The sequence below is a fragment of the Streptomyces sp. NPDC025651 genome, from assembly GCF_055558735.1.
In genome coordinates this window covers 57,672-111,872 of sequence record NZ_JBVHLZ010000011.1, presented here as the reverse complement: position 1 = coordinate 111,872, position 54,201 = coordinate 57,672, and the positions used below count along the sequence as shown (strand labels likewise).

Sequence of the window (54,201 nt, the reverse complement as noted above, 5' to 3'; positions counted from 1 at the left end):
CAGCGCGTACGCCGTTGTCTGCGCGCCCTGACCGAGCTGCAGCGCGAGGCGGTGACGCTCGCCTACTACCGGGGGCTCACCTACCGCGAGGTCGCCCAGCTCCTGACCCTCCCTTTGGGGACCGTGAAGACCCGGCTGCGCGACGGTCTCATCCGGCTGCGCGACTGTCTGGGAGTGAACGCATGACCGCCGCGGATCTGCACACCTGCACCGGCGCCTACGTCCTGCACGCGCTCGCGCCCGACGAGCGCACGGAGTTCGAACGGCACCTGGCCGACTGCCCGGCCTGCACCCAGGAAGTACGGGAGTTGGCGGCGACCGCCGGGCACCTCGGCCTGGCCGTCGCCACCCAGCCGCCCCCGCGCATGAAGGACCAGGTGATGGCGCGGATCGCCGGGGTGCGGCAGGAACCGCCCCTGGTGCCGCGGCGCGGCGGGGTCCGTGCATGGCCTCGTCCGCTGCCGCGGCTGGCGCTCGCGGCCTGTCTGGCCGCGGCGACGGCCCTGGGCGGCACCGCGGTGTGGCAGCACCGGTCGGCCGAGGAGGCCAGGCAGCAGGCCCAGCGCGCCGAGCGGCAGGCGGAGTCGCTGGCCGCCGTGCTCGCTGCGCCCGACGCCCGGACCACCACCGGCAGGCTCGGCGGCGACGCGACGGCCACGGTCGTCGTCTCGCGGGCCAGGGACCGGGCGGCCGTCCTGGTGTCGGGTCTGCCGAGGCCCGCCGACGGCACGGTGTACCAACTGTGGTTCGACGACGGCGGGAAGAAGATGCGGTCCGCAGGCTTCCTGCGTGACTCCGGCGGCGAGAGCGCCACGCTCCTGGACGGCCCCGTCGACGGCGCGTCCGGCATGGGCGTCACCGTCGAGCCCACGGGCGGCTCCGCGCGGCCGACGACCGCTCCGCTCGCCCTGCTGACCTTCCCGACCTGACCTCCGGCTCTGTCCTCCAGGACGCCGCCAGCTCCTCCCTGACCTGCGCCGGAGCGCGGCACCGCCCCCCGATCGAGTGAACGACCAAGCCGCATCCCCCTCGGCTCCGAATCATCGCCGTGAGCACAAGAGGGCACTCAGCGATCAGAGGCACCATGGCCGCGTTCGGCGGCCTGTTGTCCGGGGCCGCCGCGCTGGCCGTCGCGGAACTCGTCTCCACGGCGTTCGGGGCGGGCGCGAGTCCGGTCACGGCCGTCGGCGGCGCGGTCATCGACCGCACCCCGGCCGCGGTGAAGGACTGGGCGGTCCGCCGGTTCGGCACCGACGACAAGTTGGTGCTGCAGCTGGGCATCCTCGCGGCGCTCGCCCTGTTCGCCGTGGCCCTGGGGCTGCTGTCCCCTCGCCATCGGCGCACCGCTTCGGCCGGGGTCCTGCTCATCGGCGCGGTCGGCGCCCTCGCCGCGACCGGACGGCCGGACGCGAGCGGAGGACAGGACGCCGTGCCGTCGCTGTGCGGAGCGGTCGTGGGGGCGGGTGTGCTGTACGTCCTCTCCGGCCGTCTCGCCCGGCAGCCGTCCCCCGCGACGGACGACGGCAGCCCTTCGGATGCGGGCGTCGGCGGCAGAGGCCTCGTCCGCGAAGGCTCCGACCACGGAGACTTCGACCACGGAGACTTCGACCGCAGAGGCTTCGTCCTCGCCGGCGCGGGTGTGGCTGTCGCCTCCGCCGGGGCCTGGCTGCTCGGCCGCCGCCTCGACGCGAACAGCGCGGCCGACGCCAAGGCATCGCGGGCCGCGGTCCGCCTGCCCGAACCGGCCTCGCCCGCCCCTCGGCTGCCACGCGGCGTGGACCTCCGGGTCCGTGGCGTGGCGCCCTTCACCACCCCGAACCGCGACTTCTACCGCGTGGACACCGCGCTCCGCGTCCCGCGCCTCGATGCCGCGGACTGGCGGATGCGTCTGCACGGAAAGGGCGTGGGGAAGCCGCTCGCGCTCGGCTTCCAGGACCTTCTGCGGCGCCGCCTCGTCGAGCGGGACATCACCTTGACCTGCGTCTCCAACGAAGTCGGCGGCCCTTACGTGAGCTCCGCCCGCTGGCTCGGCGTACGCCTGGACGAGTTGTTGCGCGAGGCCGGGGTGGCGCCGCCGTCCGAGGGCGGTCCGGCCGACCAGCTGGTGGCCCGCTCCGTCGACGGCATGACCATCGGGACCCCCGTGGAGGCCGTGATGGACGGCAGGGACGCGATGCTCGCCGTCGCCATGAACGGCGAGCCGCTCCCCTTCGAGCACGGCTTCCCCGTCCGGATGGTCGTCCCCGGCCTCTACGGCTATGTGTCGGCGTGCAAGTGGATCCAGGACATCGAGCTGACGACGTTCGACGCGTACGACGCCTACTGGGTGAAGCGCGACTGGGCGCGCGAGGCGCCGGTCAAGACCCAGTCCCGTATCGACACCCCCAAGCCCTTCGCCTCCCCGAAGGCCGGGAAGGTCACCGTCGCCGGTGTGGCCTGGGCCCAGCGCCGGGGCATCGCGCGCGTCGAGGTCCGCGTCGACGACGGGCCGTGGCAGACGGCCCGGCTCGCCGCCGAGGGGTCCGTCGACACCTGGCGGCAGTGGAGTTGGGAGTGGTCGGCGCCGCCCGGCGCCCACACCCTCCAGGTCCGCGCCACCGACCGGAGCGGCGCCACGCAGACCGCCGAGCGCACCCGGACCATCCCGGACGGCGCGTCCGGACGGCACTCGGTGGTGGTCCGCGTGACCTGACCCGCTCCTCTTCCTCAGCTCTCTCCCTCACCCCCCCGTCCGCGAACTCGCGGACACCGGCCCCTTCATGAGGTTCACGGGGCCGCCCAACCAAGGAGAAGACCATGAACACCACACTCCATGTCCGCCGCGTCGCCGCCGCCACGACGGCCGTGCTCGCGCTGTCGCTCTCGCTGGTCGCGTGTTCCGACGACAGCGGCAAGGACAAGGCCGCGGGATCCGCCGGCCGGAGCGGGTCGAGCGAATCGGCCGGGTCCGGCGAGGCCGACGACGCGACCACCACGGACGAGCCCTTCGGCCCGGCCTGCTCCTCCGTCCCCAAGGAGGGCGCGGGCAGCTTCGACGGCATGGCCAAGGACCCCGTCGCCACCGCCGCGTCGAACAACCCGGCGCTGTCGACCCTGGTCACCGCGGTCAAGAAGGCGGGCCTGGTCGACACCCTCAACAACGCGGAGAACATCACGGTGTTCGCGCCCACCAACGACGCCTTCGCCAAGATCCCGAAGGCCGACCTCGACAAGGTCCTCGACGACAAGGAGCAGCTCACCAAGGTGCTGACCTACCACGTGGTCGGCCAGAAGCTGACCCCGAAACAGCTTGAGGACGGCTCCTACGAGACGTTGGAGAAGAGCAAGGTGACCACGTCCGGATCCGGTGAGTCGTACGAGGTGAACGACTCCGCGAAGGTCGTGTGCGGCAACGTCCCGACCGCCAACGCCACCGTCCACATCATCGACACCGTCCTGATGCCCACGATGTGAGGGGCGGGCCGGCCCCGGACGCGCAGGGAGCGCGCCCGGGGCCGGATCCTTGAGGACCTGTCAGGAGTGGGCGCCCGGGGCGTTCAGGCGGGCACCACGGCGACCGGGCACTGCGCGTGCAGCAGGACCGCGTTGGCCGCCGAGCCCACGAGGAACGAGTCGGCGTTCACGCGGCGGCGGTGGCGGCCCACCACCAGCAGGTCCGCGGTCTGCGAGGCGACGACGAGGCGGCCCGCCGCGTCGGCCGCGGTGACCACCTGGTCGACGGCCACGTCGGCGTAGCGCTCGGTGAAGGGGCGCAGTCTCTCGTCCTGACGCTGCGTCAACTCCTTCTCCACGCGCGGGCTTTCGGCCCCGCCCGCCGCATCGGCGTATCCGCCCATGAGCGCCAGCGTGGAGAGCGGTACGGGGTACGTGGTGATCGCCTGCAGCCGGGCGCCCCTGCGCCGTGCCTCCTCGAACGCGAACTCCACGGTGGCGTCGCTCGTCTCGTCGGGAGCCAGCCCGAGCGCGACCCGGCCGAACATGCCCGCGGCCTCGACCGCCTCGGTCCGTGCCGCGTGCGGCACGACGACCACGGGGCAGGCCGCCCGTGCGGTGCACGCCCGGCTGACGGAGCCGAGCAGCAGACTCGCGAAGCCCCCGCGCCCTCGTGAACCGAGCACCAGGAGCTGTGCCTCGTCGCTCAGCGACACCAGCGTGGAGGTCGGGCTCCCGTCGACCGTGGTGTAGCGCACGGACGGCAGGTCCTTGCGCCCTTCGAGCGACTCCTGCACGGCGGCGAGGACCGGGACCTGTTCGAGCGGCGGCATGGCGAGCGGGGAGCCCGGCATGGGAAGAGCCTTGACGTGGTCGGCCCTGACGTGGACCACGAGCAGCTCCGCTTCCCGGCTCCGGGCCGCCTCCAGCGCCCATTCGAGAGCCTTGAGGCTGTGGTCGGATCCGTCGACTGCGGTGATGACCGGAAGGCTGTTCATGATCCCCATCCTGCGCTCGCCGAGGGCCCGACGGCAGGGACGAAAGGCCCGAACGGACGAAAGCAGGCCTGGGGCCCGGCCACACCCGCCGCGCGGCAGGGCCGGACCTCCGACGCGGAGAGCCCTGTCGCGGGTGAGTCGCTGCGCCGATTCCCTGCCTGCGCTGACTAGGGGTTCCCGGTGGAGTCCGGGTGGCCGGTCGCGTAAGCCAGCGGTGGCGCGATGGCCTGGGCGTCGGCTCCTTCGCCGACCCACAGGCCGATGAAGAGCGCGGCGGTCGCCTCCAGGAGTCCTGCGCGATCGAGGCCACCGCCCGCCGCGGGCTCGCAGCCCGCGTCCCGTACCAACGCGCGTACGTGCGCGAGTGCCGCCTCGTCGTCCCCGCAGACCGGGACGACCAGCCGCCGCCCGTCGAAGCGGGGCGGCGCCATGCGCCACACGTCCTCGTGGCAGAGGTTGAACGCCTTCACCACATGGGCTTCCGGTGCCGCCGCGGCCAGCCGCCGCGCGGCCGAGGGGCCTCCTTGTGTCAGCAGCCGGAAGCCCGGCCCGACCGGGTTGGAGCAGTCGATCAGCGCCTTGCCGCCCAGGGACTCACGCAGGTCCCGCGCCACGTCCGCCCCGGCGCCGTAGGGCAGCGCGGCGAGCACGACCTCCCCGAACTCGGCCGCCGTACGCAGGCCGACGGGCTCCGCGCCGCCCCCGATGCGCCGCGCGAGCCGCTGCGCCTTGCGCATGTCCCGTCCCCCGACGGCCACTTCGTGCCCGGCCCGCGCCCAGTGGGTGGCGAGCGCGTCCGCCATGTTGCCCGTGCCCAGTACGCCGATTCTCATCACGCATTCCCTCCCAGGAAACACCCGTGTCCAGGGGCTGCCCGGATCCCGCGGCCGCCCGGATCCGGGAACCGCTCGGATCGATGACAACGACGCTAGAGATCCCGTCAGGCACCATTTGGTACGTGACCACTGACGCCTTCCTCGCCGACTGCCGCGCCCGCCTCGCCTTCGACCTGCTCTCCAACACCTGGAACGCCGTGGTGATATGGGCGCTGCGCGACGGCGCCAGGCGCCCGGTCGACCTGCGCGAACAGATCGGCGGGATCAGCTCCAAGGTCCTGACCGAGACGCTGCGGCGCCTGCGGTTCAACGGCCTCGTCGAACGCCAGGCACATCCCGGAAGGACCGGGAAGACCGGATCGACCGGGACGGCAGCGCGGGTCGAGTACCGGCTCACCGACCTGGGCCGCACCCTGCTGGCCCCGATCGACGCGTTCGGCGCGTGGGCCTTCGAGCACGGCGATGAGGTCATGGCCGCCCAGGAAGCGGACGGCGGGCGGCAGCGAAAGTAGAGACGCACGGAGATTGCGAGGTACGAGGTGTCGCTGGGACTGGCGGTGGAGCCGCACGGGCAGGGCTGGACGCAGCTGGCGGAGTTCGGGGTGGCCCTCGTGCTGTCCGGGGCCATCGGCGTCGAGCGGGAGATCCGGCAGAAGGCCGCGGGGCTGCGGACGTACACCACGGTCGGGGTGGGCGCCGCGCTGTTCACGCTGGTGAGCAAGTACGGCTTCAGCGATGTCCTGCAGAGCGGCACGGTGTCCCTCGACCCGTCACGGATGGCCGCCCAGATCGTCTCGGGGCTCGGCTTCATCGGCGCGGGCGTGATCTTCGTGCAGCGAGGGTCGGTGCGGGGGCTCACCACCGCCGCGACGATCTGGCTGACGGCCGCCGTCGGTTCGGCCGCCGCTGCCGGACTGCCGGTCCTCGCCACGCTGGCGACCGCGGCCTACTTCCTTGTCGCGTACGGGATCCGGCCGCTGGCCCATCGGCTGCCCGCGCTGCGCTCGGCGCCCGCGGAGTTCCGGGTCACCTGCCTCTCGCGCCCCGGCCTGCTGCACGATCTCGTCGAGCAGTGCGAACGCGCCGGGTTCTCCGTGGCGGGACTGCGCAGCGACCCGGCCGTCCCCGCGTACGACGCCGCGCGCGATCAGGAGCGTACGACGGAGGTGGTCGTCTCCGTCGTGGGGCGGGCCGATCCGAGCGCCCTGACCGCGGGCCTCGCCGGCGTCCAGGGCGTGCTGGCCTGCCACCGCGACGCGTCCCGCGACGAATGACGCCGGGCGCCTGACGGCTCTCGGACAACCGGCGCTCCTCTCAGGCAGCCGAGGGACCGCGGTACTCCAGCGCCAGGACGTCGGCCAGGTCGCGCAGGCACTCCTCGAAGACGGGCTCCATGTCGGAGTAGGCGAAGTCCAGCTGGTGCAGGACCTCCATGCACAGCAGGCCGTACAGCCGGGTCCAGCACTTCAGGAAGACGTGGGCCGCCTCGGGCGGCAGCCGCCCTTCGATGGCGGCCGAGTAGGTGGCCAGTTGGTCGCGCAGGGACTCGGGGAGCTCGGCCGGGCGCGGCACGGGGAAGGGCCGTGTCCGCCACAGTTCGACCGTCAGCTCGAGCAGGACCTGTTCGAAGCGCAGCGCCGCCTGGTGCCGTACCGAGTCCGGCTCACGGTCGGACGGAGTGATGGGCGCGGCGAAGATCCAGCCGAACTCGGCCGGGTGGTCGACCGCCCAGGCGCGCATGGCACGGCAGACCACGAGGATCCGCTCGTCGATCGGCGCCTCGGCGCGGGCGTCGCGGGCCTTCTCCATCGCGGCGGCCAGTTCGCGGAAGAAGTCGGCGGTCACCGCGCCGACCAACTGATCGTGCCCGGCGTAGTAGTGGTACAGGGCCGGGCCGCTCATGCCCACCTGTCGGGCGACCGCGTTGACGGTGACCGCGGCAGGCCCCTTCTCGACCAGCAGCGTGCGCGCGGCCGCGTGGATCTCCTCCAGGGTGGCCTGGCGCAGCCTCTCTCGTCGGCTGATCGTGCGTGCGGACATCGTCGCCCCTCTCCTTGCTCCCTCGACGTTCCTCAGAGATCTTCGACGATCTTCGGAGCCGTTGACATCCTAGATCACCTATGTTTGCTTAATGGCTCTAGAACTTCTAGAGCTACTAAGGAGCAAAGATGGAGTTTCGCTGGTGGATCCTGTCGGTGGCCGTCCTGCCGGTGGTGGCCGTGTGGTGGTGGTTCTCCCGGTCCGCGCACGTGCGCAGGGGCCTGCAGGAACCGCATCGGAACGGGACGGAGTCCTGAGATGCGGCGGACGCGTACGGAAACAGCGCCGGTCCCGGCACGGACGACGGCACAGGGGGACTCGGCGATGAAGGCAACCGTCGTGGGCGGCGGCATCGGCGGGCTGGCCGCGGCGGTCGCCCTCCATCAGCGGGGCTGGCGGGTCGAAGTCCTCGAACGGGCCCCTGAGTTCACGGAGGTCGGCGCGGGCCTCTCCGTCCAGCCCAACGGCCTGCGGGCACTGGACGAACTGGGTCTGGGCCACCGCCTGCGCGCCGACGGGCTCACCGACCCGGTCGCGGGCATCCGCAACGCCAACGGGAGTTGGCTGATCCGCAACGACATCGCCGATCTCAAACGCCGGTACGGGTCATGGGCTACGGTGCACCGCGCCGACCTGATCGACCTGCTGCGCGAGGCGCTGCCCGCCCAGGCGCTGCGGTCCGGCATCGACGTCCACGACGTACGGCCCGACGGCACGGTGATCCACAGCGCCGGTTCCTCGACGGCCGACCTGGTGGTGGGCGCCGACGGCGTGCACAGCGTGACGCGCCGGTCCCTGTGGCCGCGCCTGCCGGGACCGCGCTATGTCGGCTACACCACCTGGCGGTTCATCGTTCCGCCGTATCCGCTGGAAGGGAGCGTGGAAACCTGGGGCAGGGGCGAGCGGTTCGGCCAGGTGCCGATGCCCGACGGCCGCGTCTACTGCTACGTGATGGCCAACGCCCCGGCGGACTCGCGCACCACGCTGGAGGAGCTGCGCGCACGGTTCACCCACTGGCACGACCCCATACCCGCCCTGCTGCGCTCCGCGCACCCGAACGCCGTGCTGCAACACGACACGCATGAACTGCCCAAGCTGCGCAGCTACGTTCGCGGCAGGGCCGCCGTCCTCGGCGACGCCGCCCACGCCATGACCCCCAACCTCGGCCAAGGCGCCTGCCAGGCACTCGAAGACGCCGTGACGCTCGCGGCCGCCGTCGACACACACGGCGTACCCGCGGGCCTCGATGCCTACGACCGGTCCCGCCGCCCACGCACCCAGATGATCGCCCGCCGTTCCCGCCAGGTCGGCTCTCCCGCGCACTGGACGTCCACCCCGCTGACGGCCCTGCGCGACGCGGCGCTCCCGCTCCTGCCCAGCACGCTCTTCGAACGCTCACTGGCACCCACGTACACCTGGACGGCGACGTAGACGACTGCTCGTCCCTCAGCCGGGTGGCCACCGGCCCGGCCGTCCGGCCCCGGACGGCCGGGGCAGGTCACGTCAGGTCGAGGAAGCTCCACCGGGCGTCCGGCCGGGCACCGCTCAGCCACTTGCCGCAGTTCTGGAGTACGACCGGGCTCGACGTGATGTGCTGCGTGCCCGTCCCGAGGTCGCGCAGGAAGCGGTCGACCGGCCCGCGGCGGATCGCCGCCGAGCCGGCCCAGCGGTGTACGGCGCGGCCCACCTCGGACACGGTCGAGGTCGTGTGGTTCAGGGCGAGACGGATCAGGGTGTCCTGCTCCGTGCTCGGCAACTCACCTTGGTCCAGGGCCTGTTCGACTTCCCGCCAGACGTCGTTCACCCAGGCCCTGGCCGCCCGAAGCCTGGCCTCCGCCGTCGCGTACTCGGCGTGGAACTGGGAGGTGTCGACCGCGGCGCCCCGCGAACCGGTCCGCGCCGCGGCGACCCGCTTCAGCTCGTCCAGGAGCCGCCGGCCGACGCCCAGGGCCCAGCCCGTGTGTCCGATCGCCGACATGTTGACCAGGCCGAGGCGGTAGACGGCGCCGCCGTTGACCGGGGTGTCCGTGGTCGCGACGTAGGTGTACTCGTGCGGCACGTACACATCGGTGCAGTGGTAGTCGACGCTGTGTGTCGCGCGCAGCCCGAGCACGTCCCAGTTGCCGTCCAGGGTCACCTGCGACTTCGGCATCGCGAGGACCCGCAGCTCACCGGTGCCCTCGACCTGGATCGCGCTGTGGATGTGGGTGGCGTGCGCCATTCCGGAGGCGAACTGCCACTGGCCGCTCACCCGGTAGCCGCCCTCCACGGGGACGGCCCGGCCGGGGCGCGTGCCGTGCCCGGAGAGCAGCGCGTACTTCCCGTTCGGCACGTCGGGGAACAGTTCGGCCGCCGCGTCCCCGGCGAGGTACGCGGCGGTGGTCCCGGTCATCATCTGCAGCGCGAACATGGTCCACCCTGCCGCGGCGTCGTGGTAGCTCACCCGCTCCGCCGTCTCGATCAGCTGCCGCGGCGCGAACTCGTGTCCGCCGAGGCTCAGCGGGAGCTCGGCCCGGACGACCCCCGTGTCCAGCAGCGCCCGCGCCGTGTCCTCCGGCAGCCTCCCCAGCTCCTCGGCGGCATCGGCCCCTTCATCGAGCGTCCCGCCGAGCGCGTCGATCCGCTCCAGCACCGCCGCCAGTTCCGCACTGACATGCAGCCGGCCCTTGTCCCCCATGAAGTCCCTCTCCTTGCGGCCTGTCTCCCGATCGTCTCACGCACCGGCCCGGCGGCCCGGTCCAAAGGCTCCAACCAGCCGACGCCGTACGGCTGTTGAAGCCGGAACGCGTACACCGACGCCCTGGCCCCACCGGGCTCAGCGGTAAATCGCGTGCCTCCGCGGGACGCGCGCGTTATCGTCGGCCTCATGAACGTCACCGGCCCATGCACCACCGCGACCGCGCGAGCGACCAGCTCGCCGGTTGCCGCCGCCTGACGTACCCCTTTCCCATCGGCGACCGGAAACGGCCCGCCGATGGTCTCCGGGCTCCTCGCCCCGATTCCGGTGATCGTGCGCATCCGTTCTCCGGCGCCTCCCGTGTCCTGTACGCGAAGGAGCCGTCCCATGAACAACGAGGACACCGTCCGCACGTTCGTCGAGTACTTCGAGGAGCGCGGACACCACCGCACCACCGGCTCGACGCTGCTTCCGCCGCCCGGTGACCCCGTGCTCTTCACCACCTCCGGAATGCACCCCCTCACCCCGTACCTGGAGGGGCGCCCGCATCCCCTGGGCAGTCGGCTGGTGAACGTGCAGCGCTGCCTGCGCACCACCGATCTGGAGGAAGTCGGCGACCCCACCCATCTGACCGTGTTCGAGATGCTCGGCACCTGGTCCCTCGGCGACTACGAAGGCCCGCAGAGCCTCCGCTGGGGGTACGAGCTGCTCACCGAGGGGTTCGGCATCGATCCGGGCCTGCTGCACGCCACGGTCTTCGGCGGGGACGACCACGTCGGACCGGACACGGCCTCCCTGGAGGTGTGGCAGGAGTGCGGCGTTCCCGTGGAGCTCACCGTCGAGGACAACTGGTGGTCCAACGGCCCGACCGGCCCGTGCGGCCCCGACTCGGAGTTCTTCCTGTGGACCGGTGACACCCCGCCGCAGTCGACGCCCACCCACGACGACCGCTGGGTGGAGGTGTGGAACCACGTGATGATGCGCCACCGCCGGCTCCCCGACGGTTCACTCGTACCGCTCCCCCAGCGCAACGTCGACACCGGCCTCGGCCTGGAGCGGCTGACCTCGCTCCTGCAGGGGAAGACGTCGGTGTTCCACTGCGACGTCTTCGCCCCCTGGCGCCGCCTCGTGCCGGTGCTGTGGCCGCTCGACGAACCCTCCCTGCGGCTGGTCAGCGACCATCTGCGCTCGGCCATGGTGGTGATCGGCGACGGGGTACGGCCGTCCAACACCGGTCGCGGCTACGTCCTGCGCCGACTGGTGCGACGCGTCCTCACCGTCCTGTGGCGCGACGACCCCTCGCGCGGACTCGGGGACCTGCCGGACGAGTTGCTCCTGCACACCCGCGACCACTTCCGTCAGGAGACCGATCCGGATGACGTACGGCGGGTGCTGCGGGACGAGGAGACGCGGTTCAGGCGGCTCCTGGAGCGCGGTCGGCAGGTGCTGGCCCGGCCGCGGTTCCGTGGCCCGCTGGGCGAGGACGACTTCCACTATCTCCACGACACCCACGGGCTGCCGCGCGACCTCGTCCTGAGCCTGCGGGCCGCCTGACGGTTCTCCCGGTTCCGCCGGGCCGGACTGGTCGGTGCGGGCGCGTGGTCCGGCTCGGCGCCTTCATCGCCGACAGGCCGTAGCGGACGCCTCAGGCGTCGGTGCGCTCCACCGGAATCCAGAGTTCGGCCTCCGCCTGCTTCCCGTCCGGCGACACCTGTGTACGCAGGATCTCGGGCCCCGGCCGACTCTGGTACGGGTTGGCGGGGAACCACTGCGTGAACACGTCCCGCCACAGGTGCTGGAGCGCCTGAGGGAACGGCCCGGAGCTCTCGAAGACGGCCCAGGACCCCGCAGGAACGCTGAGCGCGTCCATGTCCTCGGGAACCTCGGCCCCGCTCACCACGCCGTGGTAGTAGTCGAGTTCGGTGCCCTCCGCCCGGCTCGGGTCGAGGTCGTCGCTCACGGCGACGATGCCCTTCGGCTCCTGGTCGGACAGCGCGGCGACGCGCTGCAGCGTCTCTTGGCCGATGCTCCGGATGAAGTCGGCGATCGCCGGGTTCATCCCCTCGTGGACGAGCGGGACGCGGGCCTTCTTGCCGACCACGCGGAACGGCTCCTTGTCCACGACGCGGTAGCGCATGCTGCCGCTCCCTTCCACGATGAGACGGAAAGACATGCGCGGCTGGGAGCACAGAGCCGCACCGGTGCGCCTGGCCTCGCCGGGGCCCACGCCGTGCACGGCGCGGAACGCGCGGGCGAACGCCTCGCCCGAGGTGTAGCCGTAGCGCACCGCGATCTCCAGCAGCGTCCGCTCCCCCGCGAGCACCTCGGCGCCCGCGACGGTGAGCCGCCTGCGCCTGATGTACTCCGACAGCGGCACACCGGCCAGCGCGGAGAACATGCGCCGGAAGTGGTACTCCGACGTCATGGCGATCCGCGCCAGCTCGGACACCTCGATCCGGTCGTCGAGGTGCGACTCGATGTGTTCCAGGGCGCGGTTGAGCTGCTCGAGCACTCCCGTCTCCTTTCCTCGGGCGGCCGGGTCCGTCAGGACGCCTTCGGCGGGACGAGACTGCGCTCGGCGCCGAGGCTGGTGGTGGTGTCGGCGTAGAGCGTGACCTCGCCGTCGCTCCAGCGCACGATCAGGTCGTCGGGGCGGCCGTTGGCCGTGTAGGTGCCCGCCGTCATCGCCTGGGCGTGCTTCCACAGGGCGTTCGGCCCCTGCATCCGCGTCTCCTTGCCGATGCCAGCCTTGCTCACGCCCTGGTGGAGTGTGCGCGCGCCGTCGGCCCAGCGGACGATGATGTCGCCGTTGCCGTTCCCGACGAACGCGCCGCCGGCGAGCAGCCCGGCCTTCTTCCACGTGGCGTTCGGTGACTGGAGTCTGGTCTCCTTCAGGAAGCCGCGCCCGTCCACGTCGCCGTAGAGACTCACCTCGCCGTCGGCCCAGCGCACGACCACGTCGTCGGTCCGGTCGTTGCCGCCGAAGCGGCCCGCGGTGATCCGGTCGGCGTGCTTCCAGGTGGAGCCGGGACTCGCGAGCTTGATCTCCTTGCCGAAGCCGGAGGTGGTCACGTCCGGGTACAACGTGACCTCCCCGTCGGACCAGCGCACCATCAGATCGGAGAGGGCGTTGCCGGTGAAGTCGCCGCCGGTGATCGTCGTGGCGCGCTTCCAGGTGCCGTTGGGCGCCTTGAGACGGCGCTCGCCGGTGAAGCCGCCGCGCCCGTCACCGGGGTGGAGGGTGACCTCGCCGTCGGCCCACACCACGATCATGTCGGCCTTGCCGTCACCCGTGTAGTCGCCGGAGGCCAGCCGCTTGGCGTGCTGCCACGTCTCCCCGGTGCCGAGGCTCTTGGGCAGCGGGCGCCGCTTGACCGTGGCGACGTTCTTGACGGTGTCGTCGTAGAGCTTGAAGACCTCGTCGTCGTAGTACGGCGCGTACGAGACGGCGTCGGTGGTTCCGCCGCCGCCCATGCCGCCGAGGTTGCCGACGACCTGCCCCGTCTTGGTCCTCTCGTCGAAGTTCATCAGCCACGGGCTGCCGGAGGTGCCGCCGAAGAAGCCGCGGCACGCCATGCGCAGCTGCTTGTACCCGGCAAGGCGGGTGGTCTTCGCCCTGCACTTGATCGCCTGGTCCTTGGGCGCGTTCCTGGCCGACGGGTAGCCGATGACGGTGACCCATACGCGATAACTAGGCGTACGCGTCAGCTTGTTGGCACCGGTGATCTCCTCTACCTGACGGCCGCGCCTGTCGGGCTTGAGGGTCGCGAAGCCGAAGTCGAGATCCGAGCCGGGCCCCTGATCGGTGTGCCGAGGGTCCTTGAAGAACCGGTCGACGGCCCAGATCCCGTGGGGCTGCTGGGCGGCGGGCTTGCCCGTGCGGTACTGGGGCACGAAGGCGTGCTTGCTGCCGGGGGCGCAGTGCGCGGCCGTGAGGATCACATTGCCCTTGGGGCTGTGCACCACACTGGCCGTGCAGCTGTGCGCCTTCATGCCCTTGTCGACGAAGTACAGCACGCCGATCGTCTTGGATCCGGCGTAGCCCGTCTGCGCAGTCGGGACGGTCGCGGCAGCCGGAGCAGCCACCGCCGCGCCGGAGGAGCGGGCGTCCCGCTTCTCTCCGGCGCGACCGGCGTTCAATTCCTCGCCTTTCGGTGGCTGTTCACCGCGGTGGTCGAGCGCGCCACGCCCGGAAGCGTTCTTCATTGCGGCGTCCGCGCTCTGAGGAGCGGCCTCCTTGGCGGGCCGCACCGGCGTCGCCGACTCCATACGACCGGCGGTCCAGAACTGCTTCGCGTCCTGGGCCGTCCATTCCCCGCGCGTCTTTGCGGGAACGGACCTGATGGTGGCTCCATCGTCCTTTGCCGGTTCCTTTGCGGGCGTCGCGGCAGAGGCGTTGGCCGCCACGACAACGAGGAATCCGCCGCCCACCCCCACGGCGACGGAACGGGCCCAACGAGATATGCGCACAACTACCTTTCAACTGCTGGTCGCACAGTGATCCGAATGGTCCTGGTGGTCAGCTGCGATCGAAAACCCCAGGGTGAGTCCGGAGGTCGGGCCGGTGCCCACAAATCCCCCCGAGTATCCCCCTGCGTAGGATCACAACGAATGGCTCCCGCGACCGGAGGGAACTCCGGATACCCGAACCCGAGGACTGACTGCACCTTATGCCACACATACGCGCCGCAGCAGTTGGGGCCATCGCTCTCACCGTTTCGCTCACGGCTGTTCCAAGTGCCGTCGCCGGTCCGGGTGATAGTGGCACGGTGACGGTCACACCGAGTTCGGCGCGCCCCGGCGAGCGGGTCAAGCTGTACACGGTGAATCCGGAACTCGACGGCGAAGCGACGCTGCAATCGGAGGCGTTCGCAGAGGCGGTGGAACTGAAGTCCACAGGCAAGGTCTCGTTCGAGACGCACGCCAGAATCCGCTGTGCCGCCCGTCCCGGCACCTACACCGTCCGTTTCACCGAACCGGTGCTTCCCGGCGAGAGCACGCAGGCCGGAAAGGTGACCGTCGAAGCGGGTGGTCCGGTCGACGGCGCCAAGTGCGGCGGCAAGGCCGGCAGGGCGGGCGACAGCGACAGCGACAGCGATGGATCGCACGCCATGACCATCGGTATCACCGCAGGAGCGGTCGCCCTGGCCGCCACCGGCGCCTTCTTCTGCGTACGGCGCTGGCGCCGCCGCACGTGAGGGTGCGTCGGAAGAACCCGGCGAGCTCCACCGAGCCCCCGTCACCGCTCCCGGACATCCTGCGCGCTCCTGCCCTCGTCGGCCCGCACGAAGGGACGGTTGAGATGCGCCGTGGCCAGCAGGGCCCCGTGCCGCCCGGCCTCCGTGAGCAGTCGCTCCCTGCTGTTCCGGGCCGCGGCCTTGTCCCGTTCGAAGGCGTAGGCCACCGCCGGGTCCGACAGTTGGACGGCGTGCGCCAGGACGTCCCCCGTGACCATGATCCGCCGCGAGCCGCCCTCCACGAGGACCGACTGGTGCCCGGCCGTGTGACCGGGCGTCGGGACGAGGGTCACCGCACCGCTCCGGCCCTGGCCGCCCCCGCCGCCCAACAGCCGCGTCCGCCCGTCGACCTCCTGCAGCAGCCCGGCTGTCCGCAACGGAGCGACCACGTACGACATCGCGCTGTCGCCCTCCCCCAACGAGGCCACCTCGCGACGCTGGACGATGTGACGGGCCCCAGGGAACATCGGTGTCCCGTCCGGCCCCACCGCCCAGCCGTAGTGGTCTTCGTGCAGATGGGTCAGGACGACCGTGTCCACGTCGCCGACACCGATTCCGGCCTCCCCGAGCACCTCCGGCAGGTGGCCAGGAACGGGCGCCCACCCCGACGCGGGGCTGCCCGCGGGGCCGATCCCCGTGTCCACCAGCGTCACGCGACCGCCCGGCCTGCGGATCGCGTAGCAACGAAAGTCCAACTCCCAGGTGCCGCCCGGCCCGAACGCCTCCGGGTCGATGCGCCGCGCCCGCTCCCAGGCGGCCTCCGTGGCTCCGGTGAAGTGATCCTGGCGCTTGCCGGGAAACGGCCCGTGCGCGTCCAACAGCGCGAGCACCTCGAACGCCCCCGCCGCTCCCCGAAGCACGTCCCGTCGATCCCACCCGCTCATCGGTGCCCTCCTCGGCCTTCCTCCGTGAGTTCCTCGTACGAGAGGCTGCCGGGCAACCACGCGACGGCGCTTGTAAGTTCTTGCTCACTGCGCGGGGCCGAGCGCAAGGCCGCCGAAGGCCGCTGAGAACGGGGAACGGGCACGGAGAAGCGGGCGCCGGAGAACCGGGCGCGGATAGGAAGTGAGCGCGCTCATGCCAGTGGAACGGCAGACCTTCCTCCGCACCGACGACATCCTCCTGGCGGACGGTGGAACACCTCGGCAGCGAGCAGCAGTTCGCGCACCCGTGCGGCGACGACGTCTACACGGAGATCGTCCTGTCCGAGCCGCAGGTGGCCGCGCTGCTGGGCGGTGATCCGACCGTGCCCGAGGGCCTGGTGTTCACGACGCCTCGGCTCACCCTGGCCCACCGCCTCCTGCTCACCCGCGCGCGGACGGCGGCGGACGCCTTCGAACTGACCGAGCGCACCACGGCGGTCGCCGCCCGCGTCCTCTCCCAACTGGTCCCGGCCCGCGTCGCGAGCGGCCACCCCCGCTCTGCCACGAGGCGGCGCCGCCTCGTCGACGACACCCGCGCCGCCCTGGGCGCCGCTGCCACCCAGAACCCGGGCACCGGCGCCGCCCAGAGCCTGGGCTCCCTCGCCCGTGCCGTCGGCTGCTCACCGCACCACCTCAGCCGCGTCTTCAGCACGGAGACCGGCGCCACCCTCACCCGCTACCGCAACCGGCTCCGCCTCGCCCGCGCCCTGGAGCGCCTCGCCGAAGGCGAGCGCGACCTGGCCCTCCTCGCCCACGACCTGGGTTTCAGCGACCAGTCCCACCTCACCCACGCCCTGCGCCGCGGAACGGGCCATCCCCCGGGCCGGCTGCGTACGCTGCTGGGCCCGCCCCCCTGACGGGTTCCGTCGTAGGCTGAACCTCCCGGGTGACGGACAGGAGGCAGCGGTGGCCGAGACCGCGTTGGCCGAGGTGACGGCCGAGCTGGCCGACCTCGAGGACCCCAAGGCGCGTGCCGTGAACGAGAAGCACGGCGACGACCACGGCGTGCACCTCGGCAAGCTGCGCGCGCTCGCGAAGCGCCTCGGGACGCAGCAGGACCTCGCGCGCGAGCTCTGGGAGACCGATGACACCGCGGCGAAACTCCTCGCGCTCCTGATCTGCCGCCCGAAGGGGTTCGGACGCGACGAGCTGGACGGCATGCTCCGTCAGGCGCGCACCCCCAAGGTGCACGACTGGCTCGTGAGCCACGTGGTGAAGAAGAACCCGCACGCGGAGGAGTTGCGCGTGGCCTGGTCCGCCGATCCCGACCCCGTGGTGGCGAGCGCCGGCTGGGCACTGACCACCGAACGCGTGGCCAGGAAGCCCGAGGGCCTCGACCTCGCCGGGCTCCTCGACGTCATCGAGGCGGAGATGAAGGACGCCCCGGACCGACTGCAGTGGGCGATGAACCACTGTCTGGCCCAGATCGGCATCGACCACGCCGAGTACCGCACCCGCGCGATCGACGTCGGCGAGCGCCTGGAGGTCCTCAAGGACTACCCGACGTCCCCGGGCTGCACGTCTCCGTTCGCACCCACCTGGATCACGGAGATGGTGCGCCGACAGCGCGACACGTAGCAGACTTCCGCCAATGATCACCCTGCGGCCGACCGACCTCGCGCGCGAGCACGGCATCTCGACCCAAGCCGTCCGCAACCACGAGCGCGACGGGTTCATCCCGCCCGCCGAGCGCACCCGCAGCGGATACCGGATCTACACCGAGCTGCACGCGGCGGCGCTCCGCGCCTACCTCGCCCTCGTCGCGGCGTACGGATACGCGGCCGCCGGCCGGATCATGACCTCGCTCCACGACGGCGCGCTCGACGCCGCCCTGACCGTCGTCGACCAGGGACACAGCCGGCTGCTCCGCGACCGGGAGACCCTCGCTTCGGTGCGGGAAGCCGTCGATCACCTGACGGCGGAGTCCGGCGCCGCTCCGGACCGCTCGGCGGAGTCCGGCACCCGGACCGTCGGCGAACTCGCCCACCAGCTCCGCGTCACACCCGCGACCCTGCGCAAGTGGGAAGCCGTCGGCATCCTCGTCCCCGCACGTGACCCCGCCACCGGATACCGCGTCTACCGCGCGAGCGACATCCGCGACGCCGAACTCGCCCACCTGCTCAGGCGCGGCGGCTACCCGCTGGAGCACATCGCCACCGTGGTCCAGCAGATCCGCACCGCCGGCGGCACCGACGCGCTGTCCGGCGCCCTGGACGACTGGCACCGCAAGGTGACCGCGCGGGGCGTCGCCATGCTCGACGCGGCCACCCCTCTCAGCCGCTATCTGCGCATGCTCGACCACACTGCCCCACAAGGAGATTGATGCCGCCGCGGGATCCCCGCGGGCTGACGGAGCCCGTGGCCGGACGAGTTGACTCCCCCACACCCCTGTTCTTCTTTCGGCCCCGCCCGCACAATCGCCTCCGTACCCGCCCGTAACCCCAGGGTCCTCCCCGAGCCTCGCCGGATGAGGTGGTCGCCGTGCCAAAGCTCAGGACTGCCCGCGCCCGTACCGGCGCGACGGCCGTCGTGTATCTGCTCGTGGCCGCGATGGGCGCGCTCTTCGCTCCCGCCGCGGCCTCCGCCGCCCCACGCTCCGCCGCGCACACCCCGGTCGTCTTCGTCCACGGATACAACGCCGACCCCGGCGTGTGGGGGCCGCTTCGGGAGGACCTCAAGTCCGTGGGCTACACCGACGACGAGCTCTTCTCCTTCGGCTACGACACCGACGAGTCCGTCAACGAGACGCTCTCCGGGCAGTTGGCCTCGTACGTAGCCGACGTACGCACGCGCACGGGCGCGGACCGCGTCGACCTGGTCGCGCACTCCTTCGGCAGTCTGGTCACACGCTGGTACGTGAAGTACGGCGGCGGCGCTCCCTTCGTCTCCCACTGGGCCTCGCTGGCCGGGCCCAACCACGGCACCGGCACCGCGTGGGCCTGCGCCCTGTGGTCGCAGGGCTGCCGCGACATGACGCCGGGCTCCTACGTCACCGGCCGCCTGGCCGCGGGCGACGAGACGCCGGGCACGGTGGCGTACGCGACGTGGTGGTCGAACTGCGACGAGGTCATCAACCCGGACACCAGCGTCCCGCTCACCGGTGCGACCAACCACGCGGTGGGCTGTCTCGCGCACAACGACCTGCTCACGGACGACGCGGCGTCGCAGGGGGTGCGGGACTTCCTGTCCCTGAACGCGTCACGGGCACCTCGCGCAGCGGGTCTCCCCGGTCGGTGAACACGCGCCCCTCGGGGGCGAGGACGAGGTCGAACGGGCCCGCGCGGAAGCCCCGCACTCAGAAGATGGACAGGCCCGTGAGCGTCGTGAAGCGGTCCAGGGCCGCCACGCCCGCCACCGAGTTGCCGCGCTGGTCGAGGCCAGGGCTCCAGACGCAGATGGTGCAGTGGCCCGGCACGACCGCGATGATGCCGCCGCCCACCCCGCTCTTGCCGGGCAGGCCCACGCGGTGGGCGAAGTCGCCGGCCGCGTCGTAGGTGCCGCACGTCAGCATCACCGCGTTGACCTGCTTGGCACGGCTGCGCGTGAGCAGGGTCGAGCCGTCGGCCCTTATCCCGTGCCGGGCCAGGAAACCGGCGGCCAGCGCGAGGTCACCGCAGGACGCCGCGAGGGAGCACTGGCGGATGTACTGGTCGAGGAGGTCCGGCACCGGGTTGGTGATGTTGCCGTACGACGCCATGAAGTGGGCGAGGGCGGCGTTCCGGTCGCCGTGGGCCGCCTCCGACGCGGCGATCTGCAGGTCGAAGGTGAGCTCCGGGTTGCCGGACTCGGCACGCAGGAACGTACGCAGCGCTCCGGAGGCGTCGCCGGTCAGCTTCTGCAGGCGGTCGGTGACGACGAGCGCCCCGGCGTTGATGAAGGGATTGCGCGGGATGCCGTTCTCGTACTCCAGCTGCACCAGCGAGTTGAAGGGGTTGCCGGACGGCTCCCTGCCGACGTGCTCCCACAGTTCGTCGCCCTCCAGGGAGAGCGCGAGGGCGAGCGTGAAGGCCTTGGTGATGGACTGGGTGGAGAAGGGGTGCTGCCACTCGCCGACGCCGTACACCGTTCCGTCGAGGTCCGCGACGGCCATCCCGAAGCGATTCGGGTCGGCCGAGGCGAGGGCGGGGATGTAGTCGGCGGGGCGGCCACGTCCGGGGGTGGCCTCGATCTCGGTGGCGATGCGGTCCAGGACCGGCTGGAAGGTGGTGGACACGCTGACTCGCTTTGACTTCGTACGGTGATGCTTCTGCCACACCCTACGCCCCGCGGGAGCATGCACGTTCGCATGGTCACGCGGCGGCAGCGGGAGCGCCGCCGTCAGCCCCGCGTCAGCGGCCATCGGGACCCTGAGCTGCACTCACCGCAGCCCGCGACGTTCGTCCCGCTCCTCGCGGGCTCCGCCACGCCGCTCGTCCTCGGGGGCATGGCCTCCTCGTACGCCCGCCGCGGCGCGGCCCGCTATCCCGTGTACTGGTGGTGAGCAGCGCAGGCCCCGCCCCCCGCTGGACTTCACGGCGGCACCCTTCCGGTCATGTGGTTCTCCCCGGTTCGACCGCGATGACCGTCGCCGTTCCCACGACGGGCCGGGACTCGTGCATGGTGATCGTGTCACCGGCCCTCAGGTGCCTCCACTGCTCGGGGCTCAGGGGTGCCAACCGCACGTCGGCGGTCTCTCCGGGGCCGAGTTCCTCGGCGTACTCCACCCACAGAGCCGCGACGTTCAGCGCCGGCTCCCCCTGCGCGGTGCGGTTCCCGACATCCCACAGGGGACGGAGCCTGCCGTCGCCGGCGAAGGCGGTCCGGCGTCCGCCCTCATCCGCCCCCAGCAGGCTCAACCGCGCCCGGACAGTGCCGTGCCGGGCTTCGCCCGCCCGCCACTCGCACCAGCGGCGACTGCGGTCGAGCCCCATCTGCCGCGCGGCCTCGGCGAGCACCTCCCAGAGCTCCGCGGACACGGGGTGGACGTCCCCGATCTCGACGAGGAGGCCGAGCGCCGCCTCCCATTCCTGGCACCCGATCTCCTCGCGCACGTCCCCGACCGTCACTCCGCATTCCGTGACGGCGTCCTCGGGGAGCCGGTCGGCGACCTGGCGGAGGAGGGTGAACGCGTCTTCCATGGGCTGGATTCTCTCCTGAACCGCCTGAGTCGCCTGGCGGACGTGGGGACGGGGCCGGGGGCCGTCGGGGGCGGGGTGATCGCCTAGTCGTGGAAGGCCGTGGTCGCGTCGAGTGCGGCGCGCTCGGTCGTCACCCGGTTCACCGGCGCGGTCTCGTCGGCATAGCCGAAGGAGATGCCGACGAGCAGCTTCCCTCCGGTGATGCCGAGCTCGCCGCGGACGGTGTCGGCGTAGAAGCTGAGCAGCCCCTGCGGGCAGCTGTCCACGCCGTACGCGGTCATCGCCAGGAGCAGGGTCTGCATGTAGCCGCCGACGTCGGCGGCCAGCCGTGTGCCGCCGTCACCGGTGACGAACAGGAACGCCGCGTGGGGCGCGCCGTAGAAGCGCAGGCTCTCCGCGTCGTACGCCGCACGGGCCGCACGGTCGTCGGAGCCGATGCCCAGCGCGCCGTACAACTCGGCTCCGAACGCGGCCCGGCGCACCTGGTGCACCCGTGCGTACATGTCCTCGGAGTACGGCAGGTCCACGGAGGTGCGCCGCTCGGCATGGGCCGCCCGCAAGGCATGCGCCAGGCGCTCCCGTGCCGCGCCGCTCACCACCTCCACCTGCCACGGCTGCGCGTTGGAGTTGGACGGCGCGGCACCGGCCAGCGAGAAGATCGCGCGCATCGTCTCCTCGGGCACGGGGTCCGGACGGAACGCGCGGGTCGCGTGACGGCCGCGTATCAACTTTTCCGCGCAGCCGCTCAGTTCGGTGGAGTGGGTGGGGGTCGGCCTCGTCATGGAGCACTCCTCGGCGATGTTCTCGGTGACAGCATATGTAAACGCCATCGTTTACCTGGCGAGGCCCACTCTAGACAGCCACCCCCGCCGAAGTAAACGTGAACGTATACTTGCGTCATGAGTGCGACGACTACCTCGACACCTCGACGGCCGGGACGCGGGGGCCGTGAGCGCATCCTCGCCGCAGCCGCCCACCTGTTCGCGGCGCAGGGGATCAACGCGACCGGCATGGAACAGGTCGCGGAACAGGCGCCGGTGTCCAAGCGGACGCTCTACGCGCACTTTCGGACCAAGGACGAGCTGGTCATCGCCCACCTGCGGCATCTCGCGTCGGCCGACGCCACCTTGGGGAGCGTGCTGACCCGCGAGGACGTCCCGCCACGGGAGCGGATCCTCGCCATGTTCGACCAGCCCGCGGCGGACGCGGCCCCGGTGCGCGGATGCCCGTTCATCGACGCCGCCGCGGAGTTCCCCGACCCGAAGAGCGCGGTCCACTCCTACGCCCGCGAGCAGAAACTGCGGATGGTGCAGCTGGTCACCGCATTGGTGAAGGAGCTGGGCTGCCGGGAACCCGACGCGCTCGCCGAGCAGTTGGTCACGCTCGCGGACGGTGCGGCCAGTCGCGCCATGGTGCTGGACGAAGCGGACTACGGCCACCACGCACGGGCGGCGGCGGAGATCCTCCTCGACCACGCCCTGCCCGGCGTGAGCTGACCAAGGGCCGCGGTCACTCGGACGCGCGCCGCAGGACCTCGTGCTGCCTGTCCGCGACGCCCGCCGGCACCGGTCCGCGCTCCCCCGCGAGGAGGTACGTCGCGAACGTGCCCCCCGTCCGCACCACCGTGACGCTGTTGCCCTTGCCGTCAGGGGCCTCCGCGTTGGTCAGCACGTACGCGATGGAGTCGTCGCCCGCCGGTACGGGAGGCAGCGGATCCACGGTGAAGCCGTAGGACCACCCGCGCTTCGACGTGGCCCTGAACTCCGTGCACTTGGCGCGGGCTTCCTTGAGCTCACCCATCCACGCCTCGGCCTCCTCGGGGGTGTGGCTGGACAGCGTCAGGCTCCCCTCGACCGCCGAGCCCTTGCCGTCGAGCGTGGCCCACGCCATCGCCTCGCGCGCGTGCTTGGGGCGCACGCTCATCACGTCGGCTATGGGGCGGCAGGCGGGCTCGTCCACGGTGACGACGTCCTGCTTCTCCAGCAGCGGCTCGTTCTGGGGCGTGGCGGTGAAACCGGGCAGGTCCCCGGAGTCGGGCAGCGCGTCGCTCAGGGCCGCCGCCTCAAGAGGCTCGTCGGCGGACTCCGACGAGCCGCAGGACACCGTGGCGGCGAGCGACACGGCAGCGAACAGCAGCGGAAAGACCTTGCGCACGGACAACCCCCTCGTGGTTGGCGGGGCCACCCCCGTGCCAGGCGAAGTCGAACAGCTGATGTTCGCAGGGCGGCAGCCGCAGATCCACCGAATTACGATCACCGTTCGCCTACCCGACGAGGCGGCGCAGTGGCGGCACGCTGACGCCGCCGCCGGTGAGGCCCGCGAGCACCGCGCCCGCCGCCGTGCCGCCGGCGAGGAAGGTGAGCCCTCCGAGGATCAGGGCGATCACCGTGGCCATCAAGAGGACGACCGCGGTGTGCACCGGCAGGAAGGGAGTCGGCCCCGAAGGACCCGGCGGTGGCGCGGCGGGCGGCACATGGGGTGGCACAGGTGGCGGCGAACTCACGTGTTTCTCTTCTCTCCTGGTTGTTCAGGGCCGTGATGCCGCTCATACGTCGCCTCCGGCCGTCCACCCCACGAAGCCTTCCGCCCCACGAAGCCATGCACCCCACGAAGCCATGCACCCCACGAAGCCTTCCGCCCCACGAAAGAACACCTCCGGATCCGGCCGCCTCCGATGCGTCCGCATGCGAAGAAATCCTGAAAATCCCGCGTGGGGTGGCGCCGGGGCCCGAACGTACAAGGGAGCGTCGACACGGCCGGAGGGGAAGACCATGCAGGGCGAGGATGAGACCGCGGGCGAGTCGCCCGCGGCCGCGCGTGCCCCGCGCCGACGGCTCCCCGACGAGCGGAACGGCGATCGGCTCGGCGCGCCCGTGCCCGCCGGGGCGCTCGGCGCGATGGACGCCCGCCACGGCCGGGAGGCCCGCCGCTTCCAGCAGGACGTCGAACGGTGCGCCGCGGACCGGGAGTTGGTCCGGATCCTGCGCGCGGACGGATTCTCGGGGCCGCGTTACGCGCGCTTCGAGGAGGAACTCGCCCGCTACGGGGTGTCCGTGCTGCGCGGCTGGCTCCACTCGGGGTTCGTGTTCACGCTCGTCGCGGCGCGCGGGTTCAACCTCGGCCCCCAGGAGCGGGAGTTGGAGGAGCTGGCCAGGGACAGCGATCTGCGCGAGGAGCTGGCGACGATGACGGTGGCCCGCACCCTGCCGCGCTTCCGGCGCCAGGCGCTGGTGGAGGGTGGCTGGCACCCCGACGGGGGCGCCGGGATCGCCACGTACTTCATGGGCGCGTGCGCCTTCGAGTTCCCCAACGAGTACCGCAGGCATCGCGGCCTCGAGGAGCGGTGGCGCCGCGGCCTCGACCGGGCCGAGGCGACGGCCGACACCGCGGTGGTGCCCGGTGTCGCCGCCGAGGTCCTGGGCAGGCTGCGTGTGCTCGACGACCTCGCCGATCTCGACGACCCTCGTATGCGGGCGGCCGTCGCACTGACCCTGGACGGCTATGCCCAGGAGGAGATCCGGCAGATCCTCGGCGCACCGTCCGTGCGCGCCGTCGAGGGGCTGCTCTACCGGTGGAGGGCGAGAGCCAAGAAGGACGAGCGGGAGGCGGGTGAGCGCCATGGATGAGCGGGACGAGGCATTCGACGCCGTGCTGGCGCGGTCGTCCCTGGGCACCGAGGGCGCCGCCCTGCTGCGGGGACGCACCCCGCTCCCCACGGCCCGTGCGCTCCGCAGGATCGCGGAGCTGCACGACCTGATCGCGCGTCCGGCGGCGCGCATGGACGAGCGGCGCGACGCGGCACTCGAACTGCACGAGCTGTTCCGGGAACTCAGGTACAGGGCGCGCGGGCTCGCACCTCGCCCAGTGCGGCAGCCCGTGTCCGACGAGGACGACACCGAGACCGGGACGGGGGCCGAGGCCGGAACCGGGAGTGCAGAAGACGCCGACGTCGCGTCGCTCTGGCACGTGACGCTGAGCGTGGCCGGTCCGCCACTGGCCCCTGCGGACGTCCGCCGCCCCCTGGAGCGTCTTGCCGACACTCACCCCTTCGCGATCGCCGCCCGCTACTCCACCGACCGTGCCGAGATCCGCTACTGGGGGGAGGCCCCCGACGTGCACGGCGCGACCGCGACCGCGCTGCGGCTCTGGCAGGAGGACCTGGCCTGCGCCGAGCTGTCCGGGTGGGACGTGGTCGGGTTCGAGATCATCGACCGCGCGACATACCTTCAGCGGACGGCGTCGGGCACATCGGTCCACCGCCCTCAAGCCGATCCCGGATACCGCGCCGCCGCGCAGGAGAGGCAGGACGCGCTGAGCGACCGCCGCGGCCAACGGCCCGGCTCCTAGGGCCTGTTCGCAAGACCTGTCCAGAAGGCCTGCCTCCAAGGCCTGCCCCCGTGGCCTGCTCGTGGAGTCGCGCAGCTTGCCCGTGAAGCCCGTGCTCCGTCAGGACGCCTCCGCGGCGGGGACGCGCTCCGCCCCGCCCGCCGAGACGCCCTGACGGAGCCTCGATCACACCGTTCTGGCGAGCCGGTCGGCCAGGAGCTTGGCGAAGCGCGCCGGGTCGGCCAGGTCGCCGCCCTCGGCGAGCAGGGCGGTGCCGTACAGCAGCTCGGCCGTCTCGGTCAGGCCGGCGTCGGCCCGCTCCTCCGAGCCGCGCTGTTCGTGGGCGGACCTCAGACCGCTGACCAGCGGGTGCTCGGGGTTCAGCTCAAGGATGCGCTTGACCGGCGGAAGGTCCTGGCCCATCGCCTTGTACATCCGCTCCAGGGCCGGCGTGAGGCCGTCGGAGTCACTGACCAGGCAGGCCGGCGAGCTCGTCAGACGGGACGTCAGCCGTACGTCCTTCACGTCGTCCAGGGTCTCCTTGAGCCAGCTCAGCAGCGGCGCGTACGCCCCGGACTCCTCCTCCGAGAGTTCCTCGTCGGACGGCAGGTCGACCTCGCCGCGCGCGATGGACTGGAACTCCTTGCCGTCGTACTCCCGCACCTGCTCGACCCAGATGTCGTCCACCGGGTCGGTGAGCAGCAGGACCTCGTACCCCTTGGCCTTGAAGGCCTCCATGTGCGGGGAGTTCTCGATCTGCGCGCGGCTCTCGCCGGTCATGAAGTAGATCTTGTCCTGGCCGTCCTTCATGCCGGCGACGTAGTCGGCCAGGGTGGTGGGCTCGTCGCCCGAGGTGGAGGCGAACGACGCGATGTCGAGGATCGCCTTGTGGTCCTCGGCCCCGTCGAGCAGACCCTCCTTGACGGCGGCGCCGAACTCCCGCCAGAACGTGCGGTACTTCTCCGCGTCGTCCTTCATCAGGTCCTTGATGGTCGAGTGGACCTTCTTCGCGAGGCGGCGGCGGATCAGCTGGATGTGCCGGTCCTGCTGGAGGATCTCGCGGGAGATGTTCAGCGACAGGTCGGCGGCGTCCACCACTCCCTTGACGAAGCGGAGGTGGTTCGGCATGAGCTCGCGGCTGTCGTCCATGATGAACACGCGCTTGACGTACAGCTGGATGCCGTGGCGGGCGTCGCGCTGGAAGAGGTCGTGCGGGGCGCGCGTCGGGAGGAAGAGCAGCGCCTCGTACTCGAAGGTGCCCTCCGCCCTCATGTGGATGATGTCGAGCGGGTCCGACCAGTCGTGGCTGATGTGCCGGTAGAACTCGCGGTACTCCTCGTCCTTGACCTCGGAACGCGGCCGGGCCCAGAGCGCCTTCATGGAGTTGAGGGTCTCGTCGCCCATGCGGATGGGGAACGAGATGAAGTCCGAGTACCGCTTGACGATCTCCCGGATCTTGCGGTCGTCGGCGTAGTCGTAGAGGGCGTCCTCTTCGTCCGAGGGACGCAGGTGGACGGTGACGGACGTGCCCTCCGGCGCGTCCTCGACGGTCTCGATCGTGTAGGTGCCGTCGCCGTCGGACTCCCAGCGCACGCCCGACTCCTCGCCGGCCTTGCGGGTGAGCAGGCTGACCTTCTCGGCGACCATGAAGACGGAGTAAAAGCCGACGCCGAACTGGCCGATCAGCTCGGCCGATTCACCGCCGTTCTCCTTGCTCTCCCGGATCCGGCGCAGGGTCTCGGCCGTGCCGGACCGCGCGATGGTGCCGATCAGCCCGACGACGTCGTCGCGCGACATGCCGATGCCGTTGTCCCGCACGGTGAGCGTGCGGGCGTCGTTGTCCGCCTCGATGTCGATGTGCAGGTCGTCGGCCCGAAGGCTGTCGTCCGCGAGACCGACGAGGCGCCGTTTGTCCAGGGCGTCGGAGGCGTTGGAGATGAGTTCGCGCAGGAAGATGTCCTTGTTCGAGTAGATCGAGTGGACCATCAACTGCAGGAGCTGCCTCGCCTCGGCCTGAAACTCCAGCGTCTCGGTACTCATTGCATCCCTTCTCTTTCCCAACGTCCGCCCGCGCAGGCCCTCTTGGTACGGCGCCGCGCGAGCGTGAAACCCTGTGGGGGCGTGCCCCACCTCCACCATTGTCCGACCTCGGACGCGGTGACACGCAATGTTGACCACATGTTCGGGAAGTGGGCGGCCCACGGAGAGCGGGACGGCCCCGCACGAGGAGAGGAAGATCACTGATGGCCTCGACGCACGTGACGGTGTGGGATCGGACAGGCGGCGAGGGCACCCCCGCGGTGTTCGCGCACAACATCTTCACGTGGGGCAGCGACGACGCGTACGGGTTCGCGGCGCAGCGCCCGCTGGCCGACCGCAACCGCCTGCTCCTGATGGACCGCCGGGGCTACGGCGGCAGCCCCGACAACACCGACCGCAGCGACTTCGACGTCGACGCCGCCGACCTGGTGGAGGTCCTCGCCCGGCAGGACGGGGGCGCGCACCTGGTCGGCCACGGCAACGGAGGCCTCGCGGCCATGCTCGCCGCGGGGCAACGCCCGGACCTCGTACGCTCCCTGACGCTGATTCAGCCCTCGGCGTTCTCCGCGGCAGCCGGTCACCCGGCGGTCAAGGCCTTGCTACAACGGGTGGGAGAGAGCGAGGGCCTGCCGGATTCGGTGACGCCGGAGGAGTATCTGCGCGCGTCCACGGAGGGCATCGGGATGGCGATGCCCGACCCCACTCCGCGGCGACTGCGCGCCGTGGCCACGTCGATGCGCGAACGCCCGGTCTGGGAGGCGGTGGTACCCCTCGAACCGCTGCGGGACGCGCCGTGGCCGACGCTGGTGATCTGCGGCACCTGGGAGGACGCTCCCGAGACGTACCGCAAGTACGCGGGCGAAGCACTGATCGCCTGTGCCGAGGCCGTGGCCGAGACGGTGGGCGCGCGCCTGGTCCGCGTCCCCGGCTACTACCCGCACACGCAGCAGCCGGAGGCGGTCAATGCCGCCCTGCGGGAGCTGTGGGGGTGACGCGTGCCGGTCACGGGGCGTCGAAGCGCTCAAGTCGCTCGCGCAGCGTGCCGGCGAACTCCTCCGCCCGCGCCAGTTGCGTACGCAGATTGAGGACGCGCTCCTGTGCGGCGTCCTCGAACGTGCGCACGCGCTCCACCAGTTGCTCGCGTTCCGCGTCCGGGACGTCCTCCCCCGCGTCGAGGACGTCCGTCGCGGCGAGCAGTTCCCTCATCTCGTCGAGGGTGAAGCCGAGCGGCTTCATCCGCCGGATCACCATCAGGCGGGCGACATCGGCCTCGGTGTAGAGACGGAAGCCGCCCTGGGAGCGCGCGGAGGGGACGACCAGGCCGGTCTCCTCGTAGTGCCGGATGGTACGCAGGGAGAGTTCGGTGCGCGCGGCGACCTCGCCGATCTGCATGTGCTTGTCGTCCAACGCCCCTGGCCTGGCCCTTCTCGTTCCGGTGGGGCCGCTTTCCGCACGACCCTCGAACTCTACCCTTACGTTAGGGTAGAGTCACTTCTGTTCGGGTGCCCCTCACGGGCCCCTCCGTTGTCACGCCGGGCCGATGCCGTCCCCGGCGAGAAGCCGATTCTTGCAGGAGAGAAGCGTGCGCGAGACCGTGACTCCCAAGGCCACCGCCTGTCCACCGTGACGCACCGCCGACGGACGTGAGCCCGGCGCCGCCGCCGAACGGACCCGGCCCCTCCGTCTTCGCCCCTCGCCCCACACTCGTACCGCCCTCGAGTGCTGCCCTGAACGGCTCGCGTCTTCACGTACGCCCTGGCACGCCCTCGCCCCCCCACGACAGGTCACTGTTTCCTTGTCTCCTTCCGCCCTTTCCCGTGCCGTGAGGCTGAGCGGTCCACGTCCTGACTGGCTCTCCGATCCGAAGGTCTGGCGCACCGAAGTCCTCGGCGGGCTCGTGGTCGCCCTCGCGCTGATCCCCGAGGCGATCTCGTTCTCGATCATCGCCGGAGTCGACCCGGCCATCGGCCTGTTCACCTCCTTCACGATGGCCGTCACCATCGCGATCGTCGGCGGGCGCCGCGCGATGATCTCGGCCGCCACCGGCGCCGTGGCCCTGGTGATCGCGCCGCTCAACAGGGAGCACGGCCTGGGGCATCTGATCGCCGCCGTCATCCTGGCCGGAGTCCTCCAGATCGCGCTCGGCGCCCTCGGGGTGGCCAAGCTGATGCGCTTCCTGCCGCGCAGCGTCATGGTCGGCTTCGTCAACGCCCTGGCCATCCTGGTCTTCATGGCGCAGGTGCCCGAGACGCACGACGTGCCGTGGGCCGTGTATCCGCTGATCGTCGGCGGGCTGGCCCTGATGGTGTTCTTCCCCAAGGTCACCAAGGTGGTCCCGGCCCCGCTCGTCTCGATCGGAGTCCTGACCGCGATCACGGTCGCGGCCGGCATCACGGTGCCCACCGTGGGCGACAAGGGCGAACTCCCCTCCTCGCCGCCCGTGCCGGGACTGCCTGACGTGCCGTTCACCGTGGACACCCTCACCACCATCGCGCCGTACGCGTTCGCCATGGCGCTGGTGGGCCTGATGGAGTCCCTGATGACCGCGAAGCTCGTCGACGAGATCACCGGTACCCCCTCCTCCAAGACCCGTGAGTCCATCGGCCAGGGCATCGCCAACATCGTCACCGGTTTCTTCGGCGGCATGGGCGGCTGCGCCATGATCGGCCAGACGATGATCAACGTACGGGTCTCCGGAGCCCGCACCCGCCTGTCGACCTTCCTGGCGGGCGCGTTCCTCCTGGTGCTCTGCATCGCCTTCGGCCCCGTCGTCTCCGACATCCCGATGGCGGCCCTGGTCGCGGTGATGGTGATGGTGTCGTTCACGACCTTCGACTGGCACTCCGTCGCGCCCAGGACGCTCAGGCGCATGCCCGCGGGCGAGATCGCCGTCATGGTGATCACCGTCGCCGTCGTGGTCACCACCCACAACCTCGCCGTCGGCGTGGTCGTCGGCACCGTCACCGCCATGGTCGTCTTCGCCAAACGCGTCGCCCGTCTCACCCACGTCACCGCGGTCACCGACCCGGACGGCACCTCGGTCGTCTATTCCGTCACCGGAGAACTCTTCTTCGCCTCCTCCAACGACCTCGTCGGACAGTTCGGTTACGCCACCGATCCGGACAAGGTCGTCATCGACCTGAGCGCTGCGCACATCTGGGACGCGTCCTCCGTCGCCGCCCTCGACGCCATCGAGAACGCATACGCACAACGCGGAAAGGAGGTCGAGATCATCGGCCTGAACGATCCGAGTGCCCGCATCCACAAGAAGCTGAGCGGTGAACTCACCGGAAGCCATTGAGCTTCGCCTGCTTTGCTCCAGCAATATGTCACTGGTGCGGAGACACCGCATTCAGTCCGTTGAGTTCCGGGCCCCTCGCTTCGTCATTCGAGGCGCCCGGCAAGGGCACGGGAGGATGTTTTTCGGCTGCCCTCTTCTCCCAGTCCCCCAGGAAGTCGATCTCAGCGGAGAGCAGAACTCCCGTATGCCGATGGACTCGTCGCCGGACGATTTCCACCGCCGCCGCGAATCCGGCGGCGGTGGCACCCCCTCCGTGCCCTTCCGCGACCAGGGTGTAGTGCCGCGACGACACACGCACTCCGGCGACGATCGGGCGGCCGAGGCCGAACCCCGCTTCCCGGATGAGCCAGCTCGCGCTCACCCTTGTCGTGCCGTCCGGGAAGCCGTTCACCGGAGCATTGCGGGCACGCAGCTCGGCGGCCTGGGCCGGGGAGATCTCCGGGCTGAGGAAGACGCTGCCCACCGAGCGCTCGTCCCCGTCCGAGCACCCCAGGACCATGCCCTTGCCGCGCCGGACCTCGAGGACCGCGCGCGCGGCCTCGGCCGGCGGCACACGCGCGCCGGTCTCCACACCGAGTTCCGCGGCGACCTGGCGGTAGCTGATCGGTGCCCCCAGAGGGGAGCGGCGCAGGGCGAGAACCAGGCCGAGCAGGGTCCAACGGCCGGTTCCCTTGAACCTGCTCGTGCGATGGCCGAGACCGCACTCGGCCGCCGAGAGCGTCACATGGCGACGCCTTCCCCAGTCCCAGGCCCGCACCGCCACCAGGGAGTCCGAGATCTCCTGGCCGTACGCGCCGACGTTCTGGATCGGCGTGGCGCCCGCCGTGCCCGGGATGCCGATGAGCATCTCCATCCCGGTGAGCCCCTCGGCGATCGTGGTGTCGACCAGGTCGGCCAAGGGGTGACCCGCCTCGACGTCGAGCAGCACCCTGTCGTCGCCGGGGCTTTCCGCACAGCGAATGCCGCGCGTGGCCACCCGCAGGACGGGGGCGGAGCAACCGGAGTCGTGGACGAGGGTGTTGCTGCCCGCGCCGAGACTCACCGGCGGTCCCGCGTGGTCCGGGTGGGACTCGACGAACGCGACGAACTCGGGGAAGTCCGCGGTGTCGTCCAGCTCGACCAGGCTCGCGGCCGGTCCGCCGAGGCCCAGGGTCGTCAGCGGGGCGAGCGGTGCCCCATGGGTGACGTGCATACGATCGATTGCTCCTTGTCTGCCGCGTACGCCGCATTCTCCTGCAGGGGCGGGGGCCGGGATCGCGCGCGGGCTCAGAGCGCGCACTGCAGACTGCTCGGCCCCAGCAAGTAGTCCATGCGCTCCAGGACGTGGCGGGTCGGCGCGCTGTCGCGATACGGGAGCAGGCGTCGCCGCAGATCCGTCAGCCGCACCCGCGCCCGAAGCGAGGTGAGCTTCCCGGCCAGGTCCAGCGCGACCGTCACCGCCTCGGCTGCTCCGTCGACTTCCTCGCGGGCGAGGCGCGCCTCCGCCAGCGAGGCGGAGTGGAGCAACCGGTTGCGCGGCTGGGCCTCGCCGAGCATCTCCAATCCGCACCCCAGATGCCATTCCGCGCGGTCGGGACGTCCCAGTTCGAGCCACGCGCGGCCCGCGTCGGCCACCATCACCGCCGGCGTCAGCCAGTACGCCCACGGCGCGCCCTCGCTCCCACCGCCGTGGCTGAGCTCCGCCGCCCGTTCCAGGTGGTGCTGGCAACTCGCCTGATCACCGACGGCCGCGTGGGCACGGGCCTCGCGGGTGGCCAGCAGCGCCTGCCGTATGCCCGGTGGATCACCGGCCGTCCCTTTGCGCGCGATGCGGATCAGGCGGAGCGCGTCGTGCCCCTGGCCGCACCACAGAGCCCGATAGCTCATGCAGGACACGATGTACGCGCCGAGTTCACGGTCGCCCGCGGTCCGGGACGCCCGCAGCGCCTGCAGGAAGTGACACCGGCTCTCGCCCTCCAGGCCCAGGTCCGCGGCCAGCCAGCCGGCGAGCTGGCCGAGCTCGGCGACGGCTCGGTGAAGCCGCGCCCCGACCCCTGCGTCGTACGCGTACTCGGCGGCGAGCCGCTGTGCCCAACGCAGGTCCTGCAGGGTCCAGTCCAGGACCATCCTGCCGCCGCGGTCGTCGTCCAGTCGGCGCAGCTGGCCGATGCGTGAGGCCAACAGGTCGATGTCGACCGGCGCGAGCTCTTCGCCGTGGCGGCGTGACGGAGCGGCGGCGTCGTCCGCCACCAGCCAGTCGACCGCTCCCGACACCAGGGCCTGCCCCGGGACCGAAGGGGCCCGCGGGCCGGACCCCCTCTGTTCGGGCACCTGTTGCACGGGGCGCCCTCCCGACGCGAAGTGCTCGGGCCAGAGGGCCTCCACCGAGATCCTCTCCCCCAGTCTCGACGAGAGGATCTTCGCGATCACGTACGGGAGTTGACGGCGTGGACACGAGCCGCGCAACCAGTTGTACGGCGCCTTCTCACTGATGGTCCCCGGCCCGCACGCATGGTTGATCTCACGGGCCAGTCGCTCCGGCGACCAGGCCAGCCGGGACAGACAAGCAGCTAACACCGACGTATCTCTCATCGATTGGAGACCTTGATCTCAACGACGCCCAACAGAACATCGACGGGGGAGGACAGAGTGCCCGGAAGCTGTGCGCCCAGGTCATCGCAGACAGCCTCCCCACGAATGATGAACCGCCGGCGCGGAGTTTCTGCAAATCTGTGACCAGGGACACATGAGCGCTACACACGATGCCTTATTGAGACCTCTTGCGGGGCTGATTTCCTACCCCGTCAACTGCGTGCGCCCGTGCTCGCGAAGCCTTGAGGCAACCGCCTTCCCATTGCATTGTTGAACCAAACATGAGCTGACCGACCTGACCATTCTCACCCAACTGACGCAGCTGACCCCAGAGATGACTTTCTCGAACGATCAGCCCTGTGCTGAGGTTGTTCACATTGCCCGGTACATCGCACCGCGCCGCGACCACTCATGCGGATGCCCGAATGAGGAGTTCCATGGAAGTCGAAGTACTTGGACACGTGGCACTGTCGGCCAAAGGGAAGCGGGTCACCCCCAGCGCCGCCAAGACCAAGCAGGTGCTGACCCTCCTGCTGGTCAACGCGAACCATCTGGTCACCGTCCCCACGCTCATCGAGGAGCTCTGGGACGAACGGCCGCCGGCCACCGCCCTGAGCACGCTGCAGACCTATGTGTTCCAGCTCCGCAGACTGCTCGCCCATCTCCTGCCGGAGGAGTCCCCCAAGGAGATCCTCACGACCACGCCGAACGGGTACGCGATCCATGTCCGGCCCGGCGACTTGGACCTGCACCGTTACGAACGCCTCGTGAGCGAGGGCCGGCGGGCGTTCTCCGCCGGCGAGCACGACGCGGCCGCCGAAAGCCTCAGGGCCGCGGAGCGGCTCTTCCAAGGTCCCGCGCTGGCGGACATACGCCCCGGACGCCACTTGGAGGCCGAGATCGTCCGTCTGGAAGCGGCGAGGCTCAGCGCCCTGGAGACGCGCGTCGAGGCGGAACTCGCCCAGGGTCGCCACCACGAACTCCTGGGCGAGTTACACGGCTTGACGTCACGTCACACCCAGCACGAGAGCTTCCATCGGCAGCTCATGCTCGCCCTGTACCGGTGCGGGCAGCGCCCCGGCGCGCTCAACGCCTTCAACCGGCTCCGCCACAGGCTCGTCGAGGACCTGGGGCTCGAACCGTCCGCGGAGCTCCAGCGGCTGCAGCAGGCGATCCTCGCCGCGGACCCGGAGCTGTCCCGTCCAGGAACACACTCGCTGCACGCCGTGGCCGGAGGCGCCATGTCGATCCTCGGCTAGACCGCCGTCAATCCTCGGGCAGGTCGTCGCGGTGGACCTGGCGCCGCTTGATGAGGAGCCGTCCGCCTTCGCGCACGAAGGTGTCCTCGCACGTGCAGAACAGCTCGAACTCGGATGCGCCGCCCTTCCGTGTCCTGACGAGTTGGGCGTAACTCCTGGCGACGATGGTGCCGTTCGCCGCCTCCTCCACCTCCAGTGTGCTCAGGCAGTGCCGCCTCAGCACACCGTCGGCCAGCAGCTTGCGCGCCGCCGCCGCGGCCCCCGCCTCGATCTCGGCCCTGCCGACGTGCGGCTCGGGGCGCGCGTTGGTCCGGGAGACCGCGTCCTCGGTGAAGTCACTTGTCCAGTCCGCCACACGGCACTCGTCCATGGCCCGCATGTGACGCCCGTAGAACTGCTGGATCTCCATGTACAGAGCGATGGAATTCGTGCTGCCCGCAAGGCTGTCGGCTGATGTCATGCCTGCCTCTCCTCAGGTCGAACTGCCTCTCCCGGCACCTTCCCCGAGAGGTTCTCACCGGCCGGTCGAGTGGCAGTAAAGGGAGGATCTCGCGGGCATTCGAGGCCCACTTGCTTCGCCTTCGACCACGCAGTGGTGCAGTGCTCTTGAAAGGTCTGCTGCACATCAGGCAAACCGAGGTGACGGAGGCATTCTCGTGAACCTTTCCTACGCCGATGGCGCGGTGTTGTTCGACCGTGCGCGAGCCGGTTCGCGGCCGCGCTGGAGAACTGTCGGCGAGCTGCTCCGGGACGCGGCCGAGCGATATGACGACTGGGAGTTCCTCCGCTTTCCCGGGAAATCGATGAGCTTCGCCGAGGTCGACGCGTACGCCAGTCGACTGGCCCGTGTGCTGAGGGCGCACGGGGTGGGCCGCGGCGACCGCGTCGCCCTCATGATGGGGAACGTGCCCCACTGGCCGCTGAGCTGGCTCGCCGTGACCAGGGCAGGAGCCATCGCCGTGCCGGTCAACGCGCGCTACGGCCCGTCGGATCTCGCGTACGTCCTCAAGGACTCCGGCAGCGTGCTCGCGCTGGCCTCCGACGAGTGCGTCGAACTCGTCCGCAAGGTCGCGCGGGATATCGACACCCTCGAACAAGTACACACGCCGGACGAGCTGGCCGAGGAGTTGGCGAGTGCTTCTCCCACCGATCCTGAAATACCGGTGGGCCCCTCGGACATCGCCAATTTCCAGTACACCTCAGGAACCACCGGATTCCCCAAGGCGTGCATGCTGTCCCACGACTACTGGCTGAGAACTGCTTGGCTCATGGCGGTGTCCTCCGAACTGCTCGCCGATGACGTCGTGTTGACCGCGCAGGCGTTCTCCTACATGGATCCGCAGTGGAATGCGGTGATGTGCCTGATGGGCGGGGTCCCCCTTGTGGTGCTTCCCGGATTCTCCGCCTCGGGTTTCTGGAATTCGGTGCGAGAACACGGGGCGACGCTGACCTACGTACTCGGAACCATGCCTCTCCTGATGTTCAAACAACCGCGGCACGCGGGGGACAGGGACCATTCGATGCGGCTCGTGCTGTGCTCGGGCATCGCGCCCGATCGCCACCGTGCCTTCGAAGAGCGCTGGGGAGCCCCCTGGCGGGAGGTCTACGGCTCGACCGAGAGCGGGCTCGACCTGATCGTCGCTCCCGGTGCCGCCGAGACGGTGGGCAGCGGAGCCATGGGAGATCCCCCCGAGGGCAAGGAGGTCCTCGTCGTCGACCGGCGGGGAGCCGCGCTGCCCGCCGGGGAGACCGGGGAGATCGTCGTCCGCGGCGAGCCGATGATGGACGGCTACTGGAACCATCCCGACACCACGGCGCGGGTCTTCAGGGGCGGCTGGTACCACACGGGAGACCTGGGACGCCGCGACGCCGCGGGCCGCATCCATCACGCCGGGCGCCTCAAGGACATGATCCGGCGTGGCGGCGAGAACATCTCCGCAGCCGAGGTGGAGAGCGTGCTGGAGAGCCACGCCGCCGTCCTGGCCGCCGCCGTCGTCCCGATACCGGACGAACTCTTCGAGGAGGTGCCGAAGGCGTTCGTGCGACTCCGGCCCGGCCACTGCCCCGGCACCGACGTGGCACTCGGCGTGCTCGACCACGCCCGTCGGCATCTCGCCCGGTTCAAGGTGCCGGCGTTCGTGGAGTTCGTCGACTCGTTCCCCATGACGCCCTCGGCGCGGATCCAGAAGCGGAAGCTCCTGGAGCCGGCGAGGGACCAGCGCGCGGGGTGCTTCGACACGGCTCACCGCACATGGACATGAAAGGGGAGTTCACCATGGACGCCTGGGAGTCCCGATCCGGCCACATCGACGTGTCCGTACGCGACGAGGTGGCCGTCGTCACCATCTGCCGCCCGGACCGGCTCAACGCCCTGACCGCGGCGACGCGCCGTGAACTGGCCGCCGTTCTGCGCCACTTCGCCGACGGGAACCTCGCGCGGGGCATCGTCCTCACGGGCACGGGACGGGCCTTCTCCGCCGGGGAGGATCTGCGCGAGGCGGCCGCGGCTCCCGTGAACGGGCTGGTCGCGGAGGCCGAGCTGTTCCACGACATCACCCGCGCGGCGCTGGAGACGCGCGTTCCCACCGTCGCCGCCCTCAACGGAGTCGCCGTCGGCGGCGCCGGCGAGATGACCCTCTGCTTCGACGCCCGCATCGGCACCGAGGACGCCGCCTACCTCCTGCCCGAGAACGACATCGGCCTGACCATCTCCAACGCGGCGAGCGTCCTGCTGCCGCGCCTCGTCGGGAACCGGTCCCTGCGCCTCGTGCTGGAGAGCGCCTCGGTCGACGCCCGGCAGGCCCTGGAGCTCGGCCTCCTGGACGAGATCGTGGACCGCGCCGAGCTCGTCCCGGCCGCGATCCGCCGGATACACCGGTGGACCCGTCCCGGTGCGGCGACCGCCGCGCACCTCGACCTCCTGCGCCCGCCACGGGAGGTCGTCGAGGCCGCCATGGCGCGCGAGACGAAGGCCGTGCAGTGGACCGAGGACACCGGCAGCGCGCGGGCGGGCATCGAGCGGTTCCTGGCACAACAGCGCACCAGGCGCTAGCGCGCGGCGCCGGAGCCGGAGTCGCCGGAGCCCTCGTCGCCGGCGCAGGTCGAGACCGGCGGCATCTCCCCCGCCGATCGCCCTCGGACCGCTCGTGATGATGGATCCGGTCCTGGCCGAGGTCCGCCACGACAAGCTCGACGCCGTCACCGGCGACCGCAGGCCTCACCGAGCGGAGCGCGCTGACGGGCCGAGGCGGCTCAGGCGGGGCAGGGCGTGGACGCCGGGCCGAACAGCGCCGTCGCGCGTGATCGGCCGTCCTCCGTGAGGCGGCAGCACGCCCATCCCTGGTGTTCGTGGCGGGTGAGGAGCCCTGCCGCCAGCAGTTGTTCGAGGTGGCCGTCGAGCTGCCCCGGGTCGCGCAGCCCCAGGGCCTGTGCCAGACGGCACACGCGCACCCCGCCCCCGCCCGCCGTGGCGAGCAGGCTGAACACGCGCAGCCGGTCGGCGTCGGCGAGGACGGCCAGGACCTCGGCCGTGCGGATCGCCGTCGCGCGGTCCAGGACCGTGCCGCGCGCGGGCGTGCGCCTCGCGCCGGTGACCTGCGCCTGCTGCTTCGGCATGCCCCCAGAATTCCAGCCGGCCGGACGGCTGTCCATGAACGGGGCGACGGTCAGGTGAGGAGGTTTCCTATGGTGCGCAGGCGCTCGGGGACGATGGTGTACCAGGCCCATGTGCCGCGCTTCTCGCGCGTCAGGAGTCCCGCGTCCACCAGGATCTTCAGGTGATGGCTGACGGTCGGCTGGGTGAACTCCAGGGCGTCGGCGAGGTCGCAGACACAGGCTTCGCCCACCGGGTCGGACGCGATCAGGCTGAGGAGCTGGAGCCGGGTGGGGTCGGCGACCGCTTTGAGGGAACGCGCCAGCTCCTCGGCCTCCGCGCGGCCGAGGGGGCGGCCGGTGACGGTGCTCTCCGAGGTGTCGTCCAAGGCCCTGACCGCGCTCACCGTTGCATCGTCCACGGGTTCAGTTTACGAAGCGACGAACGTGCGGTCGATCAGGGGCAAACGAGCCGGTAGCCGAGCCCCCGCACGGCGTCGATGGTGCAGGAACTGGCGGGCGGCTGGGCCAGGCGTTTGCGCAGGCGGCCGATGTGGACGCTGAGGGTGTTGCTCTCGGGGACGTGGGCGCTGCCCCAGACCTGGTCGAGCAGCGCCTCGCGGCTGACGACCTGGTTGGGCCTGGCCATGAGGCAGGCAAGGAGCTGGAATTCGCGCAGCGGCAGCATCGTCACGGTGCCGTGGCGGCGGAACTGGTAGCCGACGGGGTCGAGTTCGAGATCGCCCGCCCGCAAGGGCACGGACGTCACCAGGAGCGGCCGCGGTTCGGCCGAGGTGCCCGCGGTGGCCAGGCGCAGCAGGTCGAGGGGGCCGTAGGGGCGGGGCAGGCACGCGGCGGCCCCCGCGGCCAGGCCCAGCGAGATCTGCTCGCCCTGGCCGGGGCCCGCGGCGAGGACCACGGCCAGGTCGAGGCGGCGGCGCAACAGCCTTACGGTGGCGTGGAGTTCGTCACCGGGCAGGCCGATGTCCAAGAGGACCGTGTCGGGGCGTGTGGCGGCGGCTTCCACCAGGAGTTCCGGCAGGGTCTGGCAGACGGTGATCTCCACGGCCTTGTCCGCCAGTTCGTGCTGGACCCGCGTCAGGAGCTGCCGGTCGCGGTCGGCGACGAGGAGCCTCGGGACGGCCCCGGGCTCCTTCCCGCGCCGCCCCCGCTCTGCTCCGGTGCCCGCTTCGGTGCCCGCTTCGAAGGCCATGACGTCATCCGAACCGGCCGGATATGTAGTCCTCGGTCCGCTGGTCGCTGGGGCCTTCGAAGATCTTCTCGGTGTCGTCGACCTCGACGAGCCGCCCGTGGCGTTCGCCCTTGTCGTCGACGTCGGCGGTGAAGAAGGCGGTGCGGTGCGAGACGCGGGCCGCCTGCTGCATGTTGTGCGTGACGATGACGATGGTGAACTGCGCGGTCAGCGTCGCCATCAGGTCCTCGATCTTGGCGGTGGCGATGGGGTCGAGCGCCGAGCAGGGCTCGTCCATCAGGATCACCTCGGGGCGCACGGCGATGGTGCGGGCGATGCACAGCCGCTGCTGCTGTCCGCCGGAGAGGGCGAGCGCGCTGCCGCTCAGCTTGTCCTTGACCTCGTCCCACAGGGCGGCGTCCTTGAGTGCCTTCTCGACGATGTCGTCGAGGGCGGCGCGACCGCGCTCGCCGTTCACGCGCGGGCCGTAGGCGATGTTGTCGTAGACGGACTTGGGGAAGGGGTTCGGTTTCTGGAAGACCATGCCGATGCGGCGGCGGACCTCGATGGGGTCGACGTGCTCGGCGTACAGGTCCTCGCCGTGGTAGGCGACCTTGCCCGCGACGCGGGCGCCGGGGATGAGGTCGTTCATGCGGTTGAGGCAGCGGATCACCGTCGACTTGCCGCAGCCGGAGGGGCCGATGAGGGCGGTGATCTGGCGCTGCCTGACGGCGAGGTTCACCTCGCGCACGGCTTCGTAGTCGCCGTAGAAGACGGACAGGTCCTTGAGGTCGAAGACGGAGCCGCTCGGCGCGAAGTCGACGCGGGCCACGTCGTTCAGGGCCGTTCCGGACATGGCGGGGTCACCAGCGCTTTCCGTACTTGTTGCGGATGAAGATGGCGAGGGAGTTCATCGCGAGCAGCAGCACGAGAAGGGCGACGATGGCCGCGGCGGCGAGCGCCGCGAACTCCTCGCGGGACTGGCTGGTCCAGTTGAAGATCTGGATGGGCAGGACGGTGAACGCGGAGTTGATGCCGTCCGGGTTGAACGCGACGTACGTGAGTCCGCCGAGCAGCAGCAGCGGCGCGGCCTCGCCCATGGCGCGCGAGAGGGCGAGGATCGACCCGGTGGCGATGCCGGGCAGGGCTGCGGGCAGGACCTGGCGCCGCACGGTCTGCCACTTGGTCGCGCCGAGGGCGAGCGAGCCGAGCCGGATGGAGTTCGGCACGGCCCTGATCGCCTCACGCGACGCGATGATCACGATGGGCAGTACGAGCAGCGCGAGGGTCAGTGACGCGGTGAGGATGGTGGTGCCGAGGCCCATGCCGCGGGCGATCAGGCCGAGCCCGAGGATGCCGTAGACGATCGAGGGCACGGCGGCGAGGTTCTGGATGTTCAGCTCCAGCCAGCGGTTGTACCAGCGGGTGGGGTCCGCGTACTCCTCCAGGTGGATGGCCGCGGCCACCCCGACGGGCAGGCACAGCAGCCCTGTCAGGCCGACCACCCACACCGAGCCCCAGATCGCGGACTGCGCGCCGGCCCGCTCCGGGTGGCGGATGGAGGGGAAGTTGTTCCACAGTCGGCTGTCGAGCCTGCTGACGCCTTCGTAGAGGACGTACGCGATGAGGACGGCCAGAAAGAGCAGTGCGATCGCGAGGGAGGCGAGCAGGACGAGGCGGAAGGCGGTGTCGGCGGGGCGGCGGCGCTTGTGGCCCAGGGGTGTGGGCGGCACGGGCTTGGTCATGACGGGCGTGGGGGCGGTCATTCGTACACCTCCCTGAAGCGGCGGACCAGCCGGATGGAGACGGCGTTCATCGCGAACGTCAGCGTGAACAGGAGCAGTCCGACGGCGAAGAGGGTGTGGTAGTCCACGGTCCCCACCGGCACGTCGCCGCTCGCGGCCTGGGCGATGAAGCCCGTCATGGTCTGCATGGCCTCCAGTGGATTCCACGTCAGGTTGGGCCGGTTGCCCGAGGCGATGGCGACGATCATCGTCTCGCCGACCGCGCGGGAGACCCCGAGGACGAAGGCGGCGACGATGCCGGAGAGGGCCGCGGGGACCACGACGGTCGTGGCGACGACGCGTTTGCTCGCCCCCATCGCGTACGCGCCGTCGCGCAGCGAGTGCGGCACCGCGGAGAGGGCGTCCTCGGAGAGCGAGGCGATGGTCGGGATGATCATCATGCCCATCACCAGGCCCGCGGAGAGGGCGTTGAAGATGTCGGGGCCCTCGCCCCACGGCCAGATGTCCTGCAGGCGCGGGGTGAGGAACTTCAGCGCGAAGAAGCCGAAGACGACGGTCGGGATGCCCGCGAGGAGTTCGAGGGCCGGCTTGAGGACCTTGCGGGTGCGCGGCGTCGCGTACTCGGAGAGGTAGATCGCGCTCGCGAGGCCCAGCGGCAGCGCGACGAGCAGGGCGATCACGGTGATCAGCAGGGTGGCGGCGACCAGGGGGAGCACGCCGTAGTGGGCGGGTTCGAAGAGCGGTGTCCACTGCGTGCCGGTGAAGAACTCCTCGACGGAGACCTCGCCGAAGAAGCGGGCGCTCGGCTCGATCAGGGATGCGACGATGCCGACGGTGGTGGCGATGGAGACGAGCGCGGCGGCGACCAGGCCGATCCGGATGAAGCGCTCGCCGTGGCGGGGGCGGGAGCGCCCCAGGCGCCGGTTCGCACCGGCATCCGGGACGCCTTCCCTCTTCCGGGCGGGCACGGACTACTCCTTGCCGCTCTTGAACTTGTCGAAGGTGGCCTTGAGGTCCTTCTCCTGCTCGCCGTTGAGCGGGATGAACTTGGCGTCCTTCGCGACCTCCGCGTTGTTCTCGACGAAGTACTCGACGAACGCCTCGACCTCGTCGCGGCCCAGGGCCTTCTTCGAGGGGTAGATGAACAGCGGCCGCGAGAGCGGTTTGTACGTGCCGTCCTGCGCGGTCTTCGCGCTGGGCGCGACGCAGCCGTCGCCGCCGTCGATCTTCAGGGCCTTGAGCTTGTCGGTGTTCTCCTCGAAGTAGGAGTAACCGAAGTACCCGAGGCCGCCCTTGGATCCGGCCACGCCCTGCACAGTGACGTTGTCGTCCTCGCTGGGGCTGTAGTCGGTGCGGGACTTGCCCTCTTCGCCGTTGATCTGCTCGGTGAAGTAGTCGAAGGTGCCGGAGTCGGTGCCCGCGCCGAACAGTTTCAGGGGCTGGTCGGGGAAGTCCGGGTCGATCTGCTTCCAGTTGTCGACCTTGGATCCGGGCTCCCAGATCTTCTTGAGCTGATCGGTCGTCAGACACTCGGCCCAGTCGTTCTCCTTGGGCACGACGACGGTCAACGCGTCGTTGGCCACCATCAATTCGTCGTACGTGACCTTGCCGTCCGTGCAGGCCTTCTTCTCCTCGTCCTTGATGGGCCGGGAGGCGTCGGAGATGTCGGTCTCGCCCTTGCAGAACTTCTCGAAGCCGCCGCCGGTGCCCGACGTGCCCACGGTGACGCGGACCCTGGGCTCCTCCTCGCCGAACAGCTCGGCCGCGGCGGTGGACAGCGGGGCGACCGTCGAGGACCCGTCCACCTTCACGGTGCCCGAGAGTCCGTCACCGCTGCCGCCGTCACCCCCGCCGCAGCCCGCGACCGCCACCGCCGTCAGCCCGATGGCCGAGAGCCCCGCCAGTCCCTTGCGCACACGATCCACGACGCACCTTCTATCTTTCGACCCGTCAACTGCGGGCTGTCTGGCGGCCGTTGGCCGCCACCAACCCAATAGATAGAAGTACGTCTATGTTAACGGGGCACGAAGCGAAGGTGACCCGCGCCTGAACATGGACAGAGGTCTGTGAAGGGGCGAGGCCCCGCCACCGGTTCCGGCGGCCGCCGGCCGACAAGCCGCTCCTCAGTCGGTCACCTCGACGACGAGGGCGGCGGCGGTGTCACCGGCCGCGCACCCCGTGAACAGGCCGATGCCACCACCCCGCATCCGCAGTTCCTCGACCAGCTCCGCGATGGACCGCAGGCCCGTCGGTCCCTGAGGGTGCCCGAAGACGAGACTGCAGCCGTACGCGTTCATCGCCTCCAGGGGCACACCCGTCTCGCGCGCGAAGTAGAGATCGTTCACTGCGAAGGGGTTGTGCGTGGTGATGGCGGCGACGGACGCGACGGCCCGGTCCGCCGCCTTGAGGGCGGCCTGCGCCGCGGGCACCAGGGCCTGCGGCATGTGGGCGGGGGCCACCCTGGCGAATCCGGCGGCCAACAGGCGTACGCAGCCCCGCCCTTCGGACAGCTCCCTGGCCCGCGCGGTGGTCGTGACCAGCGCGCCCGCCGCCCCGTCCGCGGGATGGGTCTGCGAGGCCGCGGTGTGGGCTCCGCCCGGCCGGACCACCGGGAGGCGGCCGGCACGCGCGGGCTCCACGGCGCGCACGCCTTCGTCCGCCGACAGGTACACCGGACCCCCGTCTCCTTCCGGAAGGTCCACGTCGACCATGTACCGGCGCTGGAAGGCCCGGTCGTCGGCCAGCGACCGCTCGTACTGCTCGGAGCGCAGAACGGCGAGCGCATCCGTGTCGGCGCGCGTGAATCCGCTGTCGGCCGCGACGTTCTCCGCGGTGGCCAGCATGTCCTCGCCGGTACTCGGGTCGCGCGCGAAGCTGTCCCTGACCCAGTCCTCCGACACGGTGGTCCGCTCCGGCGCCGACGGGGCGGGCCAGTCGAGCCTCGGCCCGTTGCTCGTCCGGTCCGCCACCACGACCAGCTGCGGCCCCGTGCCGCCCTCCACGGAGCCCGCGGCCTGGTGCAGGGCCGCCACGGACGTCGCGCACGCCTGACTGATCATGGGGCCGGAGACCGCGGGCATGCCGAGCCGGGATGCGACGGTCGGCCCCCCGTAGAAGATGGCGGGCTGCGGCACGGTCCACCCGAGCACCAGCCCTTCCACCTCGCCGCGGTCGACGTGCCGTTCGTCCAGCGCCCGGCCCGTGACGCCCACGGCGACCTCCAGGCTGGAGCGGCCGGCGAGGCTGCCGCCCCATCTCGCGAACGGCGACGACCAGATCCCGCTCAGCGGGACCGCCACGTCCTGGTACGTCACACCGGATGCCATGCGACACCGCCTCAGCTGTCGAGGGTCCGCGGCGCGCGGTCACCCGGATCCGCGTCCTCGTCCGCGGCCGCCTTCGCCACGAACAAGGCGACGCTGCCCCGGACTTCGATCCAGTGCCAGTCGAAGTGGCGCTCCAGCGCTTCGTGCAGCATCGGCACACTGTCCAGCTGGTTGTGGAAGGACCCCTGGCGCTGGTACAGCCGGTTGAACGCGCCGGAAACCGGGGTGTGGCGCACGCCCCGGGTCAGCACCGTGCTGCCGAACAGGACGCCACCGGGCGCGAGCACCCGGCGCAGGTGCTTGAACACCAGCTGCTTGCCTTCAGGGGGATTCGGCACGCAGTGGAGCACGTAGTTGAACGCGATCGAGCCGAAGCCGGGGCCGCCGAAGTCCGGGAGGGGTTCGAGTACGTCGGCCCGCACGGTGCGCGGCGCGAATCGGCTCAGGCGCTGGGCGACGAACCGCAGCGGGTCGGGGTTGAGATCGAGCAGCGTGAGGTCAGGGGCCGCCGTCGGAAACCGGCAGTGATCGAGGTAGTAGCCGGATCCTGGCCCCACCTCCAAGTGCGATGAGCTCACCCAGGAGTTGTAGTGGCCGATGAGGCGCGCCTTGGGGCAGCGCCACAGGAACCGGTTGGAGGCCTTCACCACCACGGCGTCGTAGAGGCGAAGGCGCCTTTCCTCGTAGTAGGGCTGTCCGTCGAGCTCTGCCTCCGGCGAGGAGGCCGATGCGGGTGCCTGAACGGTCATGGATGCGTACCCCTTGAGAGCGGTCGTGGAGGTGGGTGGAGGTCAGTAGCTGCCGAGTCCGCCGCAGACGTTGAGTGCCTGGGCCGTCACCGAGGCCGCCAGGGGGCTGACCAAGTACCGCACCATCGCGGCGACTTCTTCGGGGGTCGAGTAGCGGCCGAGCGGGATCTTCGACTCGAAGTTCGCCAGGACCTGGTCCTCGGTCACGTCGTTCAGCTTCGCGTAGCTCTTGCGGATGTCCTCCGCCATCGGCGTCTCGACGTAGCCGGGGCAGACCGCGTTCACCGTCGGCCCCGTGGCCGCGTACTCCTTGGCCAGTGCCTTGGTGAAGCCGATGACGCCGGCCTTGGATGCCGAGTACGGGGCGCCGAAGGGCACGCCCTGCTTGCCGCCCGTGGAGGCGATGTTGATGATGCGCCCGGTGGACTGCCGGATCGGCTCGCTGGCGCCGACCACCGCGCGGGTCACCCAGAAGACGCTGTTGAGGTTCGTCTCGATGACGTCGAGCCAGAGGTCGTCGGGGAGTTCGGCGGTGACGCCGCCACCGCCGCGGCCCGCGTTGTTCACCAGGACGCGCGGCGCGCCGTGGTCCCGCACCATGTCCCGCACCATGTCCCGCACGGCCTCGCGGTCACGGACGTCGCAGATGTAGCCGTCGACGTCGAAGGAGTCGTCCTCCGAGCGGAGCGAGGACAGCGCGAGATAGAGGCGGCCCTCGTCACGGCCCGCGATGATCACCTTGTAGCCGTCCGTCAGCAGAGCGTGGGCGATCGCGAAGCCGATCCCGCTCGTGCCGCCGGTGACCAAGGCGATGTCCTTGGGACTGCTCTTGGCGTGTGTAGGCATCAAGACCCTTCTTCCGGAGCTCTTCACTGCGTGGAGGCCTGCACGGCCCCGCGGCCGGTGCGCCCGGAGCCGAGACGAGAGTCCTGGTCGGTGATGCAGCGGCGGTCCAGCGGCACTCGTGCCGTTCTCGAGCGGCCCCGACGCCTGTCCCAGCGCCCCGAACGCCCTTGCTCTCCCCCGGATTCCGCCTGGACCGCCGCTCTACCGCGCCCCGGCAGGGTCTCGAACGTGAGCCGACAAGTTGTCATTACTGGCCTGAGTGTCCTGGCCCCTGGCTCGACGGACACCACGGGCTTCTGGGAAATGATCACGGCGGGCCGGAGCGCGATCCGCAGGATCAGCGCGTTCGACCCCACGACCTTCCGTTCACAGGTGGCCGGCGAGATCGACTTCGACCCGCTGGCGTCCGGTTTCAGCCGCAGGGAAGTGCGGCGCCTCGACCGGGCGAGCCTGTTCTCGGTCGCCTGTGCGAGACGCGCGGCCGCCGAAGCCGGCATCCGGCCGGGCAGCGACATCGATCCGGGCCGATTGGGGGTGACCGTGGGAACCGCTGTGGGCTCGGCCACCAGCATCGAGAGGGAGTACGTCGTGCTCTCGGACGAGGGCCGGGAGTGGCTCGTCGACGAGAAGTACCAGTCCCCGCACCTCTTCGACTACTTCGTGCCGGGCTCGATGGCCAGGGAGACGGCATGGGCGGTGGGTGCCGAAGGCCCCGTCTCCGTCGTGTCGGCCGGCTGCACCTCGGGCATCGACGCGATCGGGCACGCCTACCACCTCATCCAGGAGGGCAGTACGGACGTCATGCTGGCGGGGGCCACGGACGCCCCGATCACGCCCATCGCCGTGGCGTGCTTCGACGCCATCAAGGCGACCACACGGCGCAACGACGACCCCGCGCACGCGCCCCGCCCCTTCGACCGCACCAGGGACGGGTTCGCGATCGCGGAGGGTGCGGCGATGCTCGTCCTGGAGGAACGCGAGCGGGCCGAGCGCAGGGGCGCCGACATCTACGGCGAGATCACGGGCTACGCGTCGCACTCCAACGCGTACCACATGACCGGCCTGACGCCGCACGGCACCGAGATGTCCCGCGCGATCGAAGCGGCACTGGACGAGGCCCGCACCGACGCGACGGCCGTCGACTACGTCAACGCACACGGATCCGGCACCAAGCAGAACGACCTCCACGAGACCGGGGCCATCAAGAAGAGCCTCGGCGCGCACGCCCATGACATCCCGGTGAGCTCGATCAAGTCGATGATCGGGCACTCGCTGGGAGCGATCGGGGCGATCGAAGTGGCCACGTGCGCCCTGGCGATGCGCCACAGCACCGTGCCGCCCACGGCCAATCTCCACGAGACCGATCCGGAATGCGATCTGGACTACGTCCCCCTGGAGGCACGGGGCATGGAGCTCGACACCGTTCTCACGGTGGGCAGCGGATTCGGCGGATTCCAGAGCGCGATGCTCCTGGAGAAGCGGCCGAGGAGGCGAGGATGACCGCGGACACCGTCGTGACCGGGCTCGGGGTGGTGGCTCCCAACGGCCTCGGCGTCGACGACTTCTGGAAGGCGACCCTCGAAGGCACGTGTGCCATCGGGGAGTTGGAGGACTTCGACACCGGCGGATACTCCGCGCGCCTGGCGGGACGGATCAGCGGATTCACCCCGCGGGAACACCTGCCCGCGCGCCTTCTGCCGCAGACCGACCGGGTCACTCGGCTGGCTCTGGTCGCCGCGGACTGGGCCCTGTCCGACGCCGATGTGACGATGGCGGAGCTGGACGAGTTCACCTGCGGCGTCGTGACGTCCAACGCCACGGGCGGGTTCGAGTTCTCGCACCGCGAGATGCAGAAGCTCTGGACCCTGGGGCCCGATCACGTCAGCGTGTACCAGTGCTTCGCGTGGTTCTACGCCGTCAACACCGGTCAGATCTCCATCCGGCACAAGATGCGGGGCCCCGGCGGGGTCGTCGTCGCCGAGCAGGCGGGCGGCCTGGACGCGATCGGCCATGCGCGCCGCCTCCTCCGCAGGGGCCGGGGCAGGCTGATGCTGACGGGCGGTGTGGAGTCGTCCTTCGACCCCTGGGGCTGGGTGTCGCACCTGGCATCCGGCACGGTCAGTGAGGCGGCGAGCAGCACGGACGCGTACCTTCCCTTCGCTCCCGGCGCCAACGGCCACGTACCCGGCGAGGGAGGGGCGATCCTCACCCTGGAGGACGCGGACGCCGCCCGGCAGCGCACCGGCCGGACCCCCTACGGGCGGATCACCGGCTACGCGGCCACCTTCGACCCGCCGCCCGGCTCCGACCGGCCCGGCGGGCTGCGGCGGGCGGCACAGTCGGCACTCGCGGACGCGGGCGTGCGACCGGACCAGGTCGACCTGGTGGTCGCGGACGCGGCCGGCGTGCCCGAGCTCGACGCCGAGGAAGCGGCCGCCCTGCGGGACGTGTTCGGCCCCCGCGGCGTGCCGGTCTGCGCGCCGAAGTCCATGGTGGGCAGGTTGATGGCCGGGGGCGGTCCGCTGGACGTGGTGTACGCCCTCCTCGCCATCCGGGACGGCGTCATCCCTCCGGCCGTCCACGTCGACCGTGTCGTGGACGCGTACGACATCGACCTGGTCCTGGACGAACCACGCCCGTGCGCCATCTCGACGGCCCTCGTGCTCGCCCGCGGGCACGGCGGATTCAACTCGGCCGTCGTCGTCCAGGACGTGCGCTGACCCCTGTTCCTCTCCCCCGGCACCGCCGTTCCCGTACGACGCGTGCCCCGACCCGACCCGGAAGGACCTCAGATGCTCACTCTCGAAGACCTGCGCCTCATCCTCGCGGAATGCGCCGGAGAGGACCCCCAGGACCTGTCCGACGAAGACATCAGCGACCGCCCCTTCGAGGAGCTCGGATACGACTCCCTGGTGCTGCTCGAGACCTCGGCGCAGATCAAGCACCGCCACGGCATCGACATCCCCGAGGACGTCGTCCGGGAGCTGAAGACCGCGCGCGCCGTCCTGGAGTACGCCAACGCCCCTGCCGGCTCCTCCGCCGGCGCCTCGGACTGAGCACACCGTGGCGTCGGAACCGCAGACCAGGAAGGTCGTGTTCCTCTTCCCGGGACAAGGGGCTCAGCACCCCCGGATGGGAGCGGACCTCTACGGCGTCTCCCCGACCTTCACCGGGGCCATGGACCAGGCCTTCGAGGTCTTCGGGGCGTCGGGCCGGGCCATCAGGGACGACTGGCTCGCCGCCACGCCGTCCTCCTCGTACGACGACATCTCCCGCGCGCAGCCGCTCCTGTACGCGGTGAACTGCGCCATGGGCGCCCTGCTCCTGGAGTCGGGCCTCCGGCCTGACGCCCTGCTGGGCCACAGCGTGGGAGAGCTCGCCGCGGGGACGCTCGGCGGAGTCCTCGACTTCGAGAGCGGGCTGCGCTACCTGCACGACTTCGTGCGGATCTTCCGGCACGCCCCGCCCGGCGGCATGCTGGCGGTGGCCGCCACGCAGGAGCGCGTCGCTCCCTACCTGCGGGACGACGTGGTCGTCGGCGCCGTCAACGGACCGCGCCAACTCCTGCTCTCCGGCAGCGACCCCGCGCTGCACCACGTGGAACTCGCCCTGAAGAAGGACGGGTTCACCTGCACGCGCGCGCGGGCGCTCCAGCCCTTCCACAGCCCGGTGATGAGGGCCGTCCTCAAGGAACACGGGCATCTCGCGCGCCGACCACGGCTCCGACCGCCGCACACCCCGGTCTTCTCCGCCTACACGGGCGACGTCCTGGCGGACGGCGAAGCCACCGACTGGGCGTTCTGGTCGGGGCAGGCGGCCCGACCGGTCCTGTTCGGCCCGTCCCTGCGGCGCCTGCTGGCCTCCGGCGACCACGTCCTGATCGAGGCGGGTCCCGGGCAGAGCCTCACCGCACTGGCCAGGCGCACGTCGGCCGTGGCCGCGGGGCGTTCCCTGGCGATCCCGACCCTGCCGCCGCGCCGCGCGGAGGCCGGCGCCGATCTGCACACGTTCACCACGGCCCTGGAACAGCTGCGGATCCACGGACACGCGGCGCACACACCGGTTCCGCACAGCTGACATCGGCCACTCCCGCCGAGCGCGGCGACGAGCCCAGGAGGATACGTAAGACATGCCGTCCACGACGATCGACGACTTGGCTCTGTCCGACTTCAGGAGGGCGTTTCGCGGGGAGGTGGTCCTGCCCGGTGACATCGACTACGACGAGGCCCGCCGCATCTGGAACGGCACCATCGACAAGTACCCCGCCCTCATTGCCCGTTGTGCGGGGACCGACGACGTCGTCACCGCGGTGAACTTCGCGCGCGCCAACGATCTGCTGGTCGCGGTGCGCGGCGGCGGGCACAGCATGGCCGGGCATTCGACGTGCGACGGCGGGATCGTCATCGACCTCTCGGCGATGAGCTCGGTCAGGGTGAGCCGCGCGAGGAAGCGCGCCCGGGTGCAGGGAGGCTGTCTCCTCGGAGCCTTCGACACCGCGACTCAGGCCCACATGCTGGCGACCCCCGCCGGCGTGGTGTCCCACACCGGTCTCGGCGGACTGGTGCTCGGCGGCGGGTTCGGCTGGCTCAGCCGCAAGTACGGCCTGTCGATCGACAATCTGCTCTCCGTCGAACTGGTCACCGCGGACGGGCGGGTGCTGACCGCCTCCGAGACGGAGAACGCCGAGCTGTTCTGGGGGCTGCGCGGCGGTGGCGGAAACTTCGGCGTGGTCACGGAGTTCGAGTTCAAGCTGTACGAGGTGGGGCCCGTCCGCTTCGCGAGCGCGTACTTCTCGCTCGACGAGGGACAGCGGGTGCTGCGGGCCTGGCGCGACCACATGGCCCAGGCCCCGGACGAGCTGACGTGGGCGTGCTATCTGCGGCTGGCGCCGCCCCTGCCCGAGCTGCCGGAGGACCTGCGGGGCAAGCCCGTGATCTGCACGATGGGCTGCTGGGTGGGCGACCCCCACGAAGGGGAACGGCAGATCGAGTCCTTCCTCGCCAAGGGCAAGGCGTACGGGGTGACCAAGGCGACCCTGCCGTACCGCAGTCTCCAGGCGTACTCCTTCCCGGGCGCCGTCGTGCCCGACCGCATCTACACCAAGAACGGGTACATGGCGGAGCTGACGGACGAGGCCATCGACGTCGCCCTCGATTCCGCCTCTCGACTCACCTCGCCCTTCTCCCAGTTGGAGCTGCTCTACCTGGCGGGCGCGGTGGCCCGGGTCCCGGACGGGGCCACCGCCTACAACAACCGCCGTTCGCCGTTCGTCGTCAACCTCGCCGCGGCCTGGATGAAGCCCACCGACGACGCGCACCACATCCGGTGGGCCCGCGACGGGTTCGACGCGTTCGGCCCGCATCTGTCCAGGGGCGGATACGTCAACTTCATGAATCCGGGCGAGAGCGACCGCACCGAGGACTCCTACGGGCGGGCGAAGTTCGCCCGGCTCCAGGCGCTCAAGGCCGCGTACGACCCCACCAACCTGTTCCGTCTCAACCCCAACATCACGCCCGCCGCGCGCTAGCGCGTCAGGCACCGCAGACCCGCCCCGGGCCCCTCGGAGAATCCCCCACGCTCCCGGGCCCGGGGCGATGTCACGTCGCCCACACCGAGGAGCAGCCATGCCGCTGGAGCGCTTCAACCTCTCCACCCTTGTCGACCGGAACCTCGACGACGGCCGCGGCGACAAGGTCGCGTTCCGCTGCGGCGACGAACGGGTCACCTACGCCGAGCTGTTCCGCCGCATGTGCGCGATGGGGCGGGCCCTGCGGGCGCTGGGCATCCGGCGCGAGGAGCGGGTCCTCCTGGCGCTCGACGACTCACCGGACTTCGTCGTCGCCTTCCTCGGCGCCATCAGGATCGGTGCCGTTCCCGTGCCGGTCAATCCACGGTCCCGCGTCGGCGACTTCCGCTTCTTCGTGGACGACAGCTACGCCAAGGCCGTCGTCGCCGACGCCGCGCTGAGCGGCGCCTTGTCGGCCGTGCTGAGCGGGACGGGCGTCACGGTCATCGGTACGGAGGCAGGTGGGAAGTGGCTGTCCCTGCCGGAGCTGCTCGACGCCGACCGGGGCGACCTCCCCGCCGCCGACACCCACGGCGAGGACGTGGCGTTCTGGCTCTACAGCTCCGGATCCACGGGCCGGCCCAAGGGAGCCGTGCACCTGCAGCGGAACGTCGTGTCCACCTGCCGTCAGTACGCCGGCCAGGTCCTCGGGGCCGCGCACCAGGACGTGCACTTCTCCTCCACGAAGCTCTTCCACGCCTACGGACTGGGCAACGGCCTGACCTTCCCCCTGTGGTACGGGGGCTCATCGGTGCTGATGCGCGGCCGGCCCACGCCGGAAGCCGTGCTCGACACCATCGAGCGGTTCCGGCCCACGCTCTTCTTCTCCGTGCCGACGCTGTACAACGCGATGCTCCGCTCCCCCGGCGCCCACCGACGGGACATGTCGTCGGTACGCCTGTGCGTCTCGGCCGCCGAGTCGCTGCCGACTCCCATCTGGCGTTCCTGGCAGGCCGCTTACGGGCTGTCGATCCTCGACGGCGTGGGGTCCACGGAGATGCTGCACATCTACTGCAGCAACACCCCGGGAGCGGAGCGGCCCGGCTCCTCGGGCAAGGCCGTTCCCGGCTATCAGATCAAGCTCGTGGACGCCGACGGGTGCGGCCCGGGGGCGGGCGGGAGCGGGGTGATGTACGTACGCGGCGGGAGCACGCTGTCGGGCTACTGGCACCGCGCGGAGACCACGAGGGCTTCCCTGCACGGCGACTGGTACCGCACCGGGGACCGCTACCGCGTGGACGAGGACGGGTACCACTGGTTCGAGGGGCGGGAGGACGACATGATCAAGGTCGGTGGGCTGTGGGTCGCGCCGACCGAGGTCGAGGACGTGCTCCTGGACCACCCCCGCGTCCTGGAAGCGGCTGTCGTCGGCGTGCGGCAGGCCGACGGGCTCAGTCGGATCAAGGCGTTCGTGGTGCCGCTGGACGCCGCCCGTGTGGACGGTCTGGCCGCGCAGCTCCAGCGTTGGTGCAAGGAGCACCTGCAGCGGTACCAGTTCCCCCATGCCGTCGAGTTCGTCGGTGAGCTGCCCAAGACGGCGACGGGCAAGGTCCGCCGGTTCGAGCTCCGCGCCTGGGGACTGGACCGCGGGGTGGCCTGACGGGCGCGGCGGCACGGCTTTCGTGCGGCGAGCCCGTACCGCCCGCGCTCAGGCGTGGGGGTACGGGCTCGTCGGCCGTGCCGGACCCGCGGGTTACGAGGCGGCGGCGTTCGGGCTGACGTGCAGCCCCGCCAGACGCCACCGCTCGTCCCCGCGCACGGCGACGAGGGTGAAGCGGAACGCTCCGCTCGCGTCGTCGCCGTTGTTGGTGCTCCGCTGCGTCTGCGCCACGAGCACGACCGCGGTGTCCCCGTAGTCGCGGACGAGTACCTCCCCCACCTCGAAGGCGGTGGTGCGCACGGCGCCCGAGCGGTAGCGCCCCGTCCACTGGTCCCGGGTCCGCAGGTAGCCCTTCGGGCCGACGCCGACGAAGTCGTCGGTGAGGAGGTCGCCCAACGCCTGCCAGTCGCCTTGGAGTTCGGCCGAACTCCACTCCCTGACGAGGTCCAGTACGGCCTGTTCGGACGCGGTGGTGGTCATGCGAGCTCCCTTGTCAGCAGATCGGCCGCCAGCGCCTCGACGTACTCCGTGATCGTCTCGTCGCGGTCGAGGAAGGGGACGATCTCGCGGGTCCGCTCGTAGAGGGGCCTGGTCCACGAGGACAGCTTGTCCGCGCCCCGAATGTCCACGGCCTGGCAGGCGCAGAGCAGTTCGAAGGCGACCACGTATGCCGTGTTGGTCAGCACCTCGCGGGCCCGTCGCGCCGCGACGAAGCCGAAGGACACGATGTCCTGGAAGTCCGCGGTGCTGGTCAGGGACTGCACGGACATCGGGACCGTGAGGGCCCGGGTCTCCGCGGTGAGCGACGCCGTCATGAACTGGCCGCCCA

General features: G+C 71.0%; 58 protein-coding genes and 1 pseudogene (2 of these 59 running past the window's edge). 30 read left to right on the top strand and 29 right to left on the bottom strand.

Annotated features, from left to right (window positions below; all coding sequences use genetic code 11):
* From ACZ4D5_RS32945 to ACZ4D5_RS32930, 4 genes are all read left to right on the top strand, one after another.
* A protein-coding gene (locus tag ACZ4D5_RS32945; RefSeq protein ID WP_467776133.1) for a sigma-70 family RNA polymerase sigma factor crosses the window boundary here: on the top strand, positions 1 to 186 show its 3' portion. It extends 405 nt beyond the left edge of the window; the window shows 186 of its 591 coding nt (coding positions 406-591); its start codon lies beyond the left edge, outside the window; its stop codon occupies positions 184 to 186.
* Entirely contained in the window at positions 183 to 929 is a 747-nt protein-coding gene (locus ACZ4D5_RS32940; protein WP_467776132.1) for an anti-sigma factor, read from the top strand. Before ACZ4D5_RS32945 ends, ACZ4D5_RS32940 begins: the two co-directional genes overlap by 4 nt.
* Before the next feature lie 155 nt (positions 930 to 1,084).
* A complete protein-coding gene (locus tag ACZ4D5_RS32935; protein WP_467776131.1) occupies positions 1,085 to 2,692 on the top strand; it encodes a molybdopterin-dependent oxidoreductase in 1,608 nt (535 codons plus the stop codon).
* A gap of 104 nt (positions 2,693 to 2,796) precedes the next feature.
* Complete coding sequence (locus ACZ4D5_RS32930; RefSeq protein WP_467776130.1) at positions 2,797 to 3,453, top strand: fasciclin domain-containing protein; 657 nt, start codon at positions 2,797 to 2,799, stop codon at positions 3,451 to 3,453.
* Positions 3,454 to 3,536: 83 nt separating this feature from the next.
* Here ACZ4D5_RS32930 and ACZ4D5_RS32925 read toward each other — a convergent pair whose 3' ends face one another.
* Positions 3,537 to 4,430, bottom strand: a complete 894-nt coding sequence (locus tag ACZ4D5_RS32925) for a universal stress protein (protein WP_467776129.1) — start codon at positions 4,428 to 4,430, stop codon at positions 3,537 to 3,539.
* Between the two features lie 167 nt (positions 4,431 to 4,597).
* Positions 4,598 to 5,263, bottom strand: coding sequence for an NADPH-dependent F420 reductase (locus ACZ4D5_RS32920; RefSeq protein ID WP_467776128.1), 666 nt, complete (start codon positions 5,261 to 5,263; stop codon positions 4,598 to 4,600).
* A gap of 125 nt (positions 5,264 to 5,388) precedes the next feature.
* On the opposite strand from ACZ4D5_RS32920, the gene ACZ4D5_RS32915 reads away from it, so the two are divergent.
* Both ACZ4D5_RS32915 and ACZ4D5_RS32910 read left to right on the top strand, forming a co-directional pair.
* The gene (locus ACZ4D5_RS32915) at positions 5,389 to 5,778 is read left to right on the top strand and encodes a winged helix-turn-helix transcriptional regulator (RefSeq protein ID WP_467776127.1); all 390 of its coding nucleotides are present in this window, start codon (positions 5,389 to 5,391) and stop codon (positions 5,776 to 5,778) included.
* Positions 5,779 to 5,805: 27 nt separating this feature from the next.
* Positions 5,806 to 6,540, top strand: coding sequence for an MgtC/SapB family protein (locus ACZ4D5_RS32910; protein ID WP_467776126.1), 735 nt, complete (start codon positions 5,806 to 5,808; stop codon positions 6,538 to 6,540).
* A gap of 40 nt (positions 6,541 to 6,580) precedes the next feature.
* Here the strand turns inward: ACZ4D5_RS32910 and ACZ4D5_RS32905 are convergent, their stop codons facing one another.
* Entirely contained in the window at positions 6,581 to 7,306 is a 726-nt protein-coding gene (locus ACZ4D5_RS32905) for a TetR/AcrR family transcriptional regulator (protein ID WP_467776125.1), read from the bottom strand.
* 128 nt (positions 7,307 to 7,434) lie between these two features.
* Here ACZ4D5_RS32905 and ACZ4D5_RS32900 point away from each other — a divergent pair, with 128 nt between their 5' ends.
* Together ACZ4D5_RS32900 and ACZ4D5_RS32895 are read left to right on the top strand one after the other, a co-directional pair.
* Positions 7,435 to 7,563 carry a hypothetical protein gene (locus ACZ4D5_RS32900; protein ID WP_467776124.1) on the top strand — a complete coding sequence of 43 codons (129 nt, stop codon included), beginning with the start codon at positions 7,435 to 7,437 and terminating at the stop codon, positions 7,561 to 7,563.
* A gap of 67 nt (positions 7,564 to 7,630) precedes the next feature.
* Complete coding sequence (locus ACZ4D5_RS32895; protein WP_467776123.1) at positions 7,631 to 8,737, top strand: FAD-dependent monooxygenase; 1,107 nt, start codon at positions 7,631 to 7,633, stop codon at positions 8,735 to 8,737.
* Between the two features lie 67 nt (positions 8,738 to 8,804).
* Here the strand turns inward: ACZ4D5_RS32895 and ACZ4D5_RS32890 are convergent, their stop codons facing one another.
* Positions 8,805 to 9,983: an acyl-CoA dehydrogenase family protein gene (locus ACZ4D5_RS32890; RefSeq protein WP_467776122.1), complete on the bottom strand. Its 1,179-nt coding sequence runs from the start codon at positions 9,981 to 9,983 to the stop codon at positions 8,805 to 8,807.
* Positions 9,984 to 10,370: 387 nt separating this feature from the next.
* Here ACZ4D5_RS32890 and ACZ4D5_RS32885 point away from each other — a divergent pair, with 387 nt between their 5' ends.
* Positions 10,371 to 11,537 carry an alanine--tRNA ligase-related protein gene (locus ACZ4D5_RS32885; RefSeq protein WP_467776121.1) on the top strand — a complete coding sequence of 389 codons (1,167 nt, stop codon included), beginning with the start codon at positions 10,371 to 10,373 and terminating at the stop codon, positions 11,535 to 11,537.
* Between the two features lie 91 nt (positions 11,538 to 11,628).
* Here ACZ4D5_RS32885 and ACZ4D5_RS32880 read toward each other — a convergent pair whose 3' ends face one another.
* Positions 11,629 to 12,495 (bottom strand): AraC family transcriptional regulator, encoded by an 867-nt coding sequence (locus tag ACZ4D5_RS32880; protein WP_467776120.1) that lies wholly within the window; start codon positions 12,493 to 12,495, stop codon positions 11,629 to 11,631.
* A 32-nt stretch (positions 12,496 to 12,527) separates the two neighbouring features.
* A complete protein-coding gene (locus ACZ4D5_RS32875) occupies positions 12,528 to 14,189 on the bottom strand; it encodes a trypsin-like serine peptidase (protein ID WP_467776119.1) in 1,662 nt (553 codons plus the stop codon).
* Between the two features lie 563 nt (positions 14,190 to 14,752).
* Here ACZ4D5_RS32875 and ACZ4D5_RS32870 point away from each other — a divergent pair.
* Positions 14,753 to 15,181, top strand: coding sequence for a hypothetical protein (locus tag ACZ4D5_RS32870; protein WP_467776118.1), 429 nt, complete (start codon positions 14,753 to 14,755; stop codon positions 15,179 to 15,181).
* A gap of 41 nt (positions 15,182 to 15,222) precedes the next feature.
* Here the strand turns inward: ACZ4D5_RS32870 and ACZ4D5_RS32865 are convergent, their stop codons facing one another.
* The gene (locus ACZ4D5_RS32865) at positions 15,223 to 16,104 is read right to left on the bottom strand and encodes an MBL fold metallo-hydrolase (protein ID WP_467776117.1); all 882 of its coding nucleotides are present in this window, start codon (positions 16,102 to 16,104) and stop codon (positions 15,223 to 15,225) included.
* Between the two features lie 248 nt (positions 16,105 to 16,352).
* Between ACZ4D5_RS32865 and ACZ4D5_RS32860 the strand changes: the two genes are divergently transcribed.
* The 4 genes from ACZ4D5_RS32860 to ACZ4D5_RS32845 all read left to right on the top strand — a co-directional run bounded on the left by ACZ4D5_RS32860 (position 16,353) and on the right by ACZ4D5_RS32845 (position 19,380).
* Positions 16,353 to 17,000 (top strand): helix-turn-helix transcriptional regulator, encoded by a 648-nt coding sequence (locus tag ACZ4D5_RS32860; protein ID WP_467776116.1) that lies wholly within the window; start codon positions 16,353 to 16,355, stop codon positions 16,998 to 17,000.
* 49 nt (positions 17,001 to 17,049) lie between these two features.
* Complete coding sequence (locus ACZ4D5_RS32855; protein ID WP_467776115.1) at positions 17,050 to 17,721, top strand: DNA alkylation repair protein; 672 nt, start codon at positions 17,050 to 17,052, stop codon at positions 17,719 to 17,721.
* A 13-nt stretch (positions 17,722 to 17,734) separates the two neighbouring features.
* Complete coding sequence (locus ACZ4D5_RS32850; RefSeq protein WP_467776114.1) at positions 17,735 to 18,466, top strand: TioE family transcriptional regulator; 732 nt, start codon at positions 17,735 to 17,737, stop codon at positions 18,464 to 18,466.
* Positions 18,467 to 18,693: 227 nt separating this feature from the next.
* A complete protein-coding gene (locus ACZ4D5_RS32845) occupies positions 18,694 to 19,380 on the top strand; it encodes an esterase/lipase family protein (RefSeq protein WP_467776374.1) in 687 nt (228 codons plus the stop codon).
* A gap of 58 nt (positions 19,381 to 19,438) precedes the next feature.
* On the opposite strand, the gene ACZ4D5_RS32840 is transcribed toward ACZ4D5_RS32845, so the two are convergent.
* Positions 19,439 to 20,356, bottom strand: a complete 918-nt coding sequence (locus tag ACZ4D5_RS32840; protein ID WP_467776113.1) for a glutaminase — start codon at positions 20,354 to 20,356, stop codon at positions 19,439 to 19,441.
* A gap of 60 nt (positions 20,357 to 20,416) precedes the next feature.
* On the opposite strand from ACZ4D5_RS32840, the gene ACZ4D5_RS32835 reads away from it, so the two are divergent.
* Entirely contained in the window at positions 20,417 to 20,623 is a 207-nt protein-coding gene (locus ACZ4D5_RS32835; RefSeq protein ID WP_467776112.1) for a hypothetical protein, read from the top strand.
* 49 nt (positions 20,624 to 20,672) lie between these two features.
* Here the strand turns inward: ACZ4D5_RS32835 and ACZ4D5_RS32830 are convergent, their stop codons facing one another.
* Together ACZ4D5_RS32830 and ACZ4D5_RS32825 are read right to left on the bottom strand one after the other, a co-directional pair.
* Positions 20,673 to 21,260 carry a hypothetical protein gene (locus ACZ4D5_RS32830; RefSeq protein WP_467776111.1) on the bottom strand — a complete coding sequence of 196 codons (588 nt, stop codon included), beginning with the start codon at positions 21,258 to 21,260 and terminating at the stop codon, positions 20,673 to 20,675.
* Between the two features lie 83 nt (positions 21,261 to 21,343).
* Entirely contained in the window at positions 21,344 to 22,042 is a 699-nt protein-coding gene (locus tag ACZ4D5_RS32825; RefSeq protein ID WP_467776110.1) for a nitroreductase, read from the bottom strand.
* A 117-nt stretch (positions 22,043 to 22,159) separates the two neighbouring features.
* Here ACZ4D5_RS32825 and ACZ4D5_RS32820 point away from each other — a divergent pair, with 117 nt between their 5' ends.
* Positions 22,160 to 22,756, top strand: coding sequence for a TetR/AcrR family transcriptional regulator (locus tag ACZ4D5_RS32820; RefSeq protein ID WP_467776109.1), 597 nt, complete (start codon positions 22,160 to 22,162; stop codon positions 22,754 to 22,756).
* A gap of 13 nt (positions 22,757 to 22,769) precedes the next feature.
* Here ACZ4D5_RS32820 and ACZ4D5_RS32815 read toward each other — a convergent pair whose 3' ends face one another.
* Both ACZ4D5_RS32815 and ACZ4D5_RS32810 read right to left on the bottom strand, forming a co-directional pair.
* Positions 22,770 to 23,414 carry a hypothetical protein gene (locus ACZ4D5_RS32815; protein WP_467776108.1) on the bottom strand — a complete coding sequence of 215 codons (645 nt, stop codon included), beginning with the start codon at positions 23,412 to 23,414 and terminating at the stop codon, positions 22,770 to 22,772.
* 109 nt (positions 23,415 to 23,523) lie between these two features.
* Positions 23,524 to 23,679 (bottom strand): hypothetical protein, encoded by a 156-nt coding sequence (locus tag ACZ4D5_RS32810; protein WP_467776107.1) that lies wholly within the window; start codon positions 23,677 to 23,679, stop codon positions 23,524 to 23,526.
* Between the two features lie 352 nt (positions 23,680 to 24,031).
* Between ACZ4D5_RS32810 and ACZ4D5_RS32805 the strand changes: the two genes are divergently transcribed.
* Together ACZ4D5_RS32805 and ACZ4D5_RS32800 are read left to right on the top strand one after the other, a co-directional pair.
* Positions 24,032 to 24,886 (top strand): hypothetical protein, encoded by an 855-nt coding sequence (locus tag ACZ4D5_RS32805; protein ID WP_467776106.1) that lies wholly within the window; start codon positions 24,032 to 24,034, stop codon positions 24,884 to 24,886.
* Entirely contained in the window at positions 24,879 to 25,607 is a 729-nt protein-coding gene (locus tag ACZ4D5_RS32800) for a hypothetical protein (RefSeq protein ID WP_467776105.1), read from the top strand. Before ACZ4D5_RS32805 ends, ACZ4D5_RS32800 begins: the two co-directional genes overlap by 8 nt.
* Before the next feature lie 165 nt (positions 25,608 to 25,772).
* Here the strand turns inward: ACZ4D5_RS32800 and htpG are convergent, their stop codons facing one another.
* Positions 25,773 to 27,626, bottom strand: a complete 1,854-nt coding sequence (htpG, locus tag ACZ4D5_RS32795) for a molecular chaperone HtpG (protein WP_467776104.1) — start codon at positions 27,624 to 27,626, stop codon at positions 25,773 to 25,775.
* Positions 27,627 to 27,829: 203 nt separating this feature from the next.
* On the opposite strand from htpG, the gene ACZ4D5_RS32790 reads away from it, so the two are divergent.
* Entirely contained in the window at positions 27,830 to 28,618 is a 789-nt protein-coding gene (locus ACZ4D5_RS32790) for an alpha/beta fold hydrolase (protein ID WP_467776103.1), read from the top strand.
* 10 nt (positions 28,619 to 28,628) lie between these two features.
* Here ACZ4D5_RS32790 and ACZ4D5_RS32785 read toward each other — a convergent pair whose 3' ends face one another.
* Positions 28,629 to 29,033, bottom strand: coding sequence for a MerR family transcriptional regulator (locus ACZ4D5_RS32785; protein WP_467776102.1), 405 nt, complete (start codon positions 29,031 to 29,033; stop codon positions 28,629 to 28,631).
* A gap of 388 nt (positions 29,034 to 29,421) precedes the next feature.
* Between ACZ4D5_RS32785 and ACZ4D5_RS32780 the strand changes: the two genes are divergently transcribed.
* Positions 29,422 to 30,927: a SulP family inorganic anion transporter gene (locus tag ACZ4D5_RS32780; protein ID WP_467776101.1), complete on the top strand. Its 1,506-nt coding sequence runs from the start codon at positions 29,422 to 29,424 to the stop codon at positions 30,925 to 30,927.
* Between the two features lie 28 nt (positions 30,928 to 30,955).
* Here ACZ4D5_RS32780 and ACZ4D5_RS32775 read toward each other — a convergent pair whose 3' ends face one another.
* Together ACZ4D5_RS32775 and ACZ4D5_RS32770 are read right to left on the bottom strand one after the other, a co-directional pair.
* Complete coding sequence (locus ACZ4D5_RS32775) at positions 30,956 to 32,119, bottom strand: UDP-N-acetylmuramate dehydrogenase (RefSeq protein WP_467776100.1); 1,164 nt, start codon at positions 32,117 to 32,119, stop codon at positions 30,956 to 30,958.
* Positions 32,120 to 32,193: 74 nt separating this feature from the next.
* Entirely contained in the window at positions 32,194 to 33,336 is a 1,143-nt protein-coding gene (locus ACZ4D5_RS32770; protein WP_467776099.1) for a hypothetical protein, read from the bottom strand.
* 599 nt (positions 33,337 to 33,935) lie between these two features.
* On the opposite strand from ACZ4D5_RS32770, the gene ACZ4D5_RS32765 reads away from it, so the two are divergent.
* The gene (locus tag ACZ4D5_RS32765) at positions 33,936 to 34,757 is read left to right on the top strand and encodes an AfsR/SARP family transcriptional regulator (protein ID WP_467776098.1); all 822 of its coding nucleotides are present in this window, start codon (positions 33,936 to 33,938) and stop codon (positions 34,755 to 34,757) included.
* A 7-nt stretch (positions 34,758 to 34,764) separates the two neighbouring features.
* Here the strand turns inward: ACZ4D5_RS32765 and ACZ4D5_RS32760 are convergent, their stop codons facing one another.
* Positions 34,765 to 35,217: a nuclear transport factor 2 family protein gene (locus ACZ4D5_RS32760; RefSeq protein WP_467776097.1), complete on the bottom strand. Its 453-nt coding sequence runs from the start codon at positions 35,215 to 35,217 to the stop codon at positions 34,765 to 34,767.
* 196 nt (positions 35,218 to 35,413) lie between these two features.
* Here ACZ4D5_RS32760 and ACZ4D5_RS32755 point away from each other — a divergent pair, with 196 nt between their 5' ends.
* From ACZ4D5_RS32755 to ACZ4D5_RS32745, 3 genes and pseudogenes are all read left to right on the top strand, one after another.
* Positions 35,414 to 37,018: a class I adenylate-forming enzyme family protein gene (locus ACZ4D5_RS32755; protein ID WP_467776096.1), complete on the top strand. Its 1,605-nt coding sequence runs from the start codon at positions 35,414 to 35,416 to the stop codon at positions 37,016 to 37,018.
* A gap of 14 nt (positions 37,019 to 37,032) precedes the next feature.
* Complete coding sequence (locus ACZ4D5_RS32750; protein ID WP_467776095.1) at positions 37,033 to 37,809, top strand: enoyl-CoA hydratase/isomerase family protein; 777 nt, start codon at positions 37,033 to 37,035, stop codon at positions 37,807 to 37,809.
* A 42-nt stretch (positions 37,810 to 37,851) separates the two neighbouring features.
* Positions 37,852 to 37,972 (top strand): annotated as a pseudogene (locus tag ACZ4D5_RS32745) (ACR3 family arsenite efflux transporter); the annotation flags it as partial.
* 37 nt (positions 37,973 to 38,009) lie between these two features.
* Here the strand turns inward: ACZ4D5_RS32745 and ACZ4D5_RS32740 are convergent.
* From ACZ4D5_RS32740 to ACZ4D5_RS32695, 10 genes are all read right to left on the bottom strand, one after another.
* Positions 38,010 to 38,372 (bottom strand): ArsR/SmtB family transcription factor, encoded by a 363-nt coding sequence (locus ACZ4D5_RS32740; protein ID WP_467776094.1) that lies wholly within the window; start codon positions 38,370 to 38,372, stop codon positions 38,010 to 38,012.
* 50 nt (positions 38,373 to 38,422) lie between these two features.
* Positions 38,423 to 38,770 carry an ArsR/SmtB family transcription factor gene (locus tag ACZ4D5_RS32735; RefSeq protein WP_467776093.1) on the bottom strand — a complete coding sequence of 116 codons (348 nt, stop codon included), beginning with the start codon at positions 38,768 to 38,770 and terminating at the stop codon, positions 38,423 to 38,425.
* A 35-nt stretch (positions 38,771 to 38,805) separates the two neighbouring features.
* Entirely contained in the window at positions 38,806 to 39,561 is a 756-nt protein-coding gene (locus ACZ4D5_RS32730; protein ID WP_467776092.1) for a winged helix-turn-helix transcriptional regulator, read from the bottom strand.
* 4 nt (positions 39,562 to 39,565) lie between these two features.
* Entirely contained in the window at positions 39,566 to 40,396 is an 831-nt protein-coding gene (pstB, locus tag ACZ4D5_RS32725; protein WP_467776091.1) for a phosphate ABC transporter ATP-binding protein PstB, read from the bottom strand.
* A 7-nt stretch (positions 40,397 to 40,403) separates the two neighbouring features.
* On the bottom strand, positions 40,404 to 41,306 hold the full coding sequence (gene pstA, locus ACZ4D5_RS32720) for a phosphate ABC transporter permease PstA (protein ID WP_467776090.1): 903 nt from the start codon (positions 41,304 to 41,306) through the stop codon (positions 40,404 to 40,406).
* Positions 41,303 to 42,253 carry a phosphate ABC transporter permease subunit PstC gene (pstC, locus tag ACZ4D5_RS32715; RefSeq protein ID WP_467776089.1) on the bottom strand — a complete coding sequence of 317 codons (951 nt, stop codon included), beginning with the start codon at positions 42,251 to 42,253 and terminating at the stop codon, positions 41,303 to 41,305. Before pstC ends, pstA begins: the two co-directional genes overlap by 4 nt.
* A 3-nt stretch (positions 42,254 to 42,256) precedes the next feature.
* Positions 42,257 to 43,201 (bottom strand): PstS family phosphate ABC transporter substrate-binding protein, encoded by a 945-nt coding sequence (locus ACZ4D5_RS32710; RefSeq protein ID WP_467776088.1) that lies wholly within the window; start codon positions 43,199 to 43,201, stop codon positions 42,257 to 42,259.
* A gap of 207 nt (positions 43,202 to 43,408) precedes the next feature.
* Entirely contained in the window at positions 43,409 to 44,611 is a 1,203-nt protein-coding gene (locus ACZ4D5_RS32705; protein WP_467776087.1) for a thiolase family protein, read from the bottom strand.
* An 11-nt stretch (positions 44,612 to 44,622) separates the two neighbouring features.
* A complete protein-coding gene (locus ACZ4D5_RS32700) occupies positions 44,623 to 45,360 on the bottom strand; it encodes a class I SAM-dependent methyltransferase (RefSeq protein WP_467776086.1) in 738 nt (245 codons plus the stop codon).
* Between the two features lie 42 nt (positions 45,361 to 45,402).
* On the bottom strand, positions 45,403 to 46,206 hold the full coding sequence (locus tag ACZ4D5_RS32695; RefSeq protein ID WP_467776085.1) for an SDR family NAD(P)-dependent oxidoreductase: 804 nt from the start codon (positions 46,204 to 46,206) through the stop codon (positions 45,403 to 45,405).
* 228 nt (positions 46,207 to 46,434) lie between these two features.
* Here ACZ4D5_RS32695 and ACZ4D5_RS32690 point away from each other — a divergent pair, with 228 nt between their 5' ends.
* From ACZ4D5_RS32690 to ACZ4D5_RS32665, 6 genes are all read left to right on the top strand, one after another.
* Positions 46,435 to 47,706, top strand: a complete 1,272-nt coding sequence (locus ACZ4D5_RS32690; RefSeq protein WP_467776084.1) for a beta-ketoacyl-[acyl-carrier-protein] synthase family protein — start codon at positions 46,435 to 46,437, stop codon at positions 47,704 to 47,706.
* On the top strand, positions 47,703 to 48,926 hold the full coding sequence (locus ACZ4D5_RS32685; RefSeq protein ID WP_467776083.1) for a ketosynthase chain-length factor: 1,224 nt from the start codon (positions 47,703 to 47,705) through the stop codon (positions 48,924 to 48,926). Before ACZ4D5_RS32690 ends, ACZ4D5_RS32685 begins: the two co-directional genes overlap by 4 nt.
* Positions 48,927 to 48,998: 72 nt before the next feature.
* Entirely contained in the window at positions 48,999 to 49,262 is a 264-nt protein-coding gene (locus ACZ4D5_RS32680; RefSeq protein WP_467776082.1) for an acyl carrier protein, read from the top strand.
* Positions 49,263 to 49,269: 7 nt separating this feature from the next.
* Positions 49,270 to 50,283 (top strand): acyltransferase domain-containing protein, encoded by a 1,014-nt coding sequence (locus ACZ4D5_RS32675; protein ID WP_467776081.1) that lies wholly within the window; start codon positions 49,270 to 49,272, stop codon positions 50,281 to 50,283.
* Between the two features lie 52 nt (positions 50,284 to 50,335).
* A complete protein-coding gene (locus ACZ4D5_RS32670) occupies positions 50,336 to 51,733 on the top strand; it encodes an FAD-binding oxidoreductase (protein WP_467776080.1) in 1,398 nt (465 codons plus the stop codon).
* Between the two features lie 97 nt (positions 51,734 to 51,830).
* Positions 51,831 to 53,372, top strand: coding sequence for a benzoate-CoA ligase family protein (locus ACZ4D5_RS32665; RefSeq protein ID WP_467776079.1), 1,542 nt, complete (start codon positions 51,831 to 51,833; stop codon positions 53,370 to 53,372).
* A 93-nt stretch (positions 53,373 to 53,465) separates the two neighbouring features.
* Here ACZ4D5_RS32665 and ACZ4D5_RS32660 read toward each other — a convergent pair whose 3' ends face one another.
* Both ACZ4D5_RS32660 and ACZ4D5_RS32655 read right to left on the bottom strand, forming a co-directional pair.
* Complete coding sequence (locus ACZ4D5_RS32660) at positions 53,466 to 53,852, bottom strand: nuclear transport factor 2 family protein (RefSeq protein ID WP_467776078.1); 387 nt, start codon at positions 53,850 to 53,852, stop codon at positions 53,466 to 53,468.
* A protein-coding gene (locus tag ACZ4D5_RS32655; protein ID WP_467776077.1) for a phenylalanine aminomutase (D-beta-phenylalanine forming) crosses the window boundary here: on the bottom strand, positions 53,849 to 54,201 show its 3' portion. The gene runs 1,198 nt beyond the window's last position; only the last 353 of its 1,551 coding nucleotides appear in the window; its start codon lies off the right edge, out of view; it ends in the stop codon at positions 53,849 to 53,851. Before ACZ4D5_RS32655 ends, ACZ4D5_RS32660 begins: the two co-directional genes overlap by 4 nt.

Excerpts from the sequence above, each read along its gene's own strand:
- ACZ4D5_RS32925 (WP_467776129.1), bottom strand. The coding sequence starts at position 4,430 with ATGAACAGCCTTCCGGTCATCACCGCAGTCGACGGATCCGACCACAGC.
- ACZ4D5_RS32800 (WP_467776105.1), top strand. The coding sequence starts at position 24,879 with ATGGATGAGCGGGACGAGGCATTCGACGCCGTGCTGGCGCGGTCGTCC.
- ACZ4D5_RS32665 (WP_467776079.1), top strand. The coding sequence starts at position 51,831 with ATGCCGCTGGAGCGCTTCAACCTCTCCACCCTTGTCGACCGGAACCTC.
- ACZ4D5_RS32835 (WP_467776112.1), top strand. The coding sequence starts at position 20,417 with ATGCACGTTCGCATGGTCACGCGGCGGCAGCGGGAGCGCCGCCGTCAG.
- ACZ4D5_RS32790 (WP_467776103.1), top strand. The coding sequence starts at position 27,830 with ATGGCCTCGACGCACGTGACGGTGTGGGATCGGACAGGCGGCGAGGGC.
- ACZ4D5_RS32820 (WP_467776109.1), top strand. The coding sequence starts at position 22,160 with ATGAGTGCGACGACTACCTCGACACCTCGACGGCCGGGACGCGGGGGC.
- ACZ4D5_RS32740 (WP_467776094.1), bottom strand. The coding sequence starts at position 38,372 with ATGCCGAAGCAGCAGGCGCAGGTCACCGGCGCGAGGCGCACGCCCGCG.
- ACZ4D5_RS32760 (WP_467776097.1), bottom strand. The coding sequence starts at position 35,217 with ATGACATCAGCCGACAGCCTTGCGGGCAGCACGAATTCCATCGCTCTG.
- ACZ4D5_RS32895 (WP_467776123.1), top strand. The coding sequence starts at position 7,631 with ATGAAGGCAACCGTCGTGGGCGGCGGCATCGGCGGGCTGGCCGCGGCG.
- ACZ4D5_RS32850 (WP_467776114.1), top strand. The coding sequence starts at position 17,735 with ATGATCACCCTGCGGCCGACCGACCTCGCGCGCGAGCACGGCATCTCG.
- ACZ4D5_RS32940 (WP_467776132.1), top strand. The coding sequence starts at position 183 with ATGACCGCCGCGGATCTGCACACCTGCACCGGCGCCTACGTCCTGCAC.
- ACZ4D5_RS32775 (WP_467776100.1), bottom strand. The coding sequence starts at position 32,119 with ATGCACGTCACCCATGGGGCACCGCTCGCCCCGCTGACGACCCTGGGC.
- ACZ4D5_RS32685 (WP_467776083.1), top strand. The coding sequence starts at position 47,703 with ATGACCGCGGACACCGTCGTGACCGGGCTCGGGGTGGTGGCTCCCAAC.
- ACZ4D5_RS32930 (WP_467776130.1), top strand. The coding sequence starts at position 2,797 with ATGAACACCACACTCCATGTCCGCCGCGTCGCCGCCGCCACGACGGCC.
- htpG (WP_467776104.1), bottom strand. The coding sequence starts at position 27,626 with ATGAGTACCGAGACGCTGGAGTTTCAGGCCGAGGCGAGGCAGCTCCTG.
- ACZ4D5_RS32695 (WP_467776085.1), bottom strand. The coding sequence starts at position 46,206 with ATGCCTACACACGCCAAGAGCAGTCCCAAGGACATCGCCTTGGTCACC.
- ACZ4D5_RS32765 (WP_467776098.1), top strand. The coding sequence starts at position 33,936 with ATGGAAGTCGAAGTACTTGGACACGTGGCACTGTCGGCCAAAGGGAAG.
- ACZ4D5_RS32900 (WP_467776124.1), top strand. The coding sequence starts at position 7,435 with ATGGAGTTTCGCTGGTGGATCCTGTCGGTGGCCGTCCTGCCGGTGGTG.
- ACZ4D5_RS32660 (WP_467776078.1), bottom strand. The coding sequence starts at position 53,852 with ATGACCACCACCGCGTCCGAACAGGCCGTACTGGACCTCGTCAGGGAG.
- ACZ4D5_RS32905 (WP_467776125.1), bottom strand. The coding sequence starts at position 7,306 with ATGTCCGCACGCACGATCAGCCGACGAGAGAGGCTGCGCCAGGCCACC.
- ACZ4D5_RS32825 (WP_467776110.1), bottom strand. The coding sequence starts at position 22,042 with ATGACGAGGCCGACCCCCACCCACTCCACCGAACTGAGCGGCTGCGCG.
- ACZ4D5_RS32890 (WP_467776122.1), bottom strand. The coding sequence starts at position 9,983 with ATGGGGGACAAGGGCCGGCTGCATGTCAGTGCGGAACTGGCGGCGGTG.
- pstA (WP_467776090.1), bottom strand. The coding sequence starts at position 41,306 with ATGACCGCCCCCACGCCCGTCATGACCAAGCCCGTGCCGCCCACACCC.
- pstB (WP_467776091.1), bottom strand. The coding sequence starts at position 40,396 with ATGTCCGGAACGGCCCTGAACGACGTGGCCCGCGTCGACTTCGCGCCG.
- ACZ4D5_RS32865 (WP_467776117.1), bottom strand. The coding sequence starts at position 16,104 with ATGAGCGGGTGGGATCGACGGGACGTGCTTCGGGGAGCGGCGGGGGCG.
- ACZ4D5_RS32935 (WP_467776131.1), top strand. The coding sequence starts at position 1,085 with ATGGCCGCGTTCGGCGGCCTGTTGTCCGGGGCCGCCGCGCTGGCCGTC.
- ACZ4D5_RS32875 (WP_467776119.1), bottom strand. The coding sequence starts at position 14,189 with ATGAAGAACGCTTCCGGGCGTGGCGCGCTCGACCACCGCGGTGAACAG.
- ACZ4D5_RS32885 (WP_467776121.1), top strand. The coding sequence starts at position 10,371 with ATGAACAACGAGGACACCGTCCGCACGTTCGTCGAGTACTTCGAGGAG.
- ACZ4D5_RS32730 (WP_467776092.1), bottom strand. The coding sequence starts at position 39,561 with ATGGCCTTCGAAGCGGGCACCGAAGCGGGCACCGGAGCAGAGCGGGGG.
- ACZ4D5_RS32830 (WP_467776111.1), bottom strand. The coding sequence starts at position 21,260 with ATGGAAGACGCGTTCACCCTCCTCCGCCAGGTCGCCGACCGGCTCCCC.
- ACZ4D5_RS32750 (WP_467776095.1), top strand. The coding sequence starts at position 37,033 with ATGGACGCCTGGGAGTCCCGATCCGGCCACATCGACGTGTCCGTACGC.
- ACZ4D5_RS32680 (WP_467776082.1), top strand. The coding sequence starts at position 48,999 with ATGCTCACTCTCGAAGACCTGCGCCTCATCCTCGCGGAATGCGCCGGA.
- ACZ4D5_RS32705 (WP_467776087.1), bottom strand. The coding sequence starts at position 44,611 with ATGGCATCCGGTGTGACGTACCAGGACGTGGCGGTCCCGCTGAGCGGG.
- ACZ4D5_RS32920 (WP_467776128.1), bottom strand. The coding sequence starts at position 5,263 with ATGAGAATCGGCGTACTGGGCACGGGCAACATGGCGGACGCGCTCGCC.
- ACZ4D5_RS32805 (WP_467776106.1), top strand. The coding sequence starts at position 24,032 with ATGCAGGGCGAGGATGAGACCGCGGGCGAGTCGCCCGCGGCCGCGCGT.
- ACZ4D5_RS32700 (WP_467776086.1), bottom strand. The coding sequence starts at position 45,360 with ATGACCGTTCAGGCACCCGCATCGGCCTCCTCGCCGGAGGCAGAGCTC.
- ACZ4D5_RS32670 (WP_467776080.1), top strand. The coding sequence starts at position 50,336 with ATGCCGTCCACGACGATCGACGACTTGGCTCTGTCCGACTTCAGGAGG.
- ACZ4D5_RS32845 (WP_467776374.1), top strand. The coding sequence starts at position 18,694 with ATGGGCGCGCTCTTCGCTCCCGCCGCGGCCTCCGCCGCCCCACGCTCC.